The following is a 57,671-nucleotide window of genomic DNA, read 5'->3' as shown; positions in this document are numbered from 1 at the left end:
GTTCTCAGCAACCTCAACATCACTCTTGTTTCGGTTAGATAAGTCTTTTAATAAAAGATTATAATTCGCTCTATTTGTCTGTGTCCCAGCAGCCAAAGAGAAGTTATCAGATCCACCAACAGTGACATAGGATAGTTCTATCTCGGGTGTTTGTGCAATAATTTGATCGATATCTTGAACCATTTCAAACGTTGCCTTAAGCGAACTACCAGCAGGTAATCTGGCATCAATTCCAACAAAACCTTGATCTTGTGCAGGGAGAAACTCCTGACCGATAAATGGTATTAAGCCAAGCGAAGCTAAAAACAAGACGAAAGTGATCAAAACTGTAAATTTTGGCTTTCTTAAAACTCTCTCTAAAAGATTTCTATACCATTCTGTTATCCGCGTAAAACCATGTTGAAAAGAGGAGTCTTTTTCACTCACTTTCATAAAGGTAGATGATAGCAGAGGTACAATAATTAATGCGGTAAATAGACTAGCAAGTAACGAAAATGCAACACTTAAAGCCAATGGTTTAAATAACTGAGCAGCTAAACCTTCAACGAAAACAATAGGGAGGAAAACAACAACCGTAGTTAACGTAGAGGCTACGATGGCACCACCTATCTCACTTGTTCCTTCAATTGCAGCTTCCTTTAGTGAATACCCCAACTGGCGCAAGCGGTAAATATTTTCTAATATGACAATGGCGTTATCAACCATCATCCCTATTCCTAGTGCCAACCCTCCTAAGGTTAGTACGTTCAAAGTTTGACCGCTGAAGTACATGAAGAGGAATGTCGTGATAATTGAAATAGGAATTGAAAACCCAATAATCAGCGTGCTTCTAAAGTTTCGTAAAAACAAATAGAGAACCCCTGCTGCTAAAATACTTCCCAAGAGCATATTCCAAGCAACTGCACGAATTGACTGCTCAATAAACTTACTTTGATCAAAAATCGCTTTTACTTCTACACCGTCTGGTAGTTTCTTTTTTATTTCATCTAATCGTTCATTTAGGGCTCTGGCAACAGTTACAGTATTAGCTCCTGAAGCTTTTAGAATAGATAATCCAACGCTAGGTTCACCATTTAAGTAACTTTCTTGTAAAACTGGTTTCGTTGTATCTGAGATTTCGACTAAAGTTCCAAGCGGAACAGTACCTTGCTTTGTTGGGACTGGCAAAGTCTCTAAGTCATAAAGAGAAGTGAATTGACTTGTAATCCTTATCGGTAAATTTTGGTTTTGGTCTTCTAGCGAACCACCAGGGATATTTAAATTTTCGCTACCAATAATTTGTTGTAGTTGACTTAAGCTAACCCCAAAACTGGTAAGTTTAATCGGATCAACTAATAGTTGGATTTCCTGTTCTGTTCCTCCTTCTACTGTTACTGCAGCTACACCGTCTACTGAATCAAGGAATGGCTTGATCTCATTTTCTACAATCTTTTTAGCAGCAATCAAATCACCATTCGGCTCAGTTATGGCAAGCTGTGTAATTGGTAATAGGCTTGGATCAAAACGAAGGACCATTGGCATTGGAACTTCCCTAGGTAGCCCATCTCTAATTAAATCGAGACGTTCTCTCATATTAAGAGTAGCAAAATCCATATCAGTTCCCCAGCCGAATGAAACAAGGATTAGAGCCCCTCCAGTCCTAGAAGTAGACGATACGGACTCAACGTTGGGAATACTTGACATAATTTCTTCAATAGGTCTTGTAATAAGTTGTTCAATTTCTTCTGGACCTGCTCCACTATAGGTTACAGTTACAGCAGCAACAGGAAAGGTCATTTCAGGAAATAAATCAACAGGTAGATCACGCAAAGAAACTAAACCTAATATCAAAATTAAAACGATCACCATAGACATTGCTACGGGTTTAAGTACAGATAATTTTGCAATCTTCATTTTAATCCTCGTTTCTTACTGTTATTTCTACTCCATCAGTTAATCGTTCTTTCCCTCTGGTTACTACTTGATCACCTAAAGTAATCCCTTCATGGACTTCAATTACATTACCACTTCTAATACCTAGTGTAATATCTTGGCGTTTAGCAATGCCATCTTTTACGATAAAAACGTAAGGAGAATTTTCGTCATAAAGAATACTTTCAGTCGGAATAACATTTGCTTTTTCAATTCCACCTAAATCAATATACGCAATGACACGCATACCACCTTTTATACGTTCACCATCATTCTCAATAGGGATTTCTACTTTAAATAAATTCGTTTGTGGATTGATGGTAGGAGAGACAACTTGTATCTTACTTTTGATCTCATTTTGTAGCCCCTCAATTACTAAAGTTGCCTTCATATTTTCTGCTAATTGTACAACTTGATAACTATTGACATGAAATGTCGCAATGATTGGATTTAGATTAACGACTGTGGCCAGAGCACTATTTGGTGGTGCTATTTGATTTTCCGTGACATTTAGCTCGGCAATTGTTCCGTTAATCGGTGAGGTTAACGTAGTTGCTTCAACGGCCATTTGAGCTTGGCGGGAATTTTGTTTCGCAACCTCAAGTTGTATTTCTAATTCAGCGACATTTATTTGAGGTAAACTTCCAATCTTGCCAGCTGCTTGGGTAAGCTCTGCCTGCTTTAATGAAGTTTCTAAAGATTGCTGGATAATCAATAATAAATTTATATCTTCAGCTTCATCTGTTAACGAACTAATTAACTGTCGAGATTTATCTAAAGATGCTTCTAACTCTCGTTGAAGTTTTTGAATTTCTGCGTATTCACTATCAACATTTTTTTGTAGTTGCTTAGCAGCTGTAATCCCCTTTTCTAATTCAGATACTGCTTTTTGTGCTTGACTGGCTTGGCGTTGCACAATTTCATCGTCTAACCTTAGAATTTGCTCTCCCGCAAATACCTTGTCCCCTACTTTTTTATTTACTTCAATAACATTAAAAGGAGTTGTCGTAAAAAGGGGGATGATTGCGTTTGGTAATGCTTGACCGGGGATTTCTAATTTTTGTTCTAAATTAATTTCTTGAACAGATGCAAGATCAACGGGAATTTGTTGACCAGTAGTTGTTTCACTAGTGATATCCTTTGTAGAACAGGCAAATAAGAGAAATATTGAAGCAAAGGCTAGTCCAAAACGTTTCAATTTTTTTCATCTCCTAAATATAAATCTGTGTTTAATATTTGTTAAGCAATGGTATCTATACCATCTAACATAAATCCATGTCTAAATTTACTATATATTTGGGAGATTGTACAAAATTAATTCTCATTAAGGTGGGTCTAATTTTTTCGTTGTAGTTTCAAAAAAAAAGAAAGTGGGTATAGAGTAAAGAGCAGTTTATTAAGTTCTCACTATGTACAGAGTGTATAAATTTTGTTTATTTTTTTTTCAATCAGGGGTGTTCAAATTAGAATAATTATTGTATAATTTTTATATCAACTAACATTACACATACCAAACATTAGTTTTAGATAAAGATATTTGAAGGGAGAATTGGAAAATGGTAACTCTATTTACATCCCCAAGTTGTACATCTTGTAGAAAAGCAAAAGCATGGTTAGAGGAACATAATATTGAATTTGTAGAAAGAAATATTTTTGCAGAACCTTTAACGATTGATGAGGTGAAGGAAGTAGTTCGAATGACCGAAGATGGTACAGACGAAATTATTTCAACTCGTTCTAAAGTATTTCAGGAGTTAAATGTTGAAGTAGAATCTTTATCATTACAACAACTATTTAAGATAATTAGTGAAAACCCAGGGCTTTTAAGAAGACCGATCATTATTGACGAAAAGCGTTTACAGGTGGGGTATAATGAGGCGGAAATTCGTCGTTTCTTACCGCGCAAGGTTAGAACATTTTTCTTACAGGAAGCTCAAAGAGCAGCAAACGAATAATACATGCGAAAAGAGGCAGTCATTACTGCCTCTTCTCTTATTTTTAGTAAGAAATTTAGTTTTACATTCTTGAGATACCGTCTATTCCTACATCCATCTAGTAGTCTTCAATGAAAGTATACTATTCAGCAGATGTCATTAACCGACACGTAAATGTTACAAAGCTAGAGGGTGTTTCCTGCTATGCTTGTGCACTTCTTACTGTTCTTTTGCTTCTAAGCCCTAAACTCAATATTACTTCTTCGTAATCGTTTCATGACCCATCCAATGAGCACTACTGCAACTACTAAACTAATCTGCAAGAAGATTGAAACCAAGGGATGACTTGTAAAAAGTGGGGCTAATAAGGGTTCATGGACGATCATTTTAGTGGCTGTAAAAGCAAGGATAGCAGCTCCTATGTAAATAACAATTGGGTAGCGCTGCATAGCAACTAAAATAATTTTACTTCCCCAAATGATAATAGGGACAGAAACTAATAATCCAATTATTACTAGTGTTTTGTTTCCGTGTGCCGCTCCTGCGACTGCTAGGACGTTATCAAACCCCATGACAATATCTGCGACAATAATTGTTTTTATTGCAGCCATCAATGTAATACTTCCTTGAATCTCTCTTTCGTCCTCCATATCAATTAATAGGTGATAGGAAATATACAATAACAAGGCACCACCTATAGCCATAAGCATAGGTATTTGTAATAGATAAACTGCAAATAATGTTAAGGTAATTCTTGCAAAAATAGCTAGACCAATTCCAAGCAAGATAGCTTTGTTGCGAATTCGTTCAGGTAAATTACGACAGGCTAAGGCTACAACAATTGCATTGTCACCACCTAAGACAATATCAATACTAATAATTGTTAATAATGGAATAAGAAAATCCATCTCTAGGCTCATGGACACACCTCATAATAATGGAATGAATAAATAAATAGTAACTACATTAATCATAAATTGTTAATTTAAGGGACAACTTATTAACTAAACATATCACTTTGATGAGTAATTCATTCCACTTTTAGAAAAAAAAGATGAAAAATTCACTGTATAAATTTGTTAGCATATAATTTCCATTCTTAATTGATTTATCATAGAATAGAAGTATAATATATGAAAAAGGAATTGCTTTTTTTAAATGGCTGTTTTCACCCATGATAAGTTGAGTATCCTTTGACCACAGTTTATGGATGTAACGCAACAAACCTTTTTAGAAAAAGGGCCTAAAATATCCCTTTGATGGAAAAAGAAATGAATAAACCGTTTAACTCTTAAGTGAAAAAGATGACGGGACTGCAAGTATAAAAATTAGGGGATAGTAATCCCTTCCGCCATTTGAATTCGCCAGAAGGGAGAGAAGAAATATGGAGATTGAAAGACTAAACGAATCGACCATTAAGTTTTATATTACGTACAAGGATATTGAGAATCGAGGCTTTGATCGGGAAGAGATTTGGTATAACCGTGAACGTGGTGAAGAACTATTTTTTGAGATGATAAACGAAGCAAATGATAAAGAGAATTTTGAACTAGAGGGGCCACTCTGGATTCAAGTCCAAGCTCTTGATAAAGGACTTGAAATTATCGTTACGAGAGGGCAAATTACTGATGGCAATGTTAGGTTAGAAATTCCTGTTTCCAATGAGCAGATAAACATCCCAGTTGATGAAAATATTGTTGACATGCTAGATGATAACTTCGTAAAGAATAAATATCGAGATCGCGAGGATGAGGAACAGGAGTTATTAGATCTTGTTATTGGCTTTCAAGATTTTGAAGATATTATCTCCTTGAGCCATCATTTAGAGGTTAGGGGATTCAAAAATGCCCTTTATCACTTTGAAAATCGTTATTATTTATTCGTTATGTTCACCGATGAATTCCCTGAAGAGGAACAAGATGATATCCTGAGTCAAATTCTTGAATTTGGACACGAGTCGGAAATTACAATTCATCGTATCCAGGAGTATGGCAAAGAAATCATCGGTGATGAGGCTTTACAGGGATTACGAAAGATGTTCCAGAAATAATGATAGGCTGACGTCGTTGGGTCAGGCACTTCCTCGAAAAAGATAAATTATAGGCACCTCGGATAGAAGAGAAGGTCTCATATTTTTATTATCTTTTTTTAGGTAGAGCCCGCCCCTTTTTTGTACTACTTAAATAGACAATAGCTTCTATTTAAAAAGGGAAAGTGAGTAAAAAATGAAAAAGAAACTGCAAATATTAGTTTTTCTAGGTTTGATCGGAACAATTTTATACATAACAAAAGACTATTGGGAAGGATGGATTGTTGGAAGTGTCAGCATTCTCTTTTCATTATCTGCTTTTTTATTGCTGTTGTAATTTTCTTAGAAAATCGTCATCCATCACGTACTGTTACCTGGTTAATGGTACTAGCAATTTTTCCGGTCTTAGGTTTTTTCTTTTATCTGATGTTTGGACAAAACCATCGTAAAATGAAAACATTTACCGAAAAAGCCATTATGGATGAACAGGCCTTGGATCGAATTGAAGGCAATAAACCGCTAGACGAAAGTGAGTTAGGAAAAATGGGTGAGGACCAACAGCTATTATTTCGACTTGCGCACCGCTTAGCTAATAGTCCGATATCCTTTTCGACAGAAACAAAGGTCTTAACTGATGGGAAAGAAACATTTGCCCATATCTTAAAAGCGCTAAAAGAAGCGACAAACCATATTCATATGGAATACTATATCGTTCGTAGTGATGAGATCGGCAATGAAATTAAAGATATATTAATTGAGAAAGCGCGTCAAGGAGTGAATGTACGGTTTCTTTATGATGCAGTAGGGTGTTTTCAACTATCAAAATATTATGTTCAACAGTTGAAAGAGGCTGGGGTCCAAATGGTGGCTTTTGCCCCTGTTAAAATGCCATTATTAAACCATCGTATCAACTACCGCAATCATCGAAAAATAATAGTTGTGGATGCTCAGCTTGCTTTTGTTGGTGGTTTAAATATAGGTGATGAATATCTAGGGAAAAATGCGTATTTTGGCCATTGGAGAGACACACATTTATTTGTAAGAGGTGAAGCAGTTCGAACGTTGCAGCTTATCTTCCTACGTGATTGGTATTATATGACAAGAGAAACGTTACTAAAACAGAGTTATCTATCCCCAGACCTACCGACATTGGATCATCTAGGGGGAGTTCAGATGATTGCTAGTGGACCTGATACAAGGTGGGAAGTAATTAAAAAGTTGTTCTTTTCGATGATTACCTCTGCTAAAAAGTCAATTTGGATTGCATCACCTTATTTTATCCCGGATGATGATATCCTCTCAGCCTTAAAAATAGCTGCGCTAAGCGGTGTCGATGTAAGAATTCTTGTGCCAAACCGACCCGACAAAAGGATTGTTTTCCATGCATCTAGGTCTTATTTCCCTGAATTACTAGAAGCAGGAGTGAAAATTTATGAATATAACCGTGGTTTTATGCATAGTAAAATTTTAATTGTCGATAAGGAAATAGCTTCAATTGGCACTGCGAACATGGATATGAGAAGTTTTCATTTGAATTTTGAGGTGAACGCCTTTCTATATAGAACACAAAGCGTTCATACACTCGTTGGAGATTATATTTACGACATGGAACACTCAACGATTATTACTTATGAAAAGTTTAAAAGACGTTCAATATTTAAACGTATTGTTGAGTCTACCTCTAGGTTGTTATCACCGTTACTTTAGTAGTTGAGAGTGTATTGTTTAGAGTTATAGTGTAAGGCTTCGGAACAACGCTTAAGACTCTAAACTCTACACTATAAACCATAAATTAAAATAAGGAGGGAGCTTTATTGTTAGTTGCGCAAAATGAGGAAGGAAAATTTCTATCTTTATCTAGTCTGAATTTGCAAAAAGAGGAATTACTTGAACTTCGCCAAAGGAAGAAGTTTTTCTGCCCTGTCTGTTATGAAGAAGTCATCATAAAGTTGGGAACGAAGCAAGCCTGGCACTTTGCTCATAAAAGAAAACTAAGTTGTATAGATGAAATGGAAGGTGAGACTACTTACCATATCGAGGGCAAAAAATTACTATTTAATTGGTTAAAAAATCAAGAATTAGACGTCGAGCTAGAACCGTATTTAAAGGAAGTAAAACAAAGACCAGATCTATTAGTAAGAACCTCCAAAAGTCTTTTGTAATTGAATTTCAATGCGCCAAAATTTCCCCAGAAACGTTTATAAAGCGAACCCGTACCTATCAAGACTCTGGTTATTACCCATTTTGGATATTAGGTGGAAATCAACTCAAACGCCAATTCCACAATGCGTATCGCTTATCTAGCTTTCAATGGCTTTTTTCTACAAACCTTACTTCTGTTTTAAAGCAATCTCCCCAAATTATTTCATTTTGTCCACAAAACAAAACCTTTATTTTCCTAAAAAACATTAAAGCGATCTCAGCAACCCTTTCCTTAACAACCCCAACAATTCTATCAATAAATCAGTGTTCATTTGAGGATTTTTATCAACCTTATAAAGAGCATCTTCAAATAGATACATGGCTTCATACTAAAAGGTTATGGAGGACACCTCGCCCTCATCTAAGTCATTCTCAACATTTTCTTAGAAAACTATATCTTAAAAGAGGACAACCTTTATGGCTCTTTCCTAGTGAAGCAGGAGTACCCATCTGTTGCCACTATTTCATTGAAACACCCACTTATATTTGGCAAAGTTGGTTACTTGAAATATTTGTAACAAATAAAAAGGAAGGGGAAAAGTTTCATATAACTTTGGTGAAACGAGCGTTTAAGACTCTTGTAAATAAAGGAGTTTTCAAACTCAGAATTCTGCCTCTATTCGACAGTATGAGTTTCTATTTAGCAATTGAACATTATTTAAAGTTTTTGTGTCACATTCAGGTATTAACAACAATGGATTATGAAGTCTTTATCAAAAATCAAGAAGTATCTCATCAGAAAACATTAGAACAAGCCTACACCAAAGATCAACAAGTAATACGACACTATATTGAATTCAATTACTAGACTATTATTTCGGGAATAGTAATATTTTTTCATTGATAATAAAGGATTAATTCTTTTGCTTAGCGAACAATATATATGAAATGAGCTTTTTAAATGTAGAGAAATACGGAGGTGCTTATTTTGGCAGAGCAAACAAAAATGAAACAGCTTCCTAAGCGTGAAGAAATACCTGTTGAAAGAACATGGGATGTAGAAGCAATATTTTCAAACGCAGAAGCATGGGAAACTGAATTTAATTCAGTAAAAGAAGAGATGCCTAATTTACAGCAATTTAAGGGGCAACTCGGAACGAGTAGTGATAAGCTTTTCCAGTGTCTAAAGTATCAAAATGAAATTAGTATGCGCATTGGGAAATTATATGTTTATGCACATTTAAAAAATGATCAGGATACAACGAATTCCTTTTATCAAGGATTAAATGATCGAGCTTCGACGTTAGCAACACAATTTAGTAATTACTCGTCTTTTATTATTCCTGAGTTGTTAAGTATTCCTGAGGAAACAATTAATGAGTTTGTGGCAGAAAACGACGATTTAAAGGTCTACAAACATGCATTAGATGAAACGAATCGTGGTCGTCCTCATATATTATCTGAAAAAGAGGAAGCGATACTTGCACAAGTTAGTGAAGTTACTCAGAGCTCCTCTAATACATTTGGAATGTTAAATAATGCGGATATTAAATTTCCAACAATTAAAGATGAAAATGGGGAAGAAATTGAGGTTACACATGGTCGATATATTCGCTTCTTAGAAAGCAATGATCGTCGTGTAAGAGAAGATGCATTTAAAGCAGTTTATGAAACATATGGTAAATTTAAAAACACATTAGCTAGTACACTTAGTGGTAATGTAAAGAAAAATTTATTTAATGCAAAAGTAAGGAATTATGAATCAGCGCGCAAAGCAGCGCTAGACAAAAACAACATTCCTGAAATTGTTTATGACCAATTAGTTGATACAATCAATGATCACCTACATCTATTACATCGCTATATTTCATTACGTAAAAAAGTACTACAGCTTGACGAAATCCATATGTATGATTTATTTACACCGATGGTAAAAGATGTGAAAATGGAAATCCCTTATGAAGAAGCAAAGGAGCTGGTCATTAAAGGGGTAGAACCACTTGGCGAAGAGTATGTGAGTATTATTAAAGAAGGCTTTGAAAAACGTTGGGTAGATATTGAAGAAAACGTTGGAAAACGGAGTGGGGCCTATTCATCTGGTACATATGGTACAATGCCTTATATATTAATGAATTGGCAGGACAACATTAATAACCTTTTTACGTTGGCCCATGAGTTCGGACATTCAGTTCACAGTTATTATTCAAGAAAGACTCAGCCGTATCACTATTCTGGCTATTCGATTTTCGTAGCTGAGGTTGCATCTACATGTAACGAAGCTTTGTTAAATAATTACTTGTTAAAGGTTACCGAAGACAAAAAGAAGAAACTATACTTATTAAACCACTTTCTAGAAGGGTTTAGAGGAACAGTTTTTCGTCAAACAATGTTTGCAGAGTTTGAAAAACTTATTCATGAAAAAGCTGCAAATGGCGAACCTTTAACACCTGAACTATTAACATCTACGTATTATGAGTTAAATAAAAAATATTTTGGGGAAGACATCGTTATTGATGAAGAAATTGGTTTAGAGTGGGCGAGAATTCCTCATTTCTACTACAATTTCTATGTTTATCAATACGCGACAGGTTATAGTGCTGCCACTGCTTTATCGAAGCAAATTCTTGAAGAAGGGGAGCCGGCCGTCGCCAGGTATCTTGATTTCTTAAAGGCAGGAAGTTCTGATTATCCAATTGAAGTTCTCAAAAGAGCCGGTGTAGACATGACTAGCGCTGATCCAATTAAAGATGCGTTAGCGGTGTTTGAGAAGACGCTAAATGAGATGGAAGAATTATTATTTGAAGAGTAAGTCATAAGAAGAGGCTGTCGATGTATATTTACTTACCAAAAAATTATGTGGTAAGTTCTACATTGACAGCCTTTTTGCCATAATCCCTATAGAAGTATTAGGAAAAACCTCGAAATCTCCTTTTCTCATTATAGCAATGAACAGTAAAGACAATAGATAACAATAATAATGGTGCAGAGAGCCAGAGCGGAAAAAATTTCATTAAACTTAAGATGAAGATCCAAAATGCTACAAAAATGAAAAGAAGGCCAATTAAAAACATGCTTTGGTACATTATGTTGTCCTCCTGTCCTAAAATTAAATTTATTAAAGCGTATGTATGAGGTGGACAACTTATTCGAGATATTTATTTTTTTGTAAAGGCACTTTTCTAAAACATTGTTTTTAATCTAATTTAATTTAGTCTTAAGTTAGAAAGATTCCTTGTAACTCTAGTGTTTCAGGTATATAACTCTCTAATTGAAAAATCAATATTCTATTTGAAAACAGTCATTGTAAAAAGCTCTTTTCTAAAACATTGCTCCTGCGGTTACTCGTCGCACAAAAAAACTTGTTGCTTTTTAACCTAAAATAATTGTAAAAATTCATGATATGAAGACAACACTCAATAAATTGAGTAAGACAAGAGCACTACTTACTAAATTAGTAGTGAAATCTTAGTATTTACTTAAGCAGTAAACTTTGCAAAAACAGCCTTGTAAAAAAGTAAATCATGGCTATTTTGTGAAATAATTCACGAACTCATTGAAAAAAAACCGGAAAATTGTTACATTATATTTGTGAAGAAGATCACATAACTCCCCCTAGTTTATGTGAATTAATTTACAAACCCCTTTAAAATGTTTTAGTTCAAATGGATGAAACCTTAACAAGTAGACGTAAAAAGGCTAGGTCTCCCCAACCAAGCCTTCTTTACATTTAGGGTTGTAAAATTTACGAGCGCATCTAACTTGTACATATTGTTATTTACCTATATACCTCCAAAACGTTCCGTGTTTGACGGGAATACGTTCAACGACTTGCCGTAAGACAAGTTTTTTCATTTCTTTTTCAACCTCTTCGATACTTAAATCATAGACCATAGAAATTTCTTTAGAAGCAACAAATGAATGATGCATTAAAAACTCTTCAAGAAAAACCGGAGCTGATGGAATAGGCGGTTCACCAAGCATTTCCGCTAATACATTAACATAAACATTGTATTCGTATAGTCCGGTGACCATGAGACCTTCTTCGTCCACATTATCATTAAATACAACGATAGTTGGGAAAACCTTTACACCCATTTCCTTCGTTGTTTTTAAATCGAATTGTAAAGTCTTAATTGCACCCTCAGAATGCATATCATTTTTGAACTCCGTTAGGTCTAAGCCATCTATGCTTTTGGCACACTCCAGTAAAACTTCTTCTTTCGAGATATCTTGTTTATTTAAAAAGAGTAATTCTCTTAATTTTCTTAAGTATCTAATACCAACTTGCTTTCCTTGTAATTCTGCAGCCTTTATTGCGATAGAAGCTGCAAAAGGGCTAGCAATTGGATTTTCAAGCCAGATATCACCATCAACTGACATCCCGTTTCTCTTCGCAGTTTTTTCCCAAGACTCAGCCATATCCTTATTTGATACTTTTTCATTACAGCAGCGTAATTTTCCTCCGATTATGTATCGGATTGTAAAATATTTGCAATATTGCATCTGTAGCTTTTTTAATATAGGCTCTAGCGCCCAACATTCTGGACAGAGGGGATCTATAAATGTATAGATTTCCAACGGCTTCTTCTTTAGTCTCGTATTTTCAATAGGTTCATCAAAACCACATAGTCCTAACTCATCGCTACAATTGGAATTAGAGTCGTTCAAAGACAACTAGATCCCTCCTTTCCAAATTTTTTAATGATTTACCATATGATAAGCAGTTTGAGTCAAACGTTCAAAAAAATAGTCTCGCACGGGGCCATCCAATTGAACTTCGTCCATCGCCTCATCCATGCATTGAAGCCAAGCTACAGCGTGTTCATTTGTAATTGGAAAAGGCATATGTCTAGCCCTTAGCATCGGGTGTCCATGTTCTTCACTATAAAGATTAGGACCACCAAGAAATTGGGTTAGAAATTGTTTCTGTTTTCTTGCTGTTTCGGTTAAGTCTTCAGGAAAGATTGGAGCTAAAAGCGGGTGTAATTTTACTTTTTCATAGAATGTGTCTACTAATTTATCTAGTACTTCTTTTCCACCAATAGCAACATAAGGAATGTTTGACTGGGAATTCATTTTAAGTCTCCTTTAAAAGTATGTAGCCTTATTTTAGCAAGGTGAGTACTCTATCGCAAATAATCAGCCTTGTCGTCAAAAAGTAGTGTAACCAAATACCTTGTTGAGTCATTCTTATCAATGGTGTTTAACACAGAAACCCTGAGATCAAAAAATCATCTCAGGGTTTTTGTTATGCTTGAAAATAACTGCTCAGCACTTTTTGTACATAGTTTCTAGTCTCTTTAAATGGTGGGATCCCATGATGTTTGTCTACATTTCCAGGTCCAGCATTGTAGGCTGCTAAAGCTAATGAGACATCACCATTATAGCGATCTAACATCTGGCGTAAATATTTCGTGCCACCTTCAATATTTTCTTTTGGATCAAAAATATTATTAACGTTTAGGCTACGTGCCGTTGAGGGCATTAACTGCATTAAGCCAATGGCACCAGCCTGACTTTTGGAATTAGGGTTAAAGTTTGACTCGTGTTGGATGACAGAATAGATAAGTTTTGGATCAACATTATACTTTTGGGCAGCATCCTCAATATAAAGTTGGTATTTTTCAGCTTTCTCCGAAAATATAATAGGCGAAGAAGGTTGGGTAACATTTAGAAAAACATGCTGTAAGTTAACATGAGTTTTTTCTAAACTCTTACTACTACTTAAGCTAATCATTTGTGAAATGTTTTTCTGTAAATTTTCTTCAAGGAAAGAAGTAAATATTGAATCGAACGATGTCGATGTTTGAGTATTTTTTTCTTGTAAATTACGTAATGCCTGAAGTTGAAATAACTGTTGATACGATGTTACTTTCAAACGATCACCGCCATATCTCATTTTTAGCTATCTAGAAGCCTGCTTTTTTAGAAAAAAACGCTTAATTTTATTATTGGTAGGTCTTAGCGGAATATTATATTTCTGGAAGAGTTTAATAAAGTTTTCTCTTCCAATTTCCTCATCAGTTACTTCATACTCAATCTCAAAATCCTCTATATTTAAGTACTTGCTATGATCGAAAACAAGAGTACCATTCATATAAGTTGTTTCAGCTCTATTGGTTGTTAAAGAACCTAAATATTCGCAGGTTTTTAGATCAAATTCAAATGATTTTAGGAGTTGCTCCGCTATCCTTCCCGTAGGCAAGGATCCTCCTTGAAAAGCATTTACTGCTTCTGTTTGTGTGATTATTTGATGAGTTTCTAATAAACCAATTTTGTTTGGCTGTTTTAAGGTTAATGTATAGATACCAGCCTTTTCTCTAATCCTTAGCGCACTACCATAATCTTTTAGATGGTATTCTTTTGAGTCAAAATAATGATTTACTTGATTCTTAAACATTGTTTTTTCTATTTGAAATTCATCGCATATAAACAAGAACTCAGGTTTTGTGACCATATTCTTAAATTCAATTTCTATTTCTTGACACATAATTAAAACCTTCTTTAATTTTAGTTTTTAATACTTTTCTACTCTTAGATTTTGTATTGTTTCCAAACGAATGCTTGTAAGAAAAAAGTAGCCTTGAAAATAGTCTAGTTTTTAGAAATCATCTTGACCGTATCATCATACTACTATTTTAATGAATTTTGTAGAGAGTTATTATCGAATTTCTATATTTTATGATAAACTTAGGGGCATAAAATGTTATTTTGGAGGAAAGAAAATGGCAAAAAAACTTGAGGTTTCAAAACTTAGCATAGGTGAACGTGACGTAAATGTACTTGTTGATAATATGGAATTTTTACAAAATAAACTAATACAGCCTGAGGGCAGGATGCTTGCTGACTCTGACCATTTGGCCTTTGTATACATACTTGATGTAGAAGATGACTTTGTTTATGTTAGTTTCCCAGAGAGAATTTGGGATGAGTTAAACAGAGTCCTTAAACAACACTTACCTTTATTCTTGAGTTTATCCGAAGACAAGAGGGTTCCTTTAACACAATTTGAGGAAGAGCTTCAATACTTAATTAGTAATATTGAAGAGAATAGTAACTATGGGAAAGGCATGGTCCACGCTGTTAGTAAGGCTTTTGTTGTTTAAAGAGATGAGGAAGATCCTCTAGCAAACTTTCGCTATCTGAAGTTAAGTCTTAAGTATTAGGGGGAAAGGTATGAATTGGGATGTTTTTTTAGCACCTCATAAACAAGCTGTAGATGAGATAAAAATAAAATTAAGAGGGGTACGGAAACAATATAATATGTCTTCAACAAAACATACCCCTATTGAATTTGTTACTGGGAGGGTTAAGCCGATCTCTAGTATCTTGGATAAAGCAAAACGAAAAAATATACCGATTGAAGAATTAGAGTCCAGGATGCAAGATTTAGCTGGGGTAAGAGTCATGTGTCAATTCGTAGAAGATATTGATGCTGTCGTGAAACTTATTCGAATGAGAAAAGACTTCGAAATAATCGAGGAACGGGATTATATTTCTGATAAAAAGCGTAGCGGATATAGAGCATATCACCTAGTGATTAAATATCCGGTACAAACCATTGACGGAGAGAAGAAGATTCTTGTTGAAATTCAAATTAAAACACTAGCAATGAATTTCTGGGCAACAATTGAACATTCATTATTATACAAATACAGTGGTGAAATCCCAGAAAATATCATAGATCGATTACAACGTGCTGCAGAAGCAGCATTCAGATTAGATGAGGAAATGTCAAAAATTCGCGAGGAAGTCCTTGAAGCTCAAGCAATTTTTAGAAGAAAAGAAGAAGAGCAGAGAAACCACTAGAATTATGAATTAACAATTATGAATTGTTAATTCTTTGAGTGAAGGCTTCGAAGCAATGCTTTCACTAATTCGTAATTCGTAATTCATAATTCATAATTCAGATAGGAGTTGTTCTACGGAATGAAGTTTGCAGTAATTTCTAGGGGGGATGAAACGTCTAATGCCCTCATGCAAAAAATCAAGAACTATTTATTAGAATTTAATCTAATGTATGATAATGATGAACCAAATATCGTTATTACTGTTGGTGGTGATGGAACGCTTCTTTACGCGTTTCATCAATATAAGCAGCGCCTTAATGACACCTCATTTGTAGGGGTTCATACAGGACATCTTGGTTTTTATGCTGACTGGAAGCCAGAGGAAGTAGAAAGACTAGTCATCCATATTGCCAAAACACCTTTTAAAATCGTTGAATATCCATTACTTGAAGTGATCGTGAGACACAATGACTCGACTAAATCAGAGCGTTATTTAGCATTAAATGAATGTTCGGTAAAAAGCGTCGTTGGTTCTTTAGTAATGGACTTAGAAATTAAAGGAGAGCTGTTTGAAACCTTCCGTGGAGATGGCTTATGTATTTCTACACCATCTGGGAGTACTGCTTATAATAAAGCGCTTGGTGGTGCTATTTTACACCCATCACTAGCGTCAATCCAAATAGCTGAAATGGCCTCAATTAATAATCGTGTTTATCGTACAATCGGCTCTCCACTTGTTTTGCCACAACATCATACATGTTTATTAAGCCACTTAACGATGTCGATTTTCATATAACGATCGATCACCTTTCAATGGTTGAAAAAAGTGTGAAGTCAATACAATGTCGGGTAGCTGAAGATAAAATAAAATTTGCGAGATTTAGACCTTTTCCATTTTGGAAAAGGGTGAAAGAGTCGTTCATAAAATAAGAATGAAGAAGGTAAGGATAATGCAGGGAATTACACTTCAGTGGATTGTTCAAAAAACATTTCATAATTGTTTATTGAGAGACTATTTACGTGTAGAAAAGAATTTCTCTCGGCAAGGATTAACGGAAGTAAAACGAAATGGATCTTTATTAGTTAATGATGTTCCAGTAACGGTTCGTTCAGTTTTACAGGAAGGCGATAAAGTAACTGTTGTTTTTGGTCCTGAAGAACGCAGCGGTGGCTTACGGTCAATAGAGCTACCTTTACATATTATTTACGAAGATGAACATATTTTGGTTATAAACAAACAGGCTAGTTTACCAACGATACCATCTATTTATCATCCTGATAGGTCTCTAGCAAATGCCGTCCTCTTTCACTATGACCTAAACAACATTCCTTGTACGTTTCACGCGGTAAATCGCCTTGATCGTGATACATCAGGGCTACTCATTGTTGCCAAACATCGTTATGCTCATGACTTATTTTCGAAACAGCAAAAATCAGGGAATGTAAAACGGACATATATGGCTATTGTTCATGGTCATTTGCTAGAGACCAACGGCTTTATTAATGCCCCAATTGGCCGAAAGGAAGATAGCATCATTGAAAGGGAAGTACGTACAGATGGTCAGGAGGCATTCACGAGCTATGAAGTTGTACAATATTTGGATGAAGAGACAGTTGTAAGGCTTACTTTAAAAACAGGTAGAACTCATCAGATACGTGTTCATATGGCTTACCTAGGGCATCCGTTGCTTGGTGATGATCTTTATGGGGGAGAGATGACGAAAATACAACGGCAGGCCCTTCATAGTTATCATTTACAATTTTATCATCCTATTATTGAGCAAAACATGTCCTTTACTATTGCTCCACCCGAGGATATGCTGAAAATAATGGGTTGTTCGTAAACAATGTGTGGGTATTCAAACAAATTGAAGTAGTCGTAACTAGATATTATTTTTTTGTTATACATTTGTAAGTAGACGAGGTGCCCTGAGCTCTTAGAGTTTCATGTTATTCACTCCTAAATAGAACAGCAAACTCCGTGTAAATTAAAAATACGAAGCAATTTAAGGTGCTTCGTATTTTTCAATATTTGAAATTAGAAATTGAAGTATTTCCATTTCATTTTCATCGCTTATAACGACTTCAACCATGTTTACAAGTTCCTCGTTATCAAGTTCAGCCTCATAATAAAATGACTCAGAAAGAAAAAAACTATTACTTCCATCAATAAAGAAGGGTTGCTTTTTCCCATCTTCCGCGGTAAAATCAACAACTTCAGCTCCTATTGCATCCTGTAATGTCTCATCATAAATAATAAATTTAGCATAAAAAGGTCCTGCTTTTTTACGATTTTCATTTTCTAATAAGACATATAACGTCACCAATGTTCGCTCTTCATCAATAATTAATTTGCTTTCATCACTATTTGGATTAATTTTTGTTTCACTACCGCAAGCTGTTACTCCGAGTGCAAAAAAGATTAACACGAAAACTTTAATTAGTATTTTCATATAGTCGACTCCTTAAGTATATAAATAGGTTAATGTGAGGTCTAAGACTGAATCTAGTCATCAAACGAGCGGAATTTTTCTGGTACAAAGGGTTGTTGCGATGAAACCGAGACAGTTTCTTTTTCTGGGTAACGAAACGCCGTTAATTTACCGCCGAAAACACAGCCAGTATCAATGTTGATGGTTTCGTTGATTAGGCGTGCTTCCTTTACAGGTGTATGTCCGTAAACAATGAATGACTTTTTTCCGGTATAATTTTTTGCCCAGTCACGACGAACAGGGGAGCCATCTGGATTTTTCTCACCCGTAATATCCCCATATAGAACGAATGTCTTCACTCTTTTATCTGTTCTACCAATGTAATCAGACCTTATTCCTGCATGGGCAATCACCAATTTTTTTTCTGCTAATGTTAAATATAATGGTGCATTTTCATATAGCTCCATATATTTAGAACGGATTAGTGCATACTGTTGTTTAGTAAGTGCCTTCAATTCAGCTACAGTGGTTTCTAATCCATGTGTTTCTTGGACTTTACGCCCTAAGAAATACCGGTACAACTTATCACAATGATTGCCAGGGGTATAATAGGCCAACCCTTTTTTTACAATCTCATAAACAATCTCGATAACCTTTAGTGAATATGGACCGCGGTCTGTCAAATCACCTACAAATGCTAATTTTCGACCATCTGGATGAATTGGATATCCTTCTGACCAATTATAACCTAGCTTTTCGGTAAGGTCTTTAAATTCATTGTAGCATCCGTGAATATCACCAATTATATCGTACATAGAGATCACCATCTTTCTAAATAGTTTAATGCAAAATGCATTTATAGCATTTCAGATTATGAGAAAACCTATACTTTTCTCATAATTAGTGATAATACAAACAACCATCTTCATAAAGTATTTATGATAGAGGTTATAAGCTAGCTTAATTGACAACATTATCCTGTTATTTTATGATTGTTAATTATTTTTTAATTGCTCTCTTTTCTAAAAGATTGTTGCTATTAGCTTTTAGGTCGTAACCAAGCGAATGCTTGGTTCTTCACGCTTTGCGTGAAGCTTTTGATAATAAATAAGCCAGAAAAAATATGTAATAAAAAACAAAGGTGTGTGAGGTATTGTTTTCTATTGAATTACCTGTTACTGATCCAGTGCTCATTTTTGCTTTAGCAATGTTGATCTTCTTATTAGCCCCATTAGTTATGAACAGATTAAGAATTCCCGGAATTATTGGTTTAATTATTGCTGGAATTATTGTTGGTCCCAATGGACTTGGGGTGTTAGATCGTGACCCAACGATTGTATTATTAGGTACTGTAGGTCTCTTATACATTATTTTTATTGCTGGTTTGGAAATTGATTTAGACGGCTTTAAGAAGTATCGTAATCGTAGCCTTATTTTCGGATTATTATCATTTCATATACCTTTTATTCTAGGATTCGGATTAGCGCTGTCTTTACAATACTCAATACCTGCCGCAATTTTACTAGGATCTATTTTAGGGTCTCATACATTACTTGCCTATCCAATTGCTAGCCGACTTGGGGTAGCAAAAAATAAGGCTGTTACAACTGCTGTAGGTGGTTTAATAATGACTGATACGTTGGCCCTTCTTGTATTAGCTGTTATTGCTGGTATGAAGCAGGGAGATATTACAGCAATGTATTGGGTACAGTTAGCAATTTCACTAACGCTGTTTGTTTTAATTGTATTATTTTGCGTACCAATTATTGGGAAAGTATTTTTCCGTAACATCAGCAGTCATGGATCGATGGATTATTTGTTCGTTATGTCTATTCTATTTGTTTGTGCGTTTTTAGCGACTGTAGCTGGAGTACAACCAATCATTGGTGCATTTTTAGCTGGCCTTGCATTAAATCGTTTGATATTTGAGCAAGGGCCATTAATGAATAGAATAAAATTTGTAGGAAATGCCTTATTTATACCTTTTTTTCTATTATCGGTTGGAATGTTAGTGGATTTTCGTGTTCTGATTGAACAACCATCTGCATTATTATTTGCTTTTTCTATTGTTTTGTTAGTTAACATAGGAAAAGGCCTCGCAGCGTGGATTTCTGCAAAAATTTATCATTATTCGGATGCAGAAGTAAAATTAATGTATGGGTTAACAATTCCTCAAGCTGCAGCCACTTTAGCTGCAACGCTAGTAGGTTATGAACTTGGTTTATTTCATTTAGCCATCGTAAATGGAGTTATTGTTATGATCTTGGTTACATGTTTAATCGGACCATACATGGTTGAAAAATATAGTCGAAGGGTTGCTGAAATTGAAGAAGAACTTCCATATGAAAGAACACAAGCACCAGAACGTATCTTAATTCCTTTAGCAAATCCAAAAACAATCGAGTCGCTATTGGATTTGGCCTTTGTCATTAAAACGCCTACTTCAACAGAACCGCTTTATCCTATTTCGGTTGTTAGAGCAAACAATGGAGAGGAAGCAGGCAAAGTAGCTGAAGCAGAAAAAATGCTTGGGCATGCAGTGATGTACGCATCTGGAGCAGATATTCCAATTCGTCTTTTGACTAGAGTTGACCATAATCCAGCGTCAGGGATAATAAGGGCAATAACCGATACGAGGATTTCAACTGTGATTATTGGGTGGAACGGTAAATTATCTACCTCTCAGAAAATATTAGGAGGCGTAATTGATCAAGTCTTAGATCAAACAAATCAAATGATCCTTGTTACGAAATTAACGCATCCTCTGAATACAACGAAGCGCATGGTCGTTATCCTTCCTCCAATGGTTGCAAGAAAACCGGGATTTAAAGATACCATACGAGTCGTAAAAAAGCTTGCCAATCAATTAGGTGCAACTATGTTAGGTATTGTCATAAAGGGCGATCAAAATTACTATCAAAAACTATTGGGTGAAGAAAAACCGGATGTAAGTATGACTTTGGAGACAGTTGAAAAATGGATAGAGCTTGAAAATAATTATTTTCATCGCTTTAAAGACGATGATCTAATTGTCATAATAAGTGCCCGCCGAGGCACTATCGCTTGGCATCCCTATTTAGAAAGATTACCAAGAGAAATCGCTACAGCGACAAAGGGCAGTTTTATTGTGGCTTTTCCGGAAGAAATGAAAATATAGATACTCGCGGAACTAGAGGGACAACGTTGCCAACAATAGTAGTTCCCTACAGAGAATATGAGTAATAAAAAAGGCTAAACTACAGCTGAGGTGAAGAATTGTGAATATAGAAATCATTTGTCCTAGTTGTAATAGAAAAGAAGTAATTGAACATGTCTTGATCGCTCAATCAAACCAAAATGTCATTTTTGAATGTCCCCATTGTCATTATGTTAAACGAAATATCAAAACGAGTAAAGGATAAGCCCTATGGTGCTTATCCTTTTACGATGACAACGCAGCAGAGTGTATAAAAAACATTGCTTTTCTTATTTGGATGTCCATGCTATAATTGTTAGGACCAAGTACTAATAACAACTATTATTTTTAAATAAAAGGAGGATTTTTTGATGAAATTATCGTTAGAAAATCGTACATTCGTAGTTATGGGAGTTGCTAATAAACGTAGTATTGCCTGGGGAATTGCCCAATCTTTATCTAAGGCAGGTGCTAGATTAATATTTACATACGCAGGTGAGCGTCTGGAAAAAAACGTTAGAGATTTAGCGGAAACATTAGAGAGAAAAGATTTTTTGGTCCTGCCTTGTGATATCTCAAGTGATGAAGAGATAACAAAAACGTTTCAAACAATAAAAGAAGAAGTTGGAGTTATTCATGGTGTTGCACACTGTATCGCATTTGCTAATAAGGATGAGTTAGAAGGAGAGTATTTATCTACTACTCGTGAAGGCTTTTTACTAGCGCAAAACATTAGTGCATACTCATTAACTGCAGTTGTAAAAGAAGCGAGATGTTTAATGACTGAGGGCGGCAGTATTGTTACACTAACTTATTTAGGCGGCGAGCGTGTTGTAAAACATTATAATGTCATGGGAGTGGCAAAAGCTGCATTAGATGCAAGTGTTAAATACTTAGCCAACGATCTTGGCCAAGAGGGCATCCGAGTTAATGCAATTTCTGCAGGACCGATACGAACATTAGCAGCAAAAGGAATTTCAGACTTCAATGAAGTTATGAAAGAATTTGAAACAAATGCACCACTTCGTAGAGCAGTTACTCAAGAAGAAGTAGGTGATACAGCGCTCTTCTTAATGAGTGATATGTCACGTGGAATTACTGGAGAACTTTTACATGTAGATGGTGGCTACAATATCATTGGATTAATGAAAAACTAATACAGACAAAAGGGCGAGGAACGTATTTTACGTAATCCTCGTCTTTTTGTTTAGATGGCTTGTTTTGTAGCTATTTCAGTATTTAATGATCGCTTTGGTTTACGAAAATGGCCAATAAAAAAGGGAAATATGTCTAACCAAAATGAACGGAATTACATATGTATGGTAGTAGGGGGCCGGCCTCTCTTTATAGATGGAGGTGAACAAAATGGGATATCCAGCATATAGTGGATTTGCACTAATCTTAGTGCTGTTCATTTTATTAGTAATCGTTGGCACAGCTTACGCTTGGTAATAAAATTCACCTAAGGGAGGAAGTCGTGGTTTGATCTTCCTCCCCCTATATTAAAATTATATGAATACAATCAAATAGAACGTTAGCAATTATCTCTATACGTGAGTAAAATTTCATAATCTTCTTAACCGAGCTATATCAAGCTAAATGTAGTTAAAAATGTTTTTTACATAACTACATTTAGAACTTAGTAGCGAAAATAATGAATTATGAAATTCCTTAAAGAAAAACTAAAAAGGTGGTAATCGTTTTGATTTCCATGACAATGTTCGAATTTTTCTACTTAGTCTTGCTTCATTTCGAATTACACGATTAATAGTGTTCGATACCATTACGTTCTTTCTCAGAAAACCCTTTCATGAAATGATAGAGGAAACGGATGAGGAAGGGAAGGTTGTCACCTATTTGCATATTAAGGGTGAGGGAATTAAATTCTGGATTGGCGAACTTTTGAGCTGTTACTGGTGTGTAGGCGTTTGGGCTTCAATTTTCTTAGTTGTCATGTATAGCTTGTTTCCGGTTGTTATAGGATATGTAGTTCTTATTTTAGCAATTGCAGGAATAGCTTCACTCATTGAAATGGTAGCGAGTAAATTTATTAACTAAAATAACATAAAAGGGTCTCCAAACTTCGGAGACCTTTTTTAAAAGTTAAGAAAGCTAACCGTTTTTAGTAGTTATTGTCTAGCTTCAGCGAGGCTGCTGCCTGAATGCGCTCCTAGCTGCCTTGCGACGAGTAATCGCAGGAGCAGCTGTTAAGCCCCTCGAGGTCAAATGTTCTTCGAGAATAAAATGAAAGAGCACACTTTTTTCTCGAAGAACATTTGCTTGTCGGGGCTACCCAGGGCGCATGAGCTTTTCTTACAGCTCATGGTTCTGAAGAGTTTATCCTAGCTAAAAATAAACATGCAGGCTGTGGACTTGCGCAGCTATGCTTGTTCGTCGAAAAGCGGCAAGACGCATATACAAAGTAGCTTTCTAGTTAAACTTTTGCACGGTCTGTACTGCTTTTTGAGTGATAACATTATTTTTTCGTGTTGTTACGAAACGGGAAAGCCCTTGAGGGTGACTGATTCCGTTGCTTTTCCCTAGATCGGTTCCGCTTGATTTGGTTAATATAAATAGGGCTATATAACTCTTTGTGTAGCTGTTTTATTTGATTGACAATAAATGCGTGTTTTTTTACTGCACTATCAATCATGCTTTTTCCATGTTTTCGGTAGTTGAAGAGTGGCTCATCAAGACCATATACATTCCAACCGTGTTTGGTAATATTAATCCAGAACTCCCAATCTTCATATCCGTGTACTAGCTGTTCGTTATATCCACCAACCTGAGTCCAAGCTTCTTTGCTAAATAATGATGTTACACTTATGATATTCGGTGAAGCAATGTAAGAAAATCAAATTTTGGTGGTATGTGTATGAAATTAACATCTCCAAAAAATCTCATCCCAAGTGAAACAATCCCAACGTTTTTTTGTTCCTCAAGTATTTTTGCGGCTTTTTCAACAGTGGTTGGCTCAATTGTATCATCGGCATCTAAAGGTAGAATGTATTTTCCTGAAGCTGCTTTTATTGCAGTATTTCTAGCAGCAGGTAATCCTTTATTTTGTTTGTGATGAATGACAGTTATGTTTTCTTGTTTTTCAAACTCCCTTAGTTTTTCAATAGTAAACTCATCAGTCGAAGCGTCATTGACTACAATAACCTCAATGTTATGATAAGTTTGCTTTAATGCTGAGTCAATAGCGTCTTTCAGATAACGTCCATAATTGTAACAGGGAATGACAATACTGACCAACGGTTCTGGTTTGTTATCCATAGCTGTAACCCCCAATTTTTAGAAGCGCTTCTAATGATACTATCTTATGTTTGCTAGGGGTAAGAGTGACAAAATCAAGTTGAAATAAAGGAGCGGTATTAGCTTAAAGTGTAATTGATATACTATTTAAAGACTTAACTCCGTTTTAATTTGCTGAAAGTAACAAAAACCTTCTACAAGCAATGGTACTAAAGAGATGCCTTCTTTAAAAGTAATGTCAAATCCTGAAAAGACAAGTTTTTCGCCCGGGCGAATTTCTGAAGAATTCTTCGGTTTGAGCCATAGTTCACCTTGATCAACCCATTTTTGTCGCCATTCAGGATGAAGATAATTCCATTCTTCAAAGAGCTAATAAGTTTATCAGTAGCACCGTCCAGTTCGCCAATTTTCCCACCGATTAAAGTCTGTTTTGGTTCATTAACTTTTAGACAAATGATTGGCATTGATAAAACAGTATCTCCGGTATTTTTAAGACAAAACTGCCATAGATAAAAGGAAGATCATCATTTTGGTCATGGATTAAAGAATAATTAAAATAGGCAGTGCAGTCTATTTTTGTTTCATTTTTTTGTTCGGAAGGTTCCTCTTCCTCAATATTTTTATTTAGTAAGGCTTGTGAAATTAGTAGTTCGTATTTTCAGAGAGAAATTTATATTTTGCAGCTTCGGATTGATAATAAATGACTTTTTGCCTAAGTTCTGTTGAGTTTGCAGGTTGTTTTTTTCGTTTATTTAATTCATTCATCTCTCAAACCTCCTATCGATCGTCTTATTAATATGTATGCACAATGTCCTGTCCGTATTGAAAGTCAATTTTCCAAAAGGGAAACAGAAAAGCATTCAAATAAAAAAAGTAAGCTAGATTTGGCAGATCTAGCTTACTTAATGCTTCAAGAAGTTAGCAGTGTCGTGGCGGAAAAATTTCCGGGCATTGTGGTGGGAATGTGATATCCGGACAAACCGAAATCGGTGCAATAATCTCTTCACGAGGCTTGCAAATTCGTCCTTCAACCTCCACTTTTACCTCTGCTTCAACTTGAACTGATTGGCATAGTAATAACGTTACGGCAAGTTGTTCAAACTCTCCATCTTCGCAAGATAATGTTCCTTCACACTCAAAGTAATATACATGAGCATTGATATCAGTACCGTCTGGGGCGCATAATAAATATTTATCTATGATGCAGAACGGAATTGGTTGTGAAGTTAATACCCCGCGTACTTTGCCACAATCGATACCTGTTACTTGGATAACGAAGTGACCAGTAGTTTTAAGTCGTACTAGTTGTAATGTTGTGTCAAGTTCATCAACAAATACATCTTGACGCTCACCTACTTGAGCAACTTTTATTTTGTCTACATCGATTTTGTTTCCATCAGAATCTGTTGGGAAACATTTTACTTCTAAAGTTGCATCGTCCCCGAAGAAACTACAAGGGTCAAATCCTGGGTATTTGTTATGGTCACCTTTAGAAAAACCTAATTTTGCTAAACCTTCTGGACCTTCAAAGCAGAAATCTTTATGAATTTCTCTTGTTACCCAGTCATACACTTTATCCACGCGAATACATAGTCTTTCTCTTTCCTTAGACATATATCGTTAATCTCCTTTCAAAAATAGGTAGTAATACTTGACTAATTCATACTATGTATTTTACTTAGATGTGTGCGTATGTTCCGATATAAAATAGGGTCTTTTCAAAAAATAATACAAAAATAGGCAGGAGTAACATATATATGATAACAGTAAATAAAATCCAGAAAGGAGAGAGTGGGATGTCAATTGAGGAGAGAATAAGATCGTCACGGAAATTAGATAATGTACAACTGAAACAGAAGATTATTCATTTGCAAGCTGAACTTGCACGTTATAAGCAAATCGTAACCAAATATCAAAATAACTACCATTATAATCAATTTGATGAATTAACTAATGAGATTGAAGTACTAAGGGTGAACTTAGTAGAGAAAGAAGCGGATATCTTACAATTGAAGGAACAGAAAACAGAGTTAGAAGCACAAGTTGAGTTATTAAGAGTAGAAAATACACAATTCGGTGATAAGTACGTGCAGTTAGAAGAGCAACTCAATCAGTTACGAATAGAAAATAGTCTCTTGACAGATGAAAATGAACTTATAAAGCTTGAGAATTCCAGTCTTCAAAAAACGTTAGATCACCAAGAAGAAGAAGTTATGAAGCTCCGGGAAAAAGTGGAATTAGCTGAACGAGAAAATAATATATTCAAACCTAAAAAAGCAAATACACAGATCAAAAAGGAAGCAGATCCGACCGATTCATGGTTTTTGCGTACGTTAAAACAGCAAAGTAAAGATGAAGAAACATAATAAAAAACAGTAAGATGCGTAGCTGAGCAGTCGCGTCTTACTGTTTTTTTGTCATTTATTCATTGGCTCTTTTCGTAAACATGATGGCCTATGGTTAATTATCCATATTTCTACGTTTACATCCTACTAATGTAGCTCCCGAGACTAGCTTTTTTAAAATCAATCATTCTTGGGAGTTCAGCCTATTTTATTCTTTTTTGTCCGCAAGACCCACAACCACCAGAGGCTTTTTTCGCTTTGTATCCGGAGGAAACTACATGGACTTGAGATGTATTATTTACACGCTTCTTATTAGTAGGCCCCACAGGTGTTACCTTTTTGCGTTTATCCATCTTATTCACCTCTTATCAAAGGTTTATTACTGTTACTTCTTAGATAAAGAAATCTTTCCTATTAACTAGAGTATGGAAGCGAAAAGAAAATGTGTTCACAAGAACCTACTGTTTTAAAAAATTTCCTTTTCGAGGTTTCTAGTGGGGAGATGAGAGACAAACGCCCACACAAAGAAGATGAAAAGGCATAGGCTAATATTGGAATAGGTTATAAAATGGTTAGAAGTCATGAAGGAGGATATTATTATTATGAAAAGAAAAAAGGTAAACAAATCTGAAAAAGTAGTCAAAAAGAATTGCCAAAAGAAGAACCACGTAAAGCACATCCTTTACTAGCATGGGATAAGCTTATGTTTATTAGAAGAGAACCACTTTCTGAAGATGTTAATACGAAAGAATAAACAAAATGCTTTGCTCAAGAAAAGAACCCCTTCATGTGAAGGGGCTTTTTTAAAGCTGAGAAAGTCTAACAGGTTTTAGTACTTGAATAAAAGTGAAAGAGCACACTTGTCTCGAAGAACATTTTGCTTGTTACAGGTAGGCTGGAAAAAGGACTACGCTTTTTCCTAGGGGCTGTGCGCTTTTCTTATAACTTCATCGTATTCATCTCACGAATAAAGCGTGATGGATGTGCTTTTTTACCGCGTCTATTCTGTGGAATAGAGAGATACAAGCCCTCCATAGCCCTCGTAATGGCCACATACATTAGTCTCCGTTCTTCTTCTAAGGGTGCAAGGTCACCTTCACGAAGTGATTCTAGAGAGTAATCGTGAGGGAACCCTCCCTCAACAACACTAAGAATGTATACGGTTTTAAATTCTAATCCTTTAGCTCGATGAACAGTCATTAATTTAATACTAGTTTCTGTTTCTGGTTGTCCCTTAAACTCTTTTGCTTTTTCAATAATATGATCAACGTGTTGGAGAAAATCGCTTATACGCTCATGACTTGCAGCTGCAACTTTTAAGTCCCGTAGATCATCAGAGCCTTTATCAATAACATTCCCCTCATTACCATGTTTTTTTACATATTCGTTCAATCCCATTTCCTTTTCAACCCACTCGAGAGCCTCCCTTGGTGAAAACTGCCGAAGTTGCTTAAATAAGGGAATTAGTTTTTTAAGCTTTTTTTGTTGAAAAGGATGAATATCAGTGAGCTTTGCTAGGGCTTCTAATAAGGAGCAATCATGTAAGATGGAGAATGCCTTGAGATCTCTTAAACTCGATTGTTTAATAAATAATGCACCTAATAGTTCTTTAATTGCTTCTTGGTCATCAGGATGATAAGCAAGTTTTAAATAGGCTAATGCTTTTCGAACAGTTCGACGTAAGTAGAAGGATTCACCATCTTGCTCAATGTGAAAAGGTAAGCTTGAGGCAACGAGGCGTTCAAAGATAGCCCTAGAAGATGAGTTAGTTCGAAAGAGAACGGCAAAATCGTTAGGTGTTGCACCATTTTCAATTTTCTCCTTAATATCTGTGACAATCATTGTAGCTTCTTCTTCTTCATCATAAGGAAAAAATTGTAGTGGGGGATTTCCATTCTCCCTTACAGCCAAGATGGATTTATCTCTCCGGTTTTTATTTTGAGAGATTACGTTTTTTCCACTAGAGACAATCGCGTGATTCGAACGATAATTGTAGTTAAGTGTAACAATTTTCGGATTAGGAAACTCTTGTTGGAAGTTTAATATGTAGGACGGATCACTTCCCCTAAAGCTATAAATGGATTGATCATCATCCCCAACGACACAAAGATTTTTTGACTTTTTAGCTAGCATCGTAACGATTTTATATTGAACTTTATTAATATCTTGGAACTCATCTACTAAAATGTAAGAAAAACGTTCTTGGTACTTTTCAAGAAGCCCTTGATTTTCTTCTAAGAGTTGATAACAACCAAGTAACATATCATCAAAGTCGAATTGCTGAGATTCAAGCTTTGTTTGCTCATAATGCTGATATAAAGATTTTACTAGTTCTTCCCAATCGTTGTTTGTTTTGATTTCCGAAGGCATTAGTAAATGGTTTTTCCAATAGCTTATTTGAGAGAGTGCTTGGTCAAAAGCAAACTCTTTTTCATCAATTCCTAGTTCCCCTGAGGCTTTTTTAATGATTTGCTCTCTTTGCCAATCCCATTTCATAAGTTTGTTAGGTTGCCATTGAGATGGCTGGTGGTGCATGAGCATTTTGTAAAAAACACTATGAAAAGTTCCAACCACTAAAGTGTTTAAGTCGGTTTTAGATATATCTTTAAAGAAGCGCATACGATTTTTCATTTCTTTTGCAGCCTTGGTTGTAAATGTCACTAAAAGTAAACGATTAGCAGCAATCGCTTTTTCGGTTAACATATAAGCTGTTCGACTCGTAAGCACTCTCGTTTTTCCACTTCCTGCCCCCGCAAGTACAAGTAATGGGCCTTCTGTAGTTGACACGGCATCCCACTGACTTTCATCTAACTGGTAATTAGGGTGCATTCTACTAGTCCTTGGAAGTGGTTTAAAGGGTGGAATACTTTTAACTTCATAAGGTTCCTGCCAACAATCTAGGGATGTTGAAGTTTTTTGTAAAGTAGCCGTTTGACCATTGATCTCCCGTTTCACGGGGAGGTTAAAGCTGCCAATCGTTGTTGCTTCGTGTGAATTTAGTGTTTTTTCTAATGCAGCAATTGTCTCATTACAATTGAATGTTTGAGAAGGGTGAATAAATATGGGTGGGAGATATATGCTTATTTTAAGTTTTAAGGTCTGCCGACAACTCGGACATGAAAGTTCACCACGTTGGCTTGCAAGTGCATATTTTTGTAAATCTGCACGAGCTATGGTTGTTAAGTTTATTATTTTTTCATTATAAAGGCTATTTGCATGGAAACCTCCACTGAAAATAAAACTACTAAAAAACAACTATAGCAAAAAAATAAGAAACATGTAAGAGAGAATAGCATAAATATAATGTAAGTTTTTGTATAGATCTAATTCGTATAAGTAGAGATCCACTAGTTTTAATGAGTGAATAATCGGGTATTTGGTAAATGATAGGAGTCTAAATTAGGGGTGATGGAAATGGGATACATCCCACCTGTAGGAGATCCACAATTTTTACAGTATGGAAACCGTTTACTTGAAAAGAAGTCTAGCGTAAAGCATATTTCACCGGTAATAGAAGGGGAGTTTCAAGGACCTCTTGAAAAAAAATCTAGCAGGCAAACACAAGTGAATACAAAGAAAAATAAAAATCAATCTCGACAACTAAATGCAGAGAAGGGTAAGTTTATTGATGAGATAGTATAGAGGGGAAGTCCCCTCTATTTTTTTTAAAGATAAGAATGTATAAAATTTCAACGTAATAACTGTCTAGCTCCACCGCCCAGCCCCTCGAGGTCAAATAACCTTCGAGAATAAAAGTGAAAGAGCACACTTTTTTCTCGAAGAACATTTGCTAGTCGGGGCTTAACAGGGCGTTTGCGCTTTTCTTAGTTTAGCTATCGAATAAGCTCTTGAGTTATTCTGTTCTCAAAACAGTCACTGTAAATGATAGTGGCAATGTTACTAGCAGCTTCAGGCTGTTTTAGTTTTGTAGCATTTTCTGTCATTAAGCTATGATAATGATCATTAAAAATAATCCTTTCTAATAATACTGGGATTTCCTCTACAATTTCCGCTTTTATTGCCGCACCATAGTTCATTAAAAATTGACTGTTTTGTTCTTCTTGTCCTGGTAGAGGCTGAAAAATAATAATTGGTGTTTCACAAACCAACGCTTCTGACATTGTAACACCACCAGCTTTTGATAAAATGACATCACTAGCTTTTAGATATTCCATAAATAAATTTGTAAAACCTAGAACACGGATTTGATGTTTACTTTGGTAACGTTCAATCTTTGCTTTGGCCCGTTTATTTTCGCCTGTCACACAAATAATTTGTAATTTATCTTCAAATTGTTCTAGGCCAGTTAAAATCTTTGTGAATTTTGCAAGACCAACCCCGCCTCCAGCAACCAAGACTGTTTTCATCCCTTTATCTAAATGTAACTTTTTACGTAATTCTGTTTTTGAAAATTGATCCACTTTAGCTTTAGTAGTAGGAATACCTGTTGGATAAAATCGTCCTTCATCAATCTTGTACATCGAAGCATAATAACGTAAATGTTCAGAGGCAATAAAATAACCTGTCACTTCTTCATGTATTGACATGGGATGAACGGCAAAATCGGTAAGTAGCGCATATAACTTTACAGTAAGCTTCTTTTTGCGAATGACATTTGCAAGTAAAGTAGTCGCTATTGGATGCGTTGTAATAATCATTGCTGTTTGCTTTTCTTGTAGTGTTCGATAAAGCTTATTAGTTAAGAACGCATTAAATTGTTTTAATAATAAAGAGTTTGGATTGTCTTCAGAATATTGATAAAGTTTCCCCCAAACGCTAGGACGATAACGTATGAGTTGTAAATAACTATCCAAGACAACCTTGTGGAATAACTTATTGATAGCATCAAAGGTGTCGATGATTTCTACATCAAAATTTTTCGCTCTTAGATGACTTAAGAGGACCTTAGAAACTTGATTATGACCATTGCCAAATGAAACTGAAAAAATAATAATTTTCCTTTTATTCATGGTAAAAAACCCTTTCATAAAGAGGATCATTAAACGAATTTTGCGATCATTGTATAGTAACTATATTATTGCTAGAGATTGAGAAAATCATGCACAAAAGAAAAAAGCGATAAGTATCACTTAATCGCTTTTTTGGAAATTATATTTTTTTCATAGTTACATGTGGGATACCTGCATCAAGAAATTCATCCGAGCAAACCTCATAGCCTAATTTTCTGTAAAAATCTGTGGCCTGGATCTGAGCATTAAGTTTAAACTTACAAAAACCCTGTTGTTTAGCTTCTTTTTCAATCGCTTCCATAAGAAGTTTCCCAATCCCCAACGAACGGTATTCCTTATCAATACAAATTCGTTCTACTTTCGCATACCCATCCAGTTCTCGCAAACGACCTGCACCAATTGGCTTACCCTTGTCGTAAACGACAAAGTGAGTAGATGATGCCTCAAAGTCATCGATTTCTTCTTCTGGTGGAACTTGCTGTTCATCTACAAAAACTTTTACCCGAACAGAATATGCGTCTCTTAATTGACTTTCATTGTTTACTACGAACACTTCCATTTTAAATTAGCATTCCTTTCCTAATAAAAACGTTTCGTAAACTGTCCATGATCCGTTGTCTAATTGGTATAAAAGTTGAATACGGTCACAAATCTCTTCATGGTTAATCGTTTTCATACGAAGTCGCCCTAAGACATCGTGAAACTCATCATCATCTAAATCTTGACCAACTGTAATGTGTGGTACGAATTGATATTTTTGTACTTGTTCAAAAAACCAGAATTTAACTTTTCTTGGAGGCGTGTAAGCTCATGATTTTCTTCAATGCCCATGTAAATAGTGTTACTTACGGGATTAAAAGAACTATACTTATAAACATGTAATGGAAATGGATTAATTTCCTGACAAACATTTTTGATTTCTTTGGCAAGTTCTTTTACATTTTCCGTCTCAAAGGCTTCTTTTAAGGTAATGTGTGGTGGGATTAGCGCATAATGAGAATCATACCGCGCTCTTAATGAGTTTGCCATATCCTGTAATTGTTTTGATGGAAAAATTGCTATTCCGTATTTCAAAATAATTCCCTCCTAATTTTTTTTATGTAGGCTCTTTTCGTAAACATTGTGCTTTTTTACTCTAAAATAATCGAAAAAATACCTTAGATGAAGATATCACCCAATAAATTAATTAAGAAAAGAGCAATACTTACTAAATAGTGGTGAATTCTTAGGATTTTTACGAAAGCAACAAACTTTGCGAAAACAGCCTTTATGTAAGAAAAACAACGAACATGTTGGCTGTTTTTCTAAAAACTAACTATTTTAAGGCCCAAATAAGTGCACTTTTTAAATTTTGTTGCCAGTATGTCCATGTATGATTACCATTAAATTCTTCATAACAGGAGTCAATTCCTTTTTCTTTAACCAACTCATTGAATGTGCGATTTACTGTTAAAAATCAATGATCTTTCCATCGGTAGTCGTTACTTCTTTTTCCTGATCACCTATGGAATGGTATAGCCGTAGTAGTTCAGGCTTTTTAAAATTGGTTAAGTAATCCATTGTTTTTTGGGCAATGAAAGGTGACTGAGCAATGACTTGACCAAATGTATAAGGATATTCCATTGCAGCGTGCAAACTTACGGTCGCCCCTAACGAATCCCCCATTAATGTACGCCCGCTAGCAAGCTCAAACGTATGATACTGCTTTTCAAGATATGGAATTAATTCTTCAGCTAAGAAGCGAATATAGTTTTGGTTCTCGGAACCATTTGGGTGATAGTTCTTATAACGATCCTCTACTGACTGATACGGGATCATGACCAAAATACAATTGTTGATTTCTCTTTGCTCGAGAAGTTCACTTGCAGTAGAAGCTAGTTTCCCTTTTAAAAAGTAGTCATCTCCATCTTGAGCAATCAGCAGTTGGTATGTATACAGAGGCGAATAATTTGCTGGCAAGAATGTCTTAAAGCCAATTTTTTCTTTTAAAAAACGACTTTCCAGATAATCATCAAATATAGTTCCTTTAAAAGTCAACAAAACCCCTCCTATGTTAGCGCTTCCTTAAGTGGTCATGTATATAATATACCACTTTTCTTTTTGGAAAACGAAGCATTTCCTTTTAAGAAAGGCAAAAAATGAAGAAAAATAGGATATATGGTAAAATGAGGAGGTGCTTTACTAACGAAACCAGGAGGGGTAAAAGATGAAATATAAAGAACCTGTACATTGTCATATCGTTGAAAAAGCAGCAAGGGCTTTACTTATAGAACGCGGTGTACAAATTATTGACATAGCGGAAATCGTTTATAAATGCAAGTTCAATATACTGATACATTAACAATAGAAGAATGTATTGAAAGTGTTGATCGAGTTTTAGAAAAAAGAGAATACAGCATGCTATTTTAGTAGGGGTTGAGTTAGATAAGTTAGCAGAGCAAGGGAAACTATCAGAGCCATTACAATCAATAGTTGAGATGGATGAAGGACTATTGGTGTTGATGAAACGATTGCCCTCGGTAGTGTTTTTGGCTACGGAAGTATTGCCGTTACTACCTTTGGTTTTTTGGATAAAGAAAAGACAGGGATAATTAGAGAACTAGACACAAAAGGAGATCAAATAAATACGTTTCTTGATGACTTGATTTGTAGTATTGCAGCAAATGCTTCTAGTCGATTGGCTCATCGAATTCGGGACCGACAAGAAAAATTAAGAGAAGATGAGATTAAAAGACGAGATTTAGAGGAGCGAATCGGCTAATTGGTTAGCTGAGTAGTTTAATTCCGATTAGTAGGAAGTGAGAAATCACTTCCTTTTTGATGTTTAAAATATTGAAAATGGTAATAATATGGATATCTTTAGTGGGGAGGAATTTAGGTGAAGACTACACGTTGGGTGTATTGGAAACAAATATTTCGTTCAAAATTCCAAGCAAGCTGTTTAAAGGCAAAGCTAGAAGAAAATTGGCGTGGAGGATATGAATTACCTCCCTGGGTAGAAATTAAAAAATTAGCTGAAGAAAAATATATTGTCCGTTATACCTATGATGAGTAAGCAAATGTACATAAAAAGGTGAGACATCTCTGGAAAATGTATATCAGAGATGTCTTCACATTATATAAGGTTGTTGCCTGTTGTGAAGAGTTTAGTTTTTAAGGAGTCATCTTTCTTTTGGTAAATTTCCTAGAACATATAGTCCACGACTTTTCAGCTTGACAAACTTTCTGTAAAAGTATATTATTATTTTATTCGAATTGACTCGTTAGCTCAGTGGGAGAGCACTTGCTTGACAGGCAAGGGGTCGTTGGTTCAAGTCCAATACGAGTCACCATACATATAATACTAAAAACCCTTACTAAGTAAGGGTTTTTTTTGGTTCTTATTTTGTGATGAAAAATTGAGAAGAATTAATGTGAAACTTCTCTTTCTTACACATTACCAGCTAAGTTTTGATCGACAACATCTGGATCTGCTACGTTATTCATATTAATGCCGTTATTTACGATCGTGAAGTCTCCTGAGTTTCCGCCACCAGATCCTGACACAGACTTTGAAGTACTCTTTGGTGAGATATTAAGTGCATCGCCAAAATTAACTACTCCACCATTTTCATTAATTTTAAAAGGCCCTCCAACAATTGCAGGCATACAAACACCCTTTTCCTTCGTATTAATATTTATTGTATGTGGAGTTATTTTATGGGTTACAATACTAGTTAATTTTCTTCACTGATTTCTGCAGCTGCCTTATATGTTTAATTCTAGTCTCAGCATGGATGTAGCTTGTTGAACCAATATGATAAACACTAGCTGATGACACACCTGTAATATCAATATGGCCAACTTTAATAAAGTTGGAAGCATTGTATCGTTGAATATTGACTGAATCTATCAATGGTGGGGAAGGTATTTCTCTTGAAAAAATAGGGAATGCAGCAAAGTTCCCCTCATTTCCATAAAACAGTTGTAATTGCCTTTGTACTGCAAGCGCCCAAGAAACTGGAGTGATTTGGACTGAGTCGCCAATTTGAACTACAGAGCTTAAACTTACGCTTCGAACTCTAGTGTTATTGACGATAGAGGTTCTTTTAATCATAGAAACTATCCCTCGAAAGCAAGTGGAACAAATGGTCCAATAATCAGTGATTCAGGAGGTGTGTCAAATGCTGAAGACAAGATAATGTTATCTGTGTCACCTACTAACAATATCGAAGAGGAAGCTACTCCGCGAACATCAATGGTTCCTACAGAAATATTATGGTTAACGACTGTAAAATTCATTATTTAATCCCCTTTCTGAGGTAAATGTTGGATGAACTGTTCAAGAGTTTTATTAATGTCATTGACAACCTTCTTTGTTGTCATCTCTTCTAGTTCTCTTAATTTATTTTCATCATTTTCAACGATAGGTACCCCTCGAAGGTAATAGTGAATACGAGAGTCAATTTGTTTTCTTACATCTTCAACAATAAAATCTCGATAAGGACCATCTAGTTGATAATTATATTGTCTCTCAAGAGATGTCATCACATCATAACAACCTGTATTTAGATAATGGTGGACATCTCGTTTAATATTTTCAAAGAGAACAGGATTTTGCTTTGGTGTCGTTGCTTCAGGTACGTCTATTGTGTTTCGATTAATTGAGAAGTCCTCAATCGAACTTGGCTCGATCCCACCACTAGGTGTAATTCCAATATTTAATGTTCCTTCTAATCGTTCAACTTTCAGTTGATCAAATTTATATTCAATTCTCTCCACTTTTCCTGCATTATCTTGCTTGATTGTATTAAAACCAGTTTGAAGTTCCTCAATTCTCATCTCTAGATAGTCAATTTTTCTTTGTTGTGCCTCTAAACATTGATACAAATGTTGAATGTTTGCCATCATGTCATAGTTATAATACATACAATTCCCCCCTTAGCCATTTCGTATTGAGAATTTAAATATTAGAGTAAGGTTGGTGCAGCCGGTGCAGGTGGAGTAAGTGGAACAAGTGGGGTTACTGGGTCTAAAGGTTCAGTCGCTTCCGGAGCTGGTCCAGTAAACCCACCTGTATTGTAGAGGCTCGATAAAGATCGTATCATTCCTGCACTACCTATTTGCAGCACTGAAGAATTTGAAACACTGTCAATTCTTAAATTATTAATTTGAATTTTTTGGTTAATATAGAAGTTCATTTAGACACCACCTATGCTAAATGATTGTATTGATATTCGCGTCTGCAATATCTTTGTCATACGTATTTGTTGCACTATAATCATTTCGGATCTTTAAATAGTCACCAGTATTAAATGATCCTGCACCGGCAAACGTTTTTGCGGTACTTGCAGGGGAAATGGTAAATACATCGCCAATATTAAATACCGAACTAGAACCTATAGCATTTATTTTTACTGCTCCAACAATTGCAGGCATAAATAATCCGTCCTTTATCTTTGTTTTCATAGTTATAGGATATGTGAATGCCTATTAATTGTGAAATTAAAACTGAACATGCTTTGATGAAAAAATAAAAAATATCTCCTTACCTATATTCGTATCAGCATTGGACAATTTACATGCAAACTTTTTTTAAAAAATCACTTAAAGTTTAAAAAATCGGTACAAGTAACTAACCCTTTTGGTTGTATCTACATATAGTGTTAGTATGAAAATTTTAAAAAGCTAAGGAAGACGTAATTCTACTTGATCTTCCTTTGGTGATCGAATAGGAGGGTTTGTATTTGAATAATCCATTTTTTGAGAATATTGAAAAGAAAACAGGCGTCAATATGGGGGAAGTCTTAAAATTAGTTAATTCCATTCAGAATTCTAATTTAAAAGATGAAGCAACAGTTAGAAATCTAATCAGACAAGTAGGGAAAATTGCTAACAAGCCGGTGAAAAAAGAAACTGAGGACCAATTAGTGAATACCATTATTAACCAAACTGAACAAGTAAACTTTAACACGATTGCAAAAATGTTAGATAAGAATAAAAAATAAATCAATATATGGAATGAGATGGCTTTTGATAAGCCATCTTTTTTAAGATCTTTTCTGATTTTGCATTTCAGGGTTTATAGATTATTATTTTCATAGTTCTAAAGAGCAAGGATTAGACTTTCCTTTGTTTTCGTTAAAGAATTAGGCTATAGTTAATTAAGGATAGGAGGGATTATTCATGTTAAAACAAAGAAATATGAGTTTGATTATCTTAATTTTAGCGATAGGCCTTATAGGATATGTTGTTGCGACAACACAATCGCCAAAGGTGGGGGCCGAAAAGGGGATGCTTGCACCTGATTTTACACTTCCTTTATGGGAAAACCAGGAGGAAACATCGTTATCTGATTATCAAGGTGAAATCGTCATTCTAAACCTTTGGGCATCATGGTGTCCACCATGTCGCAAAGAAATGCCAGATTTAGTGCGTTTATCGGACGATTTTAAAGGTCACGGCGTAGTAGTCTTGGGTGTGAATTTAGCCACCCATGAACGAGATGCTAACGGTGCAGCTGAATTCATGGAAACTTTCAATGTCACATTTCCTACTTTTGTTGACCAGCCATTAGATAGTGTAAACCGAAGAGGTGTGGTGTCTTCATTGTATAATATTCAAAGTATCCCCTATACATATATTTTGGATCAAAAAGGCAAGATCGCTCACGTTATTCGTGGAGAGGTTACCTATGAAATGCTAGAGACATTAGTAAAAGAGCTAATGTAGAGAGAAAACCACATGAAAATGTGGTTTTTTTTTTGATTACTCTCTCTTTAAGAGCATTTAAAAGGTACAGATGATACTTAGCTCTGGACTAAATAGTAAAATGTAGGTAATTTCCCTTGGGAATTAAGTATTTGTTAAAAATGGTTCAAATAGTCAGAAAATGTGTTATAATACAGATAAAACTGTTATTGATCAATTAAATGAGGGGGATATTTTTTAATGAACAATTATGTTAGAGTGGGTAACCTTCAAGTTGCTTCTGTTTTTTTAGAATTTGTAAATACAAAAGCATTACCAGGTACGGGTTTAGATAGTGGACAATTCTGGGCTAATTTTGAATCCCTGATAGAAGAATTAGCTCCTGAAAATAAATCTTTACTTCTCCGTCGTACCGAAATTCAAAACCAACTTAATGATTGGCATAAGAGTCATAAAGAAAACTTTTCGTTCTTAAATTATAAAGCATTTCTAGAACAGATTAATTACCTCGAGCCAAAAGTGGAGGATTTCGAGATTTCAACAGAAAATGTTGATAATGAGATCGTTTTACAAGCTGGCCCACAACTAGTCGTCCCAGTAAACAATGCACGATATGCGATCAATGCGGCTAATGCTCGCTGGGGAAGTCTTTATGATGCTTTATATGGGACAGATGCAATTGGTGATGATGGTGGTGCGGAACAAGGAAAGAGTTATAATCCCGTTCGTGGTGAAAGGGTAATTGCTTATGGAAAGCAATTCCTTGATGAAACCGTCCCTTTACAAGATGCAAGTCACAAAGAGGTTGTTAAGTACGCCATTGTTAATCAAGAGTTAGTTGCGTTACTTACCAATGGGAATGGCACGAACCTTAAGGATCCTAATAAGTTTGTTGGGTATCAAGGAACACCTGAAAACCCTGAAACAATTTTACTAAAGAATAATGGGTTGCACTTTGAAATCAAAATTGATCATTTTCACCCGATAGGTGCTTCTGATAAAGCTGGTGTGAAAGATATTATTCTTGAAGCAGCTCTTACAACAATTATGGATTTTGAAGACTCGGTTGCTGCAGTGGATGCAGAGGATAAAGTTGAGGTTTATAGCAATTGGCTAGGATTAATGAAAGGAGATTTGACAGCAAGCTTCCAAAAAGGTGAGAAGATGATAACAAGAACGTTAAATCAAGATCGAACATACAAGAGTGTTACTGGAAATTCATTGATTTTGCCAGGACGCTCCCTATTGTTTGTTCGTAATGTTGGCCACTTAATGACAAATAATGCGGTGTTATACCACAACGGACAAGAAATTCCTGAAGGGATTTTGGATGGTGTAGTAACAGGTATCATTTCTAAACATGACCTCTTAGGTACAGGTACATTTAAAAATTCGAAAAAAGGCTCAGTTTATATCGTTAAGCCTAAAATGCATGGGTCAGCAGAAGTAGCCTTTGCAAATAAATTATTCGATTGTATTGAAGACTTACTTGATTTAGAGAAAAACACCTTAAAAATTGGCGTCATGGATGAGGAACGTAGAACATCTCTTAATCTAAAAAATTGCATTTATCAAGTAAGAGATCGTGTTGTTTTTATCAATACTGGATTCTTAGATCGAACAGGTGATGAAATTCATACATCAATGGAAGCTGGAGCGATGATTCGTAAAAATGAAATGAAGTCATCTACTTGGTTACAGGCTTATGAAAGCTCAAATGTCGTTATTGGAGTTCGCTCTGGACTACCAGGTCGGGCTCAAATAGGAAAGGGAATGTGGGCGATGCCAGATTTAATGGCAGATATGTTAGTGCAAAAGTCCGGACACCTCAAAGCTGGAGCAAATACTGCATGGGTACCTTCACCTACAGCTGCTACTTTACATGCGCTGCATTATCACCAAATCAACGTTTCCGAAGTTCAAGCTGGGCTTGGCAGCAGAAATGATAACTTAATAGACTCAATATTAGAATTTCCCGTCTCGCAAAATAAAAATTGGAGTGATACAGAAATTCAAGAAGAACTTGATAACAATGCGCAAGGTATTCTGGGTTATGTTGTTCGTTGGGTTGAGCATGGAGTAGGTTGCTCAAAAGTGCCAGATATCAATAATGTTGGCTTAATGGAGGATCGAGCTACACTTCGGATCTCTAGCCAGCATATGGCTAATTGGTTACACCATGGAATATGTACAGCGGATCAAGTGCTTGAGACGTTAAAGAGAATGGCAAAAGTAGTCGATCTACAAAATGCTGATGATCCTAACTATCGTCCTATGGCGACTAATTATGAAAACTCTGTAGCCTTCCAGGCAGCTTGTGAATTAGTATTTGAGGGGAGATTTCAACCAAGTGGCTATACTGAACCGATTCTCCATCGCAGTCGAATCGAAGCGAAGATGAAAAAAAGTAGAATAAATGAATAGCTTTTTATTTTGAGTAGCACCGTAAATTAACGGGAACTTTCCTCCATTAATTGTGCTAATAGGTCATCCGCTTGTCTGAGCTAAAGCCATTTATCAAATGTTCATATAATACAATGTACTAAAAAACAGCTAATCTATGGAAAGTATAGTAGCTGTTTTTCTCCCTTTAGGTAACCGATTTATTTCGGCTCTCACTAGAGGGTTATTTTTTATTATTATAGAACATTTTTGCTTTGTTTTCCCATTTCTTTAATAACTTTTTGAGCTCAGGTTTTCTTCCTGTTTTCTTATATCTTTCCAATGTTCTTAACCTATTTTTATATTTGCCTAGATTTAACCAAGGTGGTTCGACAGCAAGTAAGTTTAATTCAGGATGAGAAAATCCATATTTTTCATAAATAATTTGAAGGTTACTAAGGATGTTTTGGCGATTTGTCTTTTCTCTAGGGTGCTCTTGATGAAAACCTACCGTTTCTTCCATGCTAATAAAAGATAAGCCCATATTGTAAAGTCGGAAACCGAGTTCCCAATCTTCTAGTCCATATTTTGTGATTTTTTCATCAAAATAACCTGCCTTTTCTACATCACCTTTTTTTACGGTGACACAACGTGTTACGAAAAGTAACCAAGGAGCTACGTCTGTTTGTTGAAATTGAAGTTTCTTAAACGGGTCTATTACTGCAGGGGAAATAAAGTGTTCTATGTTGTTAAATGATTGGTACAGATCCTCCAATTTTAAAATGTTTATTATTCCCGCATTATTATTCGGAAACTCATTTTTCCACAAAGAATGATTATTTAGGGTGATAAACATATCCTGTTTTTGTTTGTCATTGAATTCTGGATAGTAATGTGTGTAAACAACTCCAAGTGATCTTGGGGTCGCGGAGATAATTGTATTAGGTATTTTTTTTTGGTAGTTAAATACTAACTTTAAGAATTCTGGAGTGACAATAAAATCGGTATCACAGAATACAAGATAAGTTCCTTTGGCGTTTTTTATTCCTTTGTTTCTTGCATATGAACGGCCACGGTTTTTTGAATTAGCAAGATAAACTAATGAATATGAAGCTTGAAAGGTTTCTACTACCTCTTTTGTATTATCACTAGAACCATCGTCTATAACAATTACTTCGAATTGCTCTTTTGGAAACGCTTGTAGTTGAAATGATCCAAGGGTGAGTAGTAATTGTTCTGCTCTATTAAAAGTTGGAATGATAACTGAATAAATCATACTCAAATTTTCACCTTCTTTCTGTACGGATTATATATTTAGAAAATATATATATAACTTAATTTAGATCTGTTTTTCAATTAGTGAATATGAGAGGGGGGGCATATTAATTAAATTATGCAATAGCGAGCCTTTTGTACATACTAAATGACAAAATGATGACTTTATAAGAAGAAAAAGTAAACCTGAGAGGGTGGAACAAAGATACTTTCTTGGAATTTAATGAGTGATACTAGGTGGAGAACCCAGAGACTTTGTATTATTAAATACCATTTCCAATCTACGAGAAATGACCAGACGACCTAGAAAATTAGACGAATTAAAGGGGAATGCTTATTTACTAGGCATTAGTCCAATCCCTTTTTCTAGAAATTAATAAGATAGTTGTTAAAGAAGTGATGAATAAGTAGGTGCGAGGATGTCTCTAAAGAGTATGTACGAAGATTCTAAAGGAAATAAACTGCCGAGAGAGTTTATTGAATGGGTGTGTGAAAAACACAAATTAGGAAGGTTGAAGAAAATAAAGGGTTATCCCAGAAACGGAAATATAAACGGAATCATTATTATTAGAACTCAAAAAGGAAAATATGTGATTCGGTGCCTGACTATCAAGACTAATAGTGAAAGAATAAATTATATTGAGGAGATCTTAAGTAGATTAAAAAAAGAAGGAGTTCCAGTTCTCCGAGCGATTAAAACGATTGAGGACCAATACTTTTCAATTAAGGATGATATAATAATTCAGGTATATCCTTATATTTTTGGATACGATTTTATATTTAACCGAAATCAAGTCGAAGCCAATGCTATGACACTAGCTAAATTTCACCGTGCACTATCCTCATTTAACTCAGGACCATTACCAGAGGTGTTTATTTATCCCACTTTAGAAAACCTTGATATGAAAATTCAAGTACTTTCCATGAGCAATAATAATGTTTCTAATTATACAGTCTCAAGAATAGTTTCACTCTTTAACGCTATCAATCAACATTGGCAAAAGTTTTGCCCGTCTAATTTACCAAAAACTATTATTCACGATGATTGGCATCCTTGGAATATGTTATACTATTCCGACGGCTCAATAGCAGCAATTCTAGATTACGATTATATTCAAGATGGTGAACGGATTTATGATATTGCTTATGCACTTTATTATTTTTATAAGCGTGCACCTGGTGATAAGCATAAGTTAATAAAGCTTTTTATTAAATCGTATGGTGAACTGTTAGAGATAGAAAAGACTGTGTTACCAATTGTAGTTGCCAAAGTGGCGCTATTCAATATCTTGTTCGCGACTAATTCCAATTCAGAGAGAAAGATAAAGAAATCCGTAGATGAGAACGAAGAGCTAATAAAAAACTTACTTAGTAAGGGTTTATATTTTTAAAAGCGTAGGATATGTAAGAAAGGAATTGCACTAAGCATTTCCTTTTTTGCTTTTATAGTTTTTAAAACTATAAGACTGCCTTTTATTTTTGTTGTTTTTATCTATGAGTGATTTTTGGTCATTTATATTCCTAGATTGTAATTCATAGATAAATTCTCTAGCTGGATCCCATTTAGTACGATGTATCGGATGGGCTAACCAGCCCACTTTTTTGCTTAAACACTTACTAAGTTCTTTCACCTTGAAGTGAGGTCGATAGCGAATTAACTTTTCTCCACAATCATCTGGGTAGCTTTTCATTTTAAATCCTAGCTCATTTGCTAAGTTTGTAAAGATGATTTCCTCGATTCCAAACACATCTGTTTCCTCAAGTGCATTTTTAAGTGAAATTAACTTTTCATACTCTAACAACGCTTTGACGAGTTCCTTACTCATTACTTGCCCAACATTAAACACTCCCCAAAAAGGCTTAGTACAAAAAAATGGTTCCCACCTTTGAATATCCTTTTTAAATGATTTACCACAGGTCCAATTTTTGTCAGGGATTCTAAGTTTTACTCCCATATAATCAGCATCTTTCATTTGCTCTTCGATAAATTCTTCATAACCCTTCCGAAAAAAAAGAACGTCTGAATCAAGGTTGATAAAATAATCATAGTTTAAATTTATCTCGTCAAGCCATTCCATGGTTTCAAAAAAGTACGAAGAAAGGTTTCCATATTTTAATTTCTTACTAGTTGGACAAACTTGCACACCCAGTTCTTCACAGAGATTTGGTTTATTACCGCCATTATAAAGGACTATATGACTATTGGGGCAATAATAATTGATGTTAGCGATTAATTGTTCAACTAATTCTCGATTCTCATGAACTAGTAATGCAAAACAGATTTTCTTTTTCGTATATTCCTTCATTTTGTACCTCCTTTTTAACAATAATATCTCATTAGAGCCCCTAATCAACTTACGGTCTCTAGTCTTGTTAATCTTAAGTCGGGGGAAAATCGCCCTAAATGCTGAAAATATTTAACTTAGATGTACTTACAATATTCATTGTCGTCACTCCATACATATCATATTTCATACTATGTTGTTGGATGAATGTTGACAGTATTTTTGTTTAAGGAATGATTATAGGAACTATGAGTGCTCGTTCGAAAATGGTATGTTGGTGAGTTTAGAATTGTCAAAGCTTCAAATGGGAGGGGTACTGGTGTAGGATTATTTTTTAGGAGTATAAATAGGAATTAGAATGCTTACGAACTCGTCTTATTAGTAAGCGGATAAACTGCGTCATATAAAGATAACGTATTGTCCAAGTGCCTACTTACTTTTTCCATTCATTATAAATTACAGGGTCAACTCTTTTTGCATAACTAAAAAAGTCCTCTAATAGTCCTAATTGTTTTAAATTTTTAAATAATTTTTCTGGTTTTTTTACTTGTTTTCTAAGAGCGTAAGCGTGGTCAATAACTTTAAGTGTATTACTTTTTGTAAATAGAAAATGGCGAAGTCTAACATCTAATCTAGGGAAGCCCAAACGTTTTAGCTCCATTAAACAAAAAAGGATATGTTCAGCAATCTGATCAGATAAGAATTGTTGTTCTAAGAGATACGTGTGTAAATCTACGCCACTAATATATTCCATGACAATGTAATTTTGACCAACTTCATAAAGCTTAGGAATTACTGATGTATGTTGTCCAAGTTCCAACGCTTCTAATTCATACTTGACATCTTTTTCATTAGCAAATATTTTCACACATTTTTTTGATGACAACTTAAAAACAGCTCCAGTGTACCCCCTTCCTATAAATGTGTACGACGTTGGGTTATCATATTTCACTTTGCCATTTCCCTTATATACTTTTATTTTTTTGAAATCATCTTTCATAAAATTTACCTCCTTTGCTAATAATCTCATAAGTTACCTGTCCAAACATTGTCCTGAAACATTAAGTGTCAGGATGTTTTTTATTTTCAAAAGGTATCTTCGATCAGAAATTGTATCTATACTTTTACTTAATAATAATAGATGTTCTTATTTGTAAAACCGTAACGGCGTTTAATTCTAAACTTTAATATGGAGGGAGAAAGTCCAATTTATAAGGAAATTTACACTCCCTGATTTCATGAATATTTATTAAGTAATGTTTGCACTGCTTTCCAACAAGAGTAAGAGGTACCTTGAGTGAAAAAAACTAGTTACTTGATGGTACTGATTATGCTAGAAGGCAGACTGTATATAAGAAAGTAGCGGAGTTTCAGAGGGACAACTTACGTCCAAACCAAGCTGTGAATAATTTATATATTGAGTGCATTAACAGAAGGGATTGAATTAAATGAAGAAGGTGAAAAAAGCAATTATTCCAGCAGCGGGTTATGGTACGAGAAATTTACCTATTACGAAAGTTCTTCCTAAAGAAATGTTTCCGATAGGAGGGAAACCTGCAATTCAATACATTGTTGAGGAAGCTGTTGATGCAGGAATTGAAGAAATACTAATTGTTGTATCCAGAAACAAAAATATGATATTGGATTACTTTGATCGCTCATTAGAACTAGAGACATTTCTAGAGAAAACGAATAAGCTCCATCTATTAGAAAAAGCATCAATCCCGAATATCCACATTCAATATATCCGTCAACCTTATGCTGAGGGTCTAGGCGATGCAGTTGCATTAGGAAAGTTGTTTGTGAAAAATGAGCCGTTTGCCGTTATCCTACCAGATGATATTTTTCTTTGTAGAAGAAAGGTAGCATTAGCCCAACTTATCGAGACCTACAATGAACATCACTCCTCGGTCATTGGACTACAAAAAGTAAAACCTGAATTGTTAAAAAATTATGGTGTGATCAAAGGGGAAAAACTGAAAGGACGTCAATATCAAATCACTGATATCGTCGAAAAGCCTGAAAATTCCCCACCGTCTGACTTGGCTGTTACAGGGCGTTATATATTTAACCCGACAATTTTTACTTACTTAGAAAAATTAGAACAAGGGGTCGGAGGAGAAATACAATTAACGGATGCAATTAAGGATTTGCTAGCGGAGGAAAACTGCATTGGAATGTGTATTGCAGGCGACCGTTATGACATTGGATCGGACACAGACTACTTAAAACTGATGAACAGAGTGAAAAAAAAATATAGTAACTAAAAGAGGAGATAAGAGCTTTAAGGAGCTTTTATTTCCTTTTTCATATTTCCAAAAACTTTTAGGATTTGTAAATAGATTTAAATCTTGATTGAAATTTAGGAATCGTAGCAAGAGAAACAATGTTCTTTCAGAAAGAGGTAATAAATAATGTTCATAAAATGTTCGAAACCTTAAAAGCTTGATAACATATGGGTTTATGATGAGAAATGGGTTTAGCTACGTATAAATGTGATTTTTTTCACAGTTAATCATTTCAAATAGTAATAATCTAAAAACATAAAGAGGCCTTTTGAAAACAACTTTACAAAGTTATTTTTGGTATTAATCGAAGTTGTACTCAGTAAAGATTACCTAATTGTTCTTAGTTTGTAACAAATCTACAAATTTCTCTCATCTAATCGTTTTAAAATAAAGCTATACTTACAAGTAGTAAAAAATACAAAAAAAGTTTGGTGATGAAGATGCATAAAATGGAACATCCAAAAGGAATGGGACATCCAGGGGGACATCCAAAAGGAATGGGGATGGGGCATCCAGGGGGAATGGGCGCACAAATTGATTACGATCAAGATCCTTTTATTGTTATTTGGGAGGTTACACGTGCTTGTGAATTAAAATGCGTTCACTGTCGAGCTGACGCACAAACGAAACCAGATCCAAATGAATTGAGCCATGAAGAAGGAATTAAACTTATTGATGAAATATATGAAATGAATAATCCAATGCTCGTATTTACAGGTGGAGACTGTATGATGCGAAAAGACCTCTTTGAACTTTCGGAATATGCAGTGAAAAAAGGTATGCGTGTATCAATGACTCCGAGTGCTACTGACAATGTAACGAAAGAAGCAATGGAAAAAGCAAAAAATGTTGGTCTTTCCCGCTGGGGGATTAGCCTTGATGGTCCAACACCAGAAATTCACGATCATTTTCGAGGAACTCCAGGATCATTTGATTTAACAGTTGAAAAGATTAAGTATTTAAATGAATTAAATATGCCATTGCAAATCAATACAGTTATCTCTCGTTATAATTATGATTCACTTGAGAAAATGGCCGAGTTAGTTGGGGAGTTAAAAGCAGTTATGTGGTATATCTTCCTCCTTGTTCCTACAGGAAGAGGGCAAATGGATGCTTGCTTAACCCCTGCTGAACACGAAAAGGTATTTCGTTGGCTTTATGAACTAGGGAAAACAGCTCCTTACGATATTAAAACGACAGCAGCACAACACTATCGGCGGGTCGTTATTCAACAAAAGACAAGAGAAAAGCTTGTAGATAAAGGTGATATTCGTTATGAAGATTCAATAACTGATACAGCTTATCTTATTGACGGCTTAAAACGGGCACCAAAAGGAGTAAACGATGGAAATGGCTTTATTTTCGTTTCACATACTGGCGATGTTATGCCAAGTGGTTTACTACCAATTGTAGTAGGAAATGTCAGAGAGAAGCCTTTGAAAGAAATTTATCGAGAGTCTCCAGTATTGAAAGAGCTCCGTAATCCAGACCTCTATAAAGGTAAATGCGGTGTTTGTGAATTTAAATTTGTATGCGGTGGTTCTAGATCTAGGACATATGCAGTAACTGGTGACTATTTAGAAAGTGAACCGTTCTGTGTATATATTCCAGAAGCGATGCGCACGAAAGAAAATACAACATCCTTATAGTACTATTAAAGAGACTTCCTTTATCCAAAGGTTAGTCTCTTTTTTATTTTTAAAAGGCTGTTTTCGTAAAGTTTGTTGCTTTTGTAAAAATCGAAAGATATCACTACTTATTAGTAAGCACTGCTCTTTTCTTACCTATTGTATTCGGTGATATCTTCATCTAAGGAAGTTTTCCAATTATTTTAGGTTAAAAAGCAACAAGTTTTTTGTGCGACGAGTAACCGCAGGAGCAATGTTATAGAAAAGAGCCTTTAGAAAAGACCGTTTTAAAAATTAGTAGTGTTAACTATTTTAAATGAAGTTGCCAAAAGCGATTCGCAACTTCATTTAGTTTGAGATAGCGTGATTAAGGTAATTATGAATTCTCACTAGAGTAGTAAAATTTAGTAATAATTGCTAGTAACTGTAGTAAAATTATAGTAGAATCAAAGGAGTTCTTGTAAAATTTTAGCGTCTGATACATTTTTTGTAAAAATAATCGCACATATGAAAGGTAATACTATGAAATTAAAAACGAAATTATATGTTGGATTTGGTACCATTCTTGTAATCTTAGTATTGATTTGCTCAATTGTTCTCTATACTCTAAACCTTCAAAAAGTGAACATGGAATTTATTGTTTATAATAATTTTGAACGCGTAAATTTAGCCAATGAATTAAAGTATAATGCGGAAACCAAAGCGCGAGTTATTAGGGAATATTTTATTCACGAAAAAGGTGAAGTGCCGCTTCTTGGAGAAGAGGAAATTCGTCAATTAACCTATGAATCGATCATGTTATTTGAGCAGAAAAAAATGCTTGTGTCTGATGAAGAAGAGCAAAAAAAATTCCTACTTGAATTAGAAAATCTAAATAATGAGCTTAACGCAAATATCCAAATGGCCTTAGAATATGTTAAGACAGGTAGTTACGAAAAAGCAAAGCATTTAATATTAGTAGAAAACGCAGAAGTGAGAACGAATTTAATTGCTGGAATTAATCAGCTAACAGTAGCTGAAGAAAATTTAATGGACATGTTATTGGCTGAATCGCTTCAAACCTACCAGGGTACCATAATACTATTTCTGATATTAATTTCTTCTAGTTTTTTGCTAGTTATTATGATCACAGCTTCAGTAATACGTAGCTTTTCGATTAGCTTAAATACTGTACGGGACATTATGGTTAAAATTCCTAAACACTCATTTGAGAGTATTCCTAGAATAGCCAAAAAAGTGAATAATGAATTTGACGAAGTCGCAGAAGCTTATAATGAAATGGCGGATGCCCTAGAACATTTTGCAATCAGTGAAAAAGAATTAAAAAACTCCCTCCAAGAAGAAAATTGGGTGAAAACTAAATATGCAGAGTTAACAAATAGTTTCCAAGGTGCGCAAAAGTTAAATACGTTTAGTAATATATTTATTTCTAAAGTTGCTCTTACTGTTGAGGCAACTTACGGTGTATTCTACTTTAAGCACGATAATCGGTTTAAGAGGGCAGCTTCTTATGCTGTTAGTAAAGAGAATTTAGGGGAATTAATTATACATAAAGGTGAAGGCTTAGTTGGACAGTGTGCAGTGAATAATAAGGTAATTCTTTTAGATAACCTTCCGGCAGGTTATATTGAAACAAAATCCGGCCTGGGTGGAGCTACGCCAACATCTATCATCATTCTTCCGATTCAATTCGAGGGTGAAGTTCTAGGGATTCTCGAATTAGCTAAATTTGATCAATTTACTTCGTTAGAGAGAAGACTGCTCGAACAAGTTTGTAATTCTATTGGTCCTAACCTAGATCGCATTCAATATCATATGGAGATTGAAAGACTATTGACAGAATCACAGTCCTTAACGGAAGAGCTGCAAGCACAATCAGAAGAATTACAACAGCAGCAAGAGGAACTAAAAACGATTAATGAAGACTTATACAAAGAAAATATTCGATCAGAAGAAAAAACGAAAGAGCTTGAAATAATTAAAAGTAATCTTGAACAGAAAAACAGAGAGGTATTGCTTAGTTCAAAATATAAAACAGAATTTTTAGCAAATATGTCACATGAACTAAGAACGCCACTTAACAGCATGTTGATTTTATCGGAAATTCTCTCAGAGAACAATGAGTGTAATCTATCCGAAAAACAAATTGAGTATGCGAAAACGATTCACACTTCTGGGAAGGATCTGCTAAATTTAATTAATGATATCTTAGATTTATCGAAGGTTGAATCAGGAAAATTAGATATCTTTCCTGAAGAGGTAGAAATTAGTGAAATAAAGGCTTTTGTCCATAGACAATTTGAGCCACTTGCTAGAAAAAAAGGTTTAGATTTCGAAATCGTCATTGATCATCAAACACCAGAAATTCTTTTTACTGATGATCAAAGAATAAAACAGATATTAAAAAATTTACTGTCAAACGCCATTAAATTTACAAACACCGGAAAAGTTCTCTTAAAAATAGAACCAGGAAATTCGAATTCAAAGATTAGTTTCATAGTTACCGATACTGGAATTGGAATTCCAAAGGATAAACACCAAAGTATTTTTGAAGCTTTCAGCCAAGTAGACGGAACCACTTCACGAAATTATGGAGGGACGGGTTTAGGGCTATCGATAAGTAGGGAGTTATCTCAATTACTTGGTGGTTATATTGAAGTAAGTAGTGAAGAAGGGGTAGGTAGCAGTTTTTCATTACACTTACCTGATCTTATTGAAGAAAAGCCAACTCTTGAAAATCTATTGGTTGCTGCAACTCTAGAAGAGGAAGTCTTGCCAGAGGACAACATTGATTTTGATACTAGTGAAGCTGAAGAATTCGAAAATATCAAAGTGTTAATTGTAGATGATGACATGCGCAATGTATTTGCCTTAACTAGTGCACTAGAAATGGAGAAAATGAATGTATTATACGCTGAGAATGGTTTTGAAGCAATGGACATTTTAGCTGCTTCTAAGGTGGATATTATTCTTATGGATATCATGATGCCAAAAATGAATGGGTATGAGGCAATGGTAGAAATTCGAAATAATGAAAATTTGAAGGATATACCGATCATTGCCCTAACAGCAAAAGCAATGAAAGCGGATCGACAAAAATGTATTAGTGCTGGAGCTTCTGATTATATTAGTAAACCTGTAAAAATGGAACAACTATTGTCACTAATGAAAGTGTGGCTTTATAAGTAACAGGAGGAGAAGTCCTATGGAAGACACTTCAGCAAAAGATCGAATTGAAAAAATAGAAGTTTCTTTATTTCTAGAAGCAATTTATCGACAGTATGGTTATGATTTTCGAAACTATGCTTACGAATCGATAAAAAGGCGTATTTTGTATAGTGCTAGAGAGGTTAAAGTATCATCTATTTCTGAATATCAGGGAAGAGTACTTTATGAACCGAACTTAATGAAAAGACTTACAGATAATTTTTCAATAACTGTTACGGAAATGTTTCGTGACCCTAGTTTTTTTCAGTCTTTTCGTTTGAATATCATACCATCTCTGCAAAATCAACCTGTCCTTAGGATATGGATTGCTGGTTGTTCATCGGGAGAGGAAGTTTACTCATTAGCAATTCTATTGCTAGAAGAAGGTCTTTACGAAAAAACAAGAATATACGCAACAGATATTAATGAAGATATTCTCGAAAAAGCAAAAGATGGAATCATTTCTTTACATCATATGAAGCATTATACTAGGAATTATCTAGAAGCCGGTGGTACCCGTGAATTTTCAAAATATTACAAGGTCGATGGAGATCACGTTATCATCGAACCAGCATTAAAGAAGAATATTATATTTGCCCAGCATAATTTGGCAACAGATCACTCATTCAATGAGTTTCATGTCATTCTCTGTAGAAATGTGTTGATTTACTTTAATAACGAATTAAAAGAAAGAGTCTTTCAACTTTTTTATGATAGTTTAAGTGAAGGTGGCTTTTTAGGATTAGGTAGTCAGGAATCAATCATGTCATTTAATGCTTTTTCTGATGTAGATTATGCAAATAAGCTATATGTAAAAGAGATAACCTAAGCAATTATATCCAACTAGGAGGGAGCATTTGATGGATCAAGCTAAAGCAAAAGTCTTACTGGTCGATGATCGGCCTGAAAATCTAATAACTTTAGAAGCAGCCTTAATTGATAGCAAATATGAACTCGTATTTGCTAACTCAGGCGAAGAAGCATTGCGTTATATATTACAAAATGAGTTTGCAGTGATTTTGTTAGACGTTCAAATGCCAGGGCTAAATGGATTTGAAACGGCAAAGTTAATTAAAGGGAGAAAAACCTCTGCTCATATTCCAATTATTTTTATTACGGCATTGAGCAAAGCAAATGAACATATAAAAGAGGGCTATTTAAATGGTGCTGTTGATTACATCTTTAAACCGTTTAATCGGACCATACTAAAAAGTAAGGTCGACGTTTTTGTCCATATTTATTTAAAACAGAAACAACTTGAGTATCAAAAAAATACATTAGCAGAACAACAACTGGAGTTAAAATATCAATATAATAATCTTGAAAAACTTATTCAAGACAAGACAAAGGAACTTATTCTAAGTAATAATGAACTTCAAGTTACTCAAGAGCGCTTCCAAAAAATTTTCAGTTCAGCCCTAACCTAAAAGCAATTCGGTCCTTAACTAATGGTCGTTATGTCAACGTAAACAAAAGTTGGTGTGACATAACTGGATACAATCTAGAAGAGATTAATTCCTCTAATGGTTTAGAAATTTTTTCTGCAGATTGTGATATTCCCATGGACCTACAGGGAGACTTAAGTAATGTCAAGGTAAATTATGTTACGAAGAACAACGAAGTAAGAGTAGGGTTGTTATCAACAGAAAAGATCTTTATAAATGATGAGACTTGTGTATTAAGTGTCATCACCGATATTACAGAGCGAACAAAATTAGAAAAAGAAATCTCAAGGTTAGATAACTTAAATTTAGTAGGTGAAATGGCTGCCGGTATTGCACATGAGATTAGAAACCCAATGACGACAGTGATTGGTTTTCTTCAAATTGCTAAAAATGATTTGGGCTCACCACTATCTGAGCAATATATTAACTTAATGTTATCAGAGCTTAAGCGAGCCAATGGAATTATTACCGAGTTTTAACATTAGCTAAAGATAAAGCTACTAACAAAAAAGTAGAAAGTCTTAATGCAATCATCGAACTAATTTTTCCATTACTTCAGGCAGAGGCTATTATGAGTTCGAAGATCGTTCAATTGGATTTAGGGGAAATTCCTACTGTAAGCGTTGATGAAAAAGAAATGAGGCAATTGATCTTAAATATTGGTTTGAACGGATTAGAAGCAATGAAGCATGGCGGAGTGTTAACAATAAAAACGTTCTTAAATGAATTAAATCAAGTTGTACTCCAGATTAAGGATGAAGGTCCAGGCATCAAAAAAGAAGTACTAGATAAAATCGGGACACCTTTTTTTACAACAAAAGAAAACGGTACCGGATTAGGAATGGCGATTTGCTATAGCATTGCTTCGAGGCATCACGCAGAAATTTCCGTTGAAACGAGTAATGAAGGAACTAGTTTCTTTATCTGTTTTTCAGGAAGTACGTCTGAAAATAAATTAATTGGTACTCATTAAAAAAGGGCCTAACCAGTATTTTAGTTAGGCCTTTCAATATTTACGAAATTTATTTTGTAAATAACCCTTTTGTTCAAGAAAACTTTTTAGTGTTACTCTTCTTTCTGTAGCCAACATTTTAGTCATTTGCTCTGTCCAACGATCTTTTCTAGTCCCATTTGTTCTTTCAGAGTAATATGTAGAAATAATCTGATTGTATTGATTTAGTTGTGTTTTCATTATATCATCATTCGCTTGATATTCGTCTTTGTGATACACATTTTCCATTGGTAGCCGGGGCTTTATGCTCGGCTCTTGGTCAGGATACCCTACAGCTAGTCCAACAATTGGGATGACGTGTTTTGGGAGCTTTAAAAGCTGACTAACTTCCTCGATATTACTCCTAATACCACCAATGTATACAGTCCCAAGCCCCATGGACTCAGCAGCAATTACAGCATTTTGAGCAGCTAATGCAGCATCAACGGCTCCAACCAGAAATTTTTCTGTGCTTTCTGTAGCCAAAGGCTCATTGTATCCTTCTAGCTCTGCTCCAAGCTTATGGCGATTAAAATCAGCGCAAAATACAAAAAAATGGCCATTTTTGCTACATAAGGTTGATTCCCGGCAAGTTCAGCTAGCTTTTGTTTCGTTTCTTTATTTGTAATACCGATAATACTATAGGCTTGCATAAAGCTTGAAGTCGGAGCCATTTGGGCACTTTGGATAATGGTAGTTATTTGTTCCTCTGAGAGCTCGACATCTTTAAATTCTCTGATTGAAACGTGGCTTTGTAAAAGATTTATTGTTTTGTTCACTTAGGGTCAACTCCATCTTTGGTTTGCTTTTTTTCTAGTTAAATTTTAACATAGAAAGTGAGCAAAAAAAATTTTTAGGATCATTTATGATTAAGAATAAGGAGGAACATTGTGGATCCAGGTTTATTATTATTATTAGCTTCAATTATAGGTGTTTTTGGAATTTTGTTTGTTTATAAAAGATCAATGACTGTAATTGTTGACGGAATGAAAAGAAAAGATTATCAAGCAGTAGAAAAAGCACAAACGCAAATGTTTGTTTATATTGCTATTGTTGAAGTTATTCCGATTATTTTGATAGTCATAGCTATTTTAGATATGTTTTAGAAGGGAGCAGTATATGAGCTATTTTATTGCTATTATCGTTATTTGGATCATTGGGATAGCTGGGGTGCTAGGAGAAAGATATAACATGGCGGTAGCTGAGTTAGAAGGACATGAAAAATTGCGTATAACGGGATTAACGTTTATAGGATTTGCAATTATAAGCTCACTTCCAGCAATTACATTAATTTTACTAGCTCTACATTTAGGGTTTAACTAAGAAAAAGCTTGGATTTCCAAGCTTTTTTTGTAGTTTAAGAAAGTATAAAATTTCAACGTAATAACTGTCTAGCGCAAGCCACCCAGCCCTTTGAGGTCAAATAACCTTCGTTCACTTAAATGCTGCCTCTGTGGTCCAGTAGGTCCTCGAGGCAAAGCTACATGTAGTAACTCTAGAAGTAACACATGTTGTGAACGAGGTCAGTAGCTTTTGTCGGGGCTAAGCAGGGCGCTTGCGCTTTTCTTAATTTTTTTTTATTTTTTTTGTGGAAATAAAGCGCTAATCTGTTTCATGATCGGACTTACTTGGTTTACTGTTTTTATCATTTGGTCAAATTGGTTTACTGCTTTTTGGAAATCAAAAGATCCATCTGGACCAGTAAACATCCCCATTTGTGGATTTACTGGCTGAGATTGGTTTGGTTGCTGTTGTTGTTGCACCTGTCCCTGTCCCTGCACTTGTTGGCCAGGATAGGGCATAGGTGGATAATAGGGTCCCTGACCATAAGGATAGTAATGGTGATTTTGGTATTGATAGGGGTGCATTTGTTGTTGGTGTGGGTAAGGGAATTGGTGGCTTTGATTTCTGAAAAACATCGTAATCACTCCCTAGTAGTCATTATTCGATTTCAATCGTTCTTCTTTATTAGGTAATGTAATTTTTAAGAGCCATCACGGTAAGAAGCTTTCACATCTCTTTCGGAAATATAAAATGGCAACATGATAATTCTCTCTGCTTTTTGATAGGATTTTGTACTGTGGTAACTTTGAGAAATATCATCTTTTTCTTCAATAATTTCTGAATTGTGAACACTAATTTTTAGATGATTACTATAGATATCTAGATTAATTTGATCTTTTTTTACACCAGGTAGCTGTGCTTCGATGATATAGTGGCTATTGGTTTCGTACTGATGTACTGGAAAACCTCCTACGAAATGAAAATTACGAAAGGCTTCTTTAAAAAAGCCGTCGATAGATTTAAGGAAATCTGCTATTGGTTTGTTCATTAAAAGGAGTTGGTAAGTTATCTTTCTTTTTACTCATCTTATCATCACCTCGGTTAGGTTTATCAGTTTACACACATTATCTCTTTTATCTTATGCAATAATAATGAGAATGTCTGGGCGTTTAAACTAAGATATATTGTATAAACACTAATGTTTGCAATACAATATTTCTCATTTTTTAAAAGAATAAACAAATGCAGTTCCCTCTATTATCTATTAAGAATAAACTAGCAAAAAGAGGGTGGTGATTTGATATGGTAACAGATTTACTCTCACAAGTGGAGATTAGCGAGCAATTGGCAGTTGTAGTTCCAGCTCTTATGATTATTGGATACGCCTTAAAGCGAACACCAAAAGTGGCAGATTGGTTAATTGTTTGGATTTGTTATTTGTTGGAGTTCTTGCAAGTGGATTTACTCTAGGGTTTACAGTTAGTGGGATTGCTAATGGGATCATTGCAGCAGGAGCGGCTATAACAACACATCAAGCGTATAAACAAACGAAAAATAGAGATAGGGAAGAATTAGTTGAGTTAGTAATAAAGGAAAAAATCAAGCGGAAAAATGAAAAAGAAAACAAGGAATAAAACGTCAATTTAAAGATAGATTAAGGGCTCTTCGCTCAAAGTGTTGAAGGGCCAACCTTTTTTATCTACGATTCAAAAGCTAATACGTTCAAAGTATTGGCGGTATAGGAAAAGTAATGATACATATTGGGCAATAATGAACTTTGTAGTAATAAGTTATTTAAAGTTATGAAATTTCAGTAAGTACATAGTTTCGAGATGTTACTACTGCACTACATATAGAGTTTAATAGCGAAAATAATAAATGACGATAATATTGTCACTATATGGGGATTGTACGTGGCAAATTTTTTAGTGTCTGAAATTCATGATTACATAAACGAAAAAGGAGCATAATTCGATGGATATTTTTAATGTTTTATGGCACCAGTATCTATTAATCGTAAGGTCTATTGCTGTCTTATGATAAAGTGCGAACACTTATTCGAAAAAAGTGGTGTATAGCCCCAGCAGATTGCAAGATATTGTACCGCTGGTTGTGCGTGACTCTTAGATTTTAATTTTGCCAGTAAGGAATTATCAAGAGCAATTTGTCAATGGTATAAAGATATCCTTATATATTTTGATGATCCTTTAGTT

Annotated in this window: 57 protein-coding genes, 1 tRNA gene and 7 pseudogenes (1 of these 65 running past the window's edge); 33 read left to right on the top strand and 32 right to left on the bottom strand. The window is 35.0% G+C overall.

Annotated elements, in window-relative coordinates; genetic code table 11:
* On the bottom strand, positions 1–1,893 hold the 5' portion of the coding sequence (locus H1D32_RS23920) for an efflux RND transporter permease subunit (RefSeq protein WP_261180695.1). 1,164 nt of this gene lie to the left of the window's left edge; the window shows 1,893 of its 3,057 coding nt (coding positions 1–1,893); the start codon lies at positions 1,891–1,893; its stop codon lies off the left edge, out of view.
* Between the two features lies 1 nt (position 1,894).
* Positions 1,895–3,109, bottom strand: a complete 1,215-nt coding sequence (locus H1D32_RS23915) for an efflux RND transporter periplasmic adaptor subunit (RefSeq protein WP_261180694.1) — start codon at positions 3,107–3,109, stop codon at positions 1,895–1,897.
* Positions 3,110–3,467: 358 nt separating this feature from the next.
* Between H1D32_RS23915 and spxA the strand changes: the two genes are divergently transcribed.
* Positions 3,468–3,866, top strand: a complete 399-nt coding sequence (spxA, locus tag H1D32_RS23910) for a transcriptional regulator SpxA (RefSeq protein WP_261180693.1) — start codon at positions 3,468–3,470, stop codon at positions 3,864–3,866.
* Between the two features lie 215 nt (positions 3,867–4,081).
* Here the strand turns inward: spxA and H1D32_RS23905 are convergent, their stop codons facing one another.
* Positions 4,082–4,765 (bottom strand): TerC family protein, encoded by a 684-nt coding sequence (locus H1D32_RS23905; protein ID WP_261180692.1) that lies wholly within the window; start codon positions 4,763–4,765, stop codon positions 4,082–4,084.
* 464 nt (positions 4,766–5,229) lie between these two features.
* On the opposite strand from H1D32_RS23905, the gene mecA reads away from it, so the two are divergent.
* The 5 genes and pseudogenes from mecA (at position 5,230) to pepF (ending at position 10,825) form a co-directional block, all read left to right on the top strand.
* Positions 5,230–5,895 carry an adaptor protein MecA gene (mecA, locus tag H1D32_RS23900; protein ID WP_261180691.1) on the top strand — a complete coding sequence of 222 codons (666 nt, stop codon included), beginning with the start codon at positions 5,230–5,232 and terminating at the stop codon, positions 5,893–5,895.
* Positions 5,896–6,070: 175 nt separating this feature from the next.
* Positions 6,071–7,581, top strand: a pseudogene (gene cls, locus H1D32_RS23895) (cardiolipin synthase).
* Between the two features lie 107 nt (positions 7,582–7,688).
* Positions 7,689–8,308, top strand: a pseudogene (locus tag H1D32_RS25705) (competence protein CoiA); the annotation flags it as partial.
* Positions 8,282–8,884, top strand: a complete 603-nt coding sequence (locus H1D32_RS25700) for a hypothetical protein (RefSeq protein WP_483861132.1) — start codon at positions 8,282–8,284, stop codon at positions 8,882–8,884. The pseudogene H1D32_RS25705 and the gene H1D32_RS25700, both read left to right, overlap by 27 nt.
* A gap of 120 nt (positions 8,885–9,004) precedes the next feature.
* Positions 9,005–10,825 (top strand): oligoendopeptidase F, encoded by a 1,821-nt coding sequence (gene pepF / locus H1D32_RS23885; protein WP_261180689.1) that lies wholly within the window; start codon positions 9,005–9,007, stop codon positions 10,823–10,825.
* 962 nt (positions 10,826–11,787) lie between these two features.
* On the opposite strand, the gene H1D32_RS23880 is transcribed toward pepF, so the two are convergent.
* The 4 genes from H1D32_RS23880 to H1D32_RS23865 all read right to left on the bottom strand — a co-directional run bounded on the left by H1D32_RS23880 (position 11,788) and on the right by H1D32_RS23865 (position 14,506).
* A complete protein-coding gene (locus tag H1D32_RS23880) occupies positions 11,788–12,690 on the bottom strand; it encodes a ClpXP adapter SpxH family protein (RefSeq protein WP_314733496.1) in 903 nt (300 codons plus the stop codon).
* A gap of 24 nt (positions 12,691–12,714) precedes the next feature.
* Complete coding sequence (locus H1D32_RS23875; RefSeq protein ID WP_261180688.1) at positions 12,715–13,092, bottom strand: globin domain-containing protein; 378 nt, start codon at positions 13,090–13,092, stop codon at positions 12,715–12,717.
* Positions 13,093–13,264: 172 nt separating this feature from the next.
* A complete protein-coding gene (locus tag H1D32_RS23870; RefSeq protein ID WP_261180687.1) occupies positions 13,265–13,894 on the bottom strand; it encodes a lytic transglycosylase domain-containing protein in 630 nt (209 codons plus the stop codon).
* A 27-nt stretch (positions 13,895–13,921) separates the two neighbouring features.
* On the bottom strand, positions 13,922–14,506 hold the full coding sequence (locus H1D32_RS23865; protein WP_261180686.1) for a CYTH domain-containing protein: 585 nt from the start codon (positions 14,504–14,506) through the stop codon (positions 13,922–13,924).
* 235 nt (positions 14,507–14,741) lie between these two features.
* Here H1D32_RS23865 and H1D32_RS23860 point away from each other — a divergent pair, with 235 nt between their 5' ends.
* From H1D32_RS23860 to H1D32_RS23845, 4 genes and pseudogenes are all read left to right on the top strand, one after another.
* Positions 14,742–15,122 carry a UPF0738 family protein gene (locus H1D32_RS23860; protein ID WP_261180685.1) on the top strand — a complete coding sequence of 127 codons (381 nt, stop codon included), beginning with the start codon at positions 14,742–14,744 and terminating at the stop codon, positions 15,120–15,122.
* A 70-nt stretch (positions 15,123–15,192) separates the two neighbouring features.
* Positions 15,193–15,825 carry a GTP diphosphokinase gene (gene yjbM / locus H1D32_RS23855; RefSeq protein WP_261180684.1) on the top strand — a complete coding sequence of 211 codons (633 nt, stop codon included), beginning with the start codon at positions 15,193–15,195 and terminating at the stop codon, positions 15,823–15,825.
* A 120-nt stretch (positions 15,826–15,945) separates the two neighbouring features.
* Positions 15,946–16,736, top strand: a pseudogene (locus tag H1D32_RS23850) (NAD kinase).
* A 20-nt stretch (positions 16,737–16,756) separates the two neighbouring features.
* A complete protein-coding gene (locus H1D32_RS23845; RefSeq protein WP_261180683.1) occupies positions 16,757–17,650 on the top strand; it encodes an RluA family pseudouridine synthase in 894 nt (297 codons plus the stop codon).
* A gap of 162 nt (positions 17,651–17,812) precedes the next feature.
* Here the strand turns inward: H1D32_RS23845 and H1D32_RS23840 are convergent, their stop codons facing one another.
* The gene (locus H1D32_RS23840; protein ID WP_261180682.1) at positions 17,813–18,259 is read right to left on the bottom strand and encodes a hypothetical protein; all 447 of its coding nucleotides are present in this window, start codon (positions 18,257–18,259) and stop codon (positions 17,813–17,815) included.
* A gap of 53 nt (positions 18,260–18,312) precedes the next feature.
* Positions 18,313–19,053, bottom strand: coding sequence for a bis(5'-nucleosyl)-tetraphosphatase PrpE (gene prpE / locus H1D32_RS23835; protein WP_261180681.1), 741 nt, complete (start codon positions 19,051–19,053; stop codon positions 18,313–18,315).
* A gap of 338 nt (positions 19,054–19,391) precedes the next feature.
* On the opposite strand from prpE, the gene H1D32_RS23830 reads away from it, so the two are divergent.
* From H1D32_RS23830 to H1D32_RS23815, 4 genes are all read left to right on the top strand, one after another.
* Entirely contained in the window at positions 19,392–21,395 is a 2,004-nt protein-coding gene (locus tag H1D32_RS23830) for a cation:proton antiporter domain-containing protein (protein ID WP_314733495.1), read from the top strand.
* Between the two features lie 389 nt (positions 21,396–21,784).
* Positions 21,785–22,570, top strand: coding sequence for an enoyl-ACP reductase FabI (fabI, locus tag H1D32_RS23825; protein WP_261180680.1), 786 nt, complete (start codon positions 21,785–21,787; stop codon positions 22,568–22,570).
* A 193-nt stretch (positions 22,571–22,763) separates the two neighbouring features.
* Positions 22,764–22,865 carry a YjcZ family sporulation protein gene (locus tag H1D32_RS23820; protein WP_396126321.1) on the top strand — a complete coding sequence of 34 codons (102 nt, stop codon included), beginning with the start codon at positions 22,764–22,766 and terminating at the stop codon, positions 22,863–22,865.
* 273 nt (positions 22,866–23,138) lie between these two features.
* Positions 23,139–23,471, top strand: coding sequence for a DUF1360 domain-containing protein (locus H1D32_RS23815; protein ID WP_261180758.1), 333 nt, complete (start codon positions 23,139–23,141; stop codon positions 23,469–23,471).
* Between the two features lie 418 nt (positions 23,472–23,889).
* Here H1D32_RS23815 and H1D32_RS25595 read toward each other — a convergent pair whose 3' ends face one another.
* The 5 genes from H1D32_RS25595 to H1D32_RS23795 all read right to left on the bottom strand — a co-directional run bounded on the left by H1D32_RS25595 (position 23,890) and on the right by H1D32_RS23795 (position 26,282).
* Positions 23,890–24,240, bottom strand: a complete 351-nt coding sequence (locus H1D32_RS25595) for a glycosyltransferase family 2 protein (protein ID WP_396126330.1) — start codon at positions 24,238–24,240, stop codon at positions 23,890–23,892.
* The gene (locus tag H1D32_RS23810; RefSeq protein ID WP_261180679.1) at positions 24,237–24,689 is read right to left on the bottom strand and encodes a glycosyltransferase family 2 protein; all 453 of its coding nucleotides are present in this window, start codon (positions 24,687–24,689) and stop codon (positions 24,237–24,239) included. Before H1D32_RS23810 ends, H1D32_RS25595 begins: the two co-directional genes overlap by 4 nt.
* A gap of 188 nt (positions 24,690–24,877) precedes the next feature.
* Positions 24,878–25,132 carry a hypothetical protein gene (locus H1D32_RS23805; RefSeq protein WP_261180678.1) on the bottom strand — a complete coding sequence of 85 codons (255 nt, stop codon included), beginning with the start codon at positions 25,130–25,132 and terminating at the stop codon, positions 24,878–24,880.
* A gap of 178 nt (positions 25,133–25,310) precedes the next feature.
* Positions 25,311–25,433 carry a hypothetical protein gene (locus H1D32_RS23800; protein ID WP_261180677.1) on the bottom strand — a complete coding sequence of 41 codons (123 nt, stop codon included), beginning with the start codon at positions 25,431–25,433 and terminating at the stop codon, positions 25,311–25,313.
* A gap of 153 nt (positions 25,434–25,586) precedes the next feature.
* Positions 25,587–26,282, bottom strand: a complete 696-nt coding sequence (locus H1D32_RS23795) for a BMQ_0737 family morphogenetic spore coat protein (protein ID WP_261180676.1) — start codon at positions 26,280–26,282, stop codon at positions 25,587–25,589.
* A 143-nt stretch (positions 26,283–26,425) separates the two neighbouring features.
* Here H1D32_RS23795 and H1D32_RS23790 point away from each other — a divergent pair, with 143 nt between their 5' ends.
* Positions 26,426–27,034, top strand: a complete 609-nt coding sequence (locus H1D32_RS23790) for a hypothetical protein (RefSeq protein WP_261180675.1) — start codon at positions 26,426–26,428, stop codon at positions 27,032–27,034.
* A gap of 918 nt (positions 27,035–27,952) precedes the next feature.
* Here the strand turns inward: H1D32_RS23790 and H1D32_RS23785 are convergent.
* A complete protein-coding gene (locus H1D32_RS23785) occupies positions 27,953–29,842 on the bottom strand; it encodes an ATP-dependent helicase (RefSeq protein ID WP_261180674.1) in 1,890 nt (629 codons plus the stop codon).
* Positions 29,843–30,427: 585 nt separating this feature from the next.
* On the opposite strand from H1D32_RS23785, the gene H1D32_RS23780 reads away from it, so the two are divergent.
* Entirely contained in the window at positions 30,428–30,655 is a 228-nt protein-coding gene (locus tag H1D32_RS23780; protein WP_261180673.1) for a hypothetical protein, read from the top strand.
* A gap of 191 nt (positions 30,656–30,846) precedes the next feature.
* Here the strand turns inward: H1D32_RS23780 and H1D32_RS23775 are convergent, their stop codons facing one another.
* From H1D32_RS23775 to H1D32_RS23755, 5 genes and pseudogenes are all read right to left on the bottom strand, one after another.
* Positions 30,847–31,983, bottom strand: coding sequence for an MGDG synthase family glycosyltransferase (locus tag H1D32_RS23775; protein ID WP_261180672.1), 1,137 nt, complete (start codon positions 31,981–31,983; stop codon positions 30,847–30,849).
* 139 nt (positions 31,984–32,122) lie between these two features.
* Complete coding sequence (locus H1D32_RS23770) at positions 32,123–32,542, bottom strand: GNAT family N-acetyltransferase (protein WP_261180671.1); 420 nt, start codon at positions 32,540–32,542, stop codon at positions 32,123–32,125.
* 6 nt (positions 32,543–32,548) lie between these two features.
* Positions 32,549–33,057 (bottom strand): annotated as a pseudogene (locus H1D32_RS23765) (YjcG family protein).
* Between the two features lie 241 nt (positions 33,058–33,298).
* Entirely contained in the window at positions 33,299–33,409 is a 111-nt protein-coding gene (locus H1D32_RS23760; protein WP_261180670.1) for an alpha/beta hydrolase-fold protein, read from the bottom strand.
* Between the two features lie 23 nt (positions 33,410–33,432).
* On the bottom strand, positions 33,433–34,020 hold the full coding sequence (locus H1D32_RS23755) for an alpha/beta hydrolase (protein WP_261180669.1): 588 nt from the start codon (positions 34,018–34,020) through the stop codon (positions 33,433–33,435).
* 169 nt (positions 34,021–34,189) lie between these two features.
* Between H1D32_RS23755 and H1D32_RS23750 the strand changes: the two are divergent.
* The 3 genes and pseudogenes from H1D32_RS23750 to H1D32_RS23740 all read left to right on the top strand — a co-directional run bounded on the left by H1D32_RS23750 (position 34,190) and on the right by H1D32_RS23740 (position 35,315).
* Positions 34,190–34,744: pseudogene (locus H1D32_RS23750) on the top strand (phosphatidylglycerophosphatase A family protein).
* Positions 34,745–34,861: 117 nt separating this feature from the next.
* Positions 34,862–35,038 (top strand): hypothetical protein, encoded by a 177-nt coding sequence (locus tag H1D32_RS23745; RefSeq protein ID WP_261180668.1) that lies wholly within the window; start codon positions 34,862–34,864, stop codon positions 35,036–35,038.
* A 202-nt stretch (positions 35,039–35,240) separates the two neighbouring features.
* Positions 35,241–35,315: transfer RNA gene (locus tag H1D32_RS23740), tRNA-Val, on the top strand.
* Positions 35,316–35,412: 97 nt separating this feature from the next.
* On the opposite strand, the gene H1D32_RS23735 is transcribed toward H1D32_RS23740, so the two are convergent.
* From H1D32_RS23735 to H1D32_RS23710, 6 genes are all read right to left on the bottom strand, one after another.
* Positions 35,413–35,631: a spore germination protein gene (locus H1D32_RS23735; protein WP_261180667.1), complete on the bottom strand. Its 219-nt coding sequence runs from the start codon at positions 35,629–35,631 to the stop codon at positions 35,413–35,415.
* Positions 35,632–35,695: 64 nt separating this feature from the next.
* Positions 35,696–36,079: a spore germination protein GerPE gene (locus H1D32_RS23730; RefSeq protein WP_261180666.1), complete on the bottom strand. Its 384-nt coding sequence runs from the start codon at positions 36,077–36,079 to the stop codon at positions 35,696–35,698.
* A 5-nt stretch (positions 36,080–36,084) separates the two neighbouring features.
* Positions 36,085–36,264 (bottom strand): spore gernimation protein GerPD, encoded by a 180-nt coding sequence (locus tag H1D32_RS23725; RefSeq protein WP_261180665.1) that lies wholly within the window; start codon positions 36,262–36,264, stop codon positions 36,085–36,087.
* Between the two features lie 3 nt (positions 36,265–36,267).
* On the bottom strand, positions 36,268–36,891 hold the full coding sequence (gene gerPC, locus H1D32_RS23720; RefSeq protein ID WP_261180664.1) for a spore germination protein GerPC: 624 nt from the start codon (positions 36,889–36,891) through the stop codon (positions 36,268–36,270).
* Between the two features lie 41 nt (positions 36,892–36,932).
* Positions 36,933–37,163, bottom strand: a complete 231-nt coding sequence (locus tag H1D32_RS23715; RefSeq protein WP_261180663.1) for a spore germination protein GerPB — start codon at positions 37,161–37,163, stop codon at positions 36,933–36,935.
* Positions 37,164–37,179: 16 nt separating this feature from the next.
* Complete coding sequence (locus H1D32_RS23710) at positions 37,180–37,401, bottom strand: spore germination protein (RefSeq protein WP_261180662.1); 222 nt, start codon at positions 37,399–37,401, stop codon at positions 37,180–37,182.
* 308 nt (positions 37,402–37,709) lie between these two features.
* On the opposite strand from H1D32_RS23710, the gene spoVIF reads away from it, so the two are divergent.
* The 3 genes from spoVIF to H1D32_RS23695 all read left to right on the top strand — a co-directional run bounded on the left by spoVIF (position 37,710) and on the right by H1D32_RS23695 (position 41,097).
* The gene (spoVIF, locus tag H1D32_RS23705; RefSeq protein ID WP_261180661.1) at positions 37,710–37,970 is read left to right on the top strand and encodes a sporulation-specific transcription regulator SpoVIF; all 261 of its coding nucleotides are present in this window, start codon (positions 37,710–37,712) and stop codon (positions 37,968–37,970) included.
* Between the two features lie 178 nt (positions 37,971–38,148).
* Positions 38,149–38,694: a TlpA family protein disulfide reductase gene (locus H1D32_RS23700; RefSeq protein ID WP_261180660.1), complete on the top strand. Its 546-nt coding sequence runs from the start codon at positions 38,149–38,151 to the stop codon at positions 38,692–38,694.
* A 219-nt stretch (positions 38,695–38,913) separates the two neighbouring features.
* Positions 38,914–41,097, top strand: a complete 2,184-nt coding sequence (locus H1D32_RS23695; protein ID WP_261180659.1) for a malate synthase G — start codon at positions 38,914–38,916, stop codon at positions 41,095–41,097.
* A 202-nt stretch (positions 41,098–41,299) separates the two neighbouring features.
* Here H1D32_RS23695 and H1D32_RS23690 read toward each other — a convergent pair whose 3' ends face one another.
* Positions 41,300–42,331, bottom strand: a complete 1,032-nt coding sequence (locus H1D32_RS23690) for a glycosyltransferase family 2 protein (RefSeq protein ID WP_261180757.1) — start codon at positions 42,329–42,331, stop codon at positions 41,300–41,302.
* A 418-nt stretch (positions 42,332–42,749) separates the two neighbouring features.
* Here H1D32_RS23690 and H1D32_RS23685 point away from each other — a divergent pair, with 418 nt between their 5' ends.
* Positions 42,750–43,721, top strand: a complete 972-nt coding sequence (locus H1D32_RS23685; protein ID WP_261180658.1) for a phosphotransferase — start codon at positions 42,750–42,752, stop codon at positions 43,719–43,721.
* Between the two features lie 30 nt (positions 43,722–43,751).
* Here the strand turns inward: H1D32_RS23685 and H1D32_RS23680 are convergent, their stop codons facing one another.
* Together H1D32_RS23680 and H1D32_RS23675 are read right to left on the bottom strand one after the other, a co-directional pair.
* Complete coding sequence (locus H1D32_RS23680) at positions 43,752–44,636, bottom strand: hypothetical protein (RefSeq protein ID WP_261180657.1); 885 nt, start codon at positions 44,634–44,636, stop codon at positions 43,752–43,754.
* A 412-nt stretch (positions 44,637–45,048) separates the two neighbouring features.
* Positions 45,049–45,615, bottom strand: coding sequence for an AarF/UbiB family protein (locus H1D32_RS23675; RefSeq protein WP_261180656.1), 567 nt, complete (start codon positions 45,613–45,615; stop codon positions 45,049–45,051).
* Between the two features lie 448 nt (positions 45,616–46,063).
* Between H1D32_RS23675 and H1D32_RS23670 the strand changes: the two genes are divergently transcribed.
* From H1D32_RS23670 to H1D32_RS23640, 7 genes are all read left to right on the top strand, one after another.
* Positions 46,064–46,882: a UTP--glucose-1-phosphate uridylyltransferase gene (locus H1D32_RS23670; RefSeq protein WP_261180655.1), complete on the top strand. Its 819-nt coding sequence runs from the start codon at positions 46,064–46,066 to the stop codon at positions 46,880–46,882.
* Positions 46,883–47,400: 518 nt separating this feature from the next.
* Positions 47,401–48,552 carry a TIGR04053 family radical SAM/SPASM domain-containing protein gene (locus H1D32_RS23665; protein ID WP_261180756.1) on the top strand — a complete coding sequence of 384 codons (1,152 nt, stop codon included), beginning with the start codon at positions 47,401–47,403 and terminating at the stop codon, positions 48,550–48,552.
* Between the two features lie 501 nt (positions 48,553–49,053).
* Positions 49,054–51,720: an ATP-binding protein gene (locus H1D32_RS23660; protein ID WP_261180654.1), complete on the top strand. Its 2,667-nt coding sequence runs from the start codon at positions 49,054–49,056 to the stop codon at positions 51,718–51,720.
* 16 nt (positions 51,721–51,736) lie between these two features.
* Positions 51,737–52,567: a CheR family methyltransferase gene (locus tag H1D32_RS23655; protein ID WP_261180653.1), complete on the top strand. Its 831-nt coding sequence runs from the start codon at positions 51,737–51,739 to the stop codon at positions 52,565–52,567.
* A gap of 31 nt (positions 52,568–52,598) precedes the next feature.
* Positions 52,599–53,165 (top strand): response regulator, encoded by a 567-nt coding sequence (locus H1D32_RS23650; RefSeq protein WP_261180652.1) that lies wholly within the window; start codon positions 52,599–52,601, stop codon positions 53,163–53,165.
* A gap of 5 nt (positions 53,166–53,170) precedes the next feature.
* Entirely contained in the window at positions 53,171–53,662 is a 492-nt protein-coding gene (locus H1D32_RS23645) for a histidine kinase dimerization/phospho-acceptor domain-containing protein (RefSeq protein WP_314733497.1), read from the top strand.
* Positions 53,663–53,754: 92 nt separating this feature from the next.
* Positions 53,755–54,156 carry an ATP-binding protein gene (locus H1D32_RS23640; RefSeq protein ID WP_261180651.1) on the top strand — a complete coding sequence of 134 codons (402 nt, stop codon included), beginning with the start codon at positions 53,755–53,757 and terminating at the stop codon, positions 54,154–54,156.
* Positions 54,157–54,189: 33 nt separating this feature from the next.
* Here H1D32_RS23640 and nfsA read toward each other — a convergent pair.
* A pseudogene (gene nfsA, locus H1D32_RS23635) lies at positions 54,190–54,953 on the bottom strand (oxygen-insensitive NADPH nitroreductase).
* 111 nt (positions 54,954–55,064) lie between these two features.
* Here nfsA and H1D32_RS23630 point away from each other — a divergent pair.
* Both H1D32_RS23630 and H1D32_RS23625 read left to right on the top strand, forming a co-directional pair.
* Positions 55,065–55,280 (top strand): hypothetical protein, encoded by a 216-nt coding sequence (locus H1D32_RS23630; protein WP_261180650.1) that lies wholly within the window; start codon positions 55,065–55,067, stop codon positions 55,278–55,280.
* A 13-nt stretch (positions 55,281–55,293) separates the two neighbouring features.
* Positions 55,294–55,497, top strand: coding sequence for a hypothetical protein (locus tag H1D32_RS23625; protein ID WP_261180649.1), 204 nt, complete (start codon positions 55,294–55,296; stop codon positions 55,495–55,497).
* Between the two features lie 254 nt (positions 55,498–55,751).
* On the opposite strand, the gene H1D32_RS23620 is transcribed toward H1D32_RS23625, so the two are convergent.
* Both H1D32_RS23620 and H1D32_RS23615 read right to left on the bottom strand, forming a co-directional pair.
* On the bottom strand, positions 55,752–56,093 hold the full coding sequence (locus tag H1D32_RS23620; protein ID WP_261180648.1) for a YppG family protein: 342 nt from the start codon (positions 56,091–56,093) through the stop codon (positions 55,752–55,754).
* A gap of 65 nt (positions 56,094–56,158) precedes the next feature.
* Positions 56,159–56,506: an Hsp20/alpha crystallin family protein gene (locus H1D32_RS23615; protein WP_261180647.1), complete on the bottom strand. Its 348-nt coding sequence runs from the start codon at positions 56,504–56,506 to the stop codon at positions 56,159–56,161.
* A gap of 254 nt (positions 56,507–56,760) precedes the next feature.
* Between H1D32_RS23615 and H1D32_RS25695 the strand changes: the two are divergent.
* Positions 56,761–57,092, top strand: a pseudogene (locus tag H1D32_RS25695) (phage holin family protein).
* Positions 57,093–57,671 lie beyond the last annotated feature (579 nt).

Source organism: Anaerobacillus sp. CMMVII, from assembly GCF_025377685.1.
In the GTDB taxonomy this organism is placed as follows: domain Bacteria; phylum Bacillota; class Bacilli; order Bacillales; family Anaerobacillaceae; genus Anaerobacillus.
This window is presented reverse-complemented; position numbering and strand designations above follow the sequence as displayed.

What these genes read in the sequence shown, in the direction of transcription:
- spxA (WP_261180693.1), top strand. Translation starts at nt 3,468, where the DNA reads ATGGTAACTCTATTTACATCCCCAAGTTGTACATCTTGTAGAAAAGCA.
- H1D32_RS23905 (WP_261180692.1), bottom strand. Translation starts at nt 4,765, where the DNA reads ATGAGCCTAGAGATGGATTTTCTTATTCCATTATTAACAATTATTAGT.
- mecA (WP_261180691.1), top strand. Translation starts at nt 5,230, where the DNA reads ATGGAGATTGAAAGACTAAACGAATCGACCATTAAGTTTTATATTACG.
- H1D32_RS23875 (WP_261180688.1), bottom strand. Translation starts at nt 13,092, where the DNA reads ATGAATTCCCAGTCAAACATTCCTTATGTTGCTATTGGTGGAAAAGAA.
- H1D32_RS23865 (WP_261180686.1), bottom strand. Translation starts at nt 14,506, where the DNA reads ATGTGTCAAGAAATAGAAATTGAATTTAAGAATATGGTCACAAAACCT.
- H1D32_RS23860 (WP_261180685.1), top strand. Translation starts at nt 14,742, where the DNA reads ATGGCAAAAAAACTTGAGGTTTCAAAACTTAGCATAGGTGAACGTGAC.
- yjbM (WP_261180684.1), top strand. Translation starts at nt 15,193, where the DNA reads ATGAATTGGGATGTTTTTTTAGCACCTCATAAACAAGCTGTAGATGAG.
- H1D32_RS23845 (WP_261180683.1), top strand. Translation starts at nt 16,757, where the DNA reads ATGCAGGGAATTACACTTCAGTGGATTGTTCAAAAAACATTTCATAAT.
- H1D32_RS23840 (WP_261180682.1), bottom strand. Translation starts at nt 18,259, where the DNA reads ATGAAAATACTAATTAAAGTTTTCGTGTTAATCTTTTTTGCACTCGGA.
- prpE (WP_261180681.1), bottom strand. Translation starts at nt 19,053, where the DNA reads ATGTACGATATAATTGGTGATATTCACGGATGCTACAATGAATTTAAA.
- fabI (WP_261180680.1), top strand. Translation starts at nt 21,785, where the DNA reads ATGAAATTATCGTTAGAAAATCGTACATTCGTAGTTATGGGAGTTGCT.
- H1D32_RS23820 (WP_396126321.1), top strand. Translation starts at nt 22,764, where the DNA reads ATGGAGGTGAACAAAATGGGATATCCAGCATATAGTGGATTTGCACTA.
- H1D32_RS23810 (WP_261180679.1), bottom strand. Translation starts at nt 24,689, where the DNA reads ATGGATAACAAACCAGAACCGTTGGTCAGTATTGTCATTCCCTGTTAC.
- H1D32_RS23805 (WP_261180678.1), bottom strand. Translation starts at nt 25,132, where the DNA reads ATGCCAATCATTTGTCTAAAAGTTAATGAACCAAAACAGACTTTAATC.
- H1D32_RS23800 (WP_261180677.1), bottom strand. Translation starts at nt 25,433, where the DNA reads ATGAATGAATTAAATAAACGAAAAAAACAACCTGCAAACTCAACAGAA.
- H1D32_RS23795 (WP_261180676.1), bottom strand. Translation starts at nt 26,282, where the DNA reads ATGTCTAAGGAAAGAGAAAGACTATGTATTCGCGTGGATAAAGTGTAT.
- H1D32_RS23790 (WP_261180675.1), top strand. Translation starts at nt 26,426, where the DNA reads ATGATAACAGTAAATAAAATCCAGAAAGGAGAGAGTGGGATGTCAATT.
- H1D32_RS23785 (WP_261180674.1), bottom strand. Translation starts at nt 29,842, where the DNA reads ATGCACCCTAATTACCAGTTAGATGAAAGTCAGTGGGATGCCGTGTCA.
- H1D32_RS23780 (WP_261180673.1), top strand. Translation starts at nt 30,428, where the DNA reads ATGGGATACATCCCACCTGTAGGAGATCCACAATTTTTACAGTATGGA.
- H1D32_RS23775 (WP_261180672.1), bottom strand. Translation starts at nt 31,983, where the DNA reads ATGAATAAAAGGAAAATTATTATTTTTTCAGTTTCATTTGGCAATGGT.
- H1D32_RS23770 (WP_261180671.1), bottom strand. Translation starts at nt 32,542, where the DNA reads ATGGAAGTGTTCGTAGTAAACAATGAAAGTCAATTAAGAGACGCATAT.
- H1D32_RS23735 (WP_261180667.1), bottom strand. Translation starts at nt 35,631, where the DNA reads ATGCCTGCAATTGTTGGAGGGCCTTTTAAAATTAATGAAAATGGTGGA.
- H1D32_RS23730 (WP_261180666.1), bottom strand. Translation starts at nt 36,079, where the DNA reads ATGATTAAAAGAACCTCTATCGTCAATAACACTAGAGTTCGAAGCGTA.
- H1D32_RS23725 (WP_261180665.1), bottom strand. Translation starts at nt 36,264, where the DNA reads ATGAATTTTACAGTCGTTAACCATAATATTTCTGTAGGAACCATTGAT.
- gerPC (WP_261180664.1), bottom strand. Translation starts at nt 36,891, where the DNA reads ATGTATTATAACTATGACATGATGGCAAACATTCAACATTTGTATCAA.
- H1D32_RS23715 (WP_261180663.1), bottom strand. Translation starts at nt 37,163, where the DNA reads ATGAACTTCTATATTAACCAAAAAATTCAAATTAATAATTTAAGAATT.
- H1D32_RS23710 (WP_261180662.1), bottom strand. Translation starts at nt 37,401, where the DNA reads ATGCCTGCAATTGTTGGAGCAGTAAAAATAAATGCTATAGGTTCTAGT.
- H1D32_RS23700 (WP_261180660.1), top strand. Translation starts at nt 38,149, where the DNA reads ATGTTAAAACAAAGAAATATGAGTTTGATTATCTTAATTTTAGCGATA.
- H1D32_RS23695 (WP_261180659.1), top strand. Translation starts at nt 38,914, where the DNA reads ATGAACAATTATGTTAGAGTGGGTAACCTTCAAGTTGCTTCTGTTTTT.
- H1D32_RS23690 (WP_261180757.1), bottom strand. Translation starts at nt 42,331, where the DNA reads ATGATTTATTCAGTTATCATTCCAACTTTTAATAGAGCAGAACAATTA.
- H1D32_RS23685 (WP_261180658.1), top strand. Translation starts at nt 42,750, where the DNA reads ATGTCTCTAAAGAGTATGTACGAAGATTCTAAAGGAAATAAACTGCCG.
- H1D32_RS23680 (WP_261180657.1), bottom strand. Translation starts at nt 44,636, where the DNA reads ATGAAGGAATATACGAAAAAGAAAATCTGTTTTGCATTACTAGTTCAT.
- H1D32_RS23675 (WP_261180656.1), bottom strand. Translation starts at nt 45,615, where the DNA reads ATGAAAGATGATTTCAAAAAAATAAAAGTATATAAGGGAAATGGCAAA.
- H1D32_RS23670 (WP_261180655.1), top strand. Translation starts at nt 46,064, where the DNA reads ATGAAGAAGGTGAAAAAAGCAATTATTCCAGCAGCGGGTTATGGTACG.
- H1D32_RS23665 (WP_261180756.1), top strand. Translation starts at nt 47,401, where the DNA reads ATGGGGATGGGGCATCCAGGGGGAATGGGCGCACAAATTGATTACGAT.
- H1D32_RS23660 (WP_261180654.1), top strand. Translation starts at nt 49,054, where the DNA reads ATGAAATTAAAAACGAAATTATATGTTGGATTTGGTACCATTCTTGTA.
- H1D32_RS23655 (WP_261180653.1), top strand. Translation starts at nt 51,737, where the DNA reads ATGGAAGACACTTCAGCAAAAGATCGAATTGAAAAAATAGAAGTTTCT.
- H1D32_RS23650 (WP_261180652.1), top strand. Translation starts at nt 52,599, where the DNA reads ATGGATCAAGCTAAAGCAAAAGTCTTACTGGTCGATGATCGGCCTGAA.
- H1D32_RS23640 (WP_261180651.1), top strand. Translation starts at nt 53,755, where the DNA reads ATGAGTTCGAAGATCGTTCAATTGGATTTAGGGGAAATTCCTACTGTA.
- H1D32_RS23625 (WP_261180649.1), top strand. Translation starts at nt 55,294, where the DNA reads ATGAGCTATTTTATTGCTATTATCGTTATTTGGATCATTGGGATAGCT.
- H1D32_RS23620 (WP_261180648.1), bottom strand. Translation starts at nt 56,093, where the DNA reads ATGTTTTTCAGAAATCAAAGCCACCAATTCCCTTACCCACACCAACAA.
- H1D32_RS23615 (WP_261180647.1), bottom strand. Translation starts at nt 56,506, where the DNA reads ATGAACAAACCAATAGCAGATTTCCTTAAATCTATCGACGGCTTTTTT.